The sequence below is a fragment of the Herbaspirillum sp. C7C8 genome, from assembly GCF_022627875.1.
Classification (GTDB): domain Bacteria; phylum Pseudomonadota; class Gammaproteobacteria; order Burkholderiales; family Burkholderiaceae_D; genus Herbaspirillum.
Window position 1 is genome coordinate 280,152 of sequence record NZ_JABXGG010000003.1, and the last position, 55,037, is coordinate 335,188.

60 protein-coding genes and 1 tRNA gene (2 of these 61 cut by a window edge) are annotated in these 55,037 nt (G+C 62.6%); 16 read left to right on the plus strand and 45 right to left on the minus strand.

Annotation, left to right across the window (positions count from 1 at the left end):
- A protein-coding gene (gene hemE, locus HWE01_RS05835; RefSeq protein ID WP_008332974.1) for a uroporphyrinogen decarboxylase crosses the window boundary here: on the minus strand, positions 1-722 show its 5' portion. The gene continues 376 nt to the left of window position 1, outside the view; the window shows 722 of its 1,098 coding nt (coding positions 1-722); its start codon is at positions 720-722; the stop codon falls past the left edge of the window.
- A 232-nt stretch (positions 723-954) separates the two neighbouring features.
- Between hemE and HWE01_RS05840 the strand changes: the two genes are divergently transcribed.
- Positions 955-1,746, plus strand: coding sequence for a transporter substrate-binding domain-containing protein (locus HWE01_RS05840; RefSeq protein WP_241821298.1), 792 nt, complete (start codon positions 955-957; stop codon positions 1,744-1,746).
- 30 nt (positions 1,747-1,776) lie between these two features.
- Here HWE01_RS05840 and HWE01_RS05845 read toward each other — a convergent pair whose 3' ends face one another.
- From HWE01_RS05845 to HWE01_RS05895, 11 genes are all read right to left on the minus strand, one after another.
- On the minus strand, positions 1,777-2,589 hold the full coding sequence (locus tag HWE01_RS05845) for a polyphosphate kinase 2 family protein (protein ID WP_008332976.1): 813 nt from the start codon (positions 2,587-2,589) through the stop codon (positions 1,777-1,779).
- Between the two features lie 52 nt (positions 2,590-2,641).
- Positions 2,642-3,109 (minus strand): CoA-binding protein, encoded by a 468-nt coding sequence (locus HWE01_RS05850; RefSeq protein WP_008332977.1) that lies wholly within the window; start codon positions 3,107-3,109, stop codon positions 2,642-2,644.
- 367 nt (positions 3,110-3,476) lie between these two features.
- Entirely contained in the window at positions 3,477-3,899 is a 423-nt protein-coding gene (locus HWE01_RS05855) for a F0F1 ATP synthase subunit epsilon (RefSeq protein ID WP_006461340.1), read from the minus strand.
- 120 nt (positions 3,900-4,019) lie between these two features.
- Positions 4,020-5,420 carry a F0F1 ATP synthase subunit beta gene (atpD, locus tag HWE01_RS05860; RefSeq protein WP_008332979.1) on the minus strand — a complete coding sequence of 467 codons (1,401 nt, stop codon included), beginning with the start codon at positions 5,418-5,420 and terminating at the stop codon, positions 4,020-4,022.
- Positions 5,421-5,477: 57 nt separating this feature from the next.
- Positions 5,478-6,350: a F0F1 ATP synthase subunit gamma gene (atpG, locus tag HWE01_RS05865; protein ID WP_034330979.1), complete on the minus strand. Its 873-nt coding sequence runs from the start codon at positions 6,348-6,350 to the stop codon at positions 5,478-5,480.
- Positions 6,351-6,380: 30 nt separating this feature from the next.
- Positions 6,381-7,922, minus strand: a complete 1,542-nt coding sequence (gene atpA, locus HWE01_RS05870; RefSeq protein ID WP_017449813.1) for a F0F1 ATP synthase subunit alpha — start codon at positions 7,920-7,922, stop codon at positions 6,381-6,383.
- Positions 7,923-7,967: 45 nt separating this feature from the next.
- Positions 7,968-8,501 carry a F0F1 ATP synthase subunit delta gene (locus HWE01_RS05875; protein WP_241821299.1) on the minus strand — a complete coding sequence of 178 codons (534 nt, stop codon included), beginning with the start codon at positions 8,499-8,501 and terminating at the stop codon, positions 7,968-7,970.
- A 1-nt stretch (position 8,502) separates the two neighbouring features.
- Positions 8,503-8,973, minus strand: coding sequence for a F0F1 ATP synthase subunit B (locus HWE01_RS05880; protein WP_008332985.1), 471 nt, complete (start codon positions 8,971-8,973; stop codon positions 8,503-8,505).
- Between the two features lie 74 nt (positions 8,974-9,047).
- Positions 9,048-9,293 carry a F0F1 ATP synthase subunit C gene (gene atpE / locus HWE01_RS05885; RefSeq protein WP_006461334.1) on the minus strand — a complete coding sequence of 82 codons (246 nt, stop codon included), beginning with the start codon at positions 9,291-9,293 and terminating at the stop codon, positions 9,048-9,050.
- A gap of 76 nt (positions 9,294-9,369) precedes the next feature.
- Positions 9,370-10,191, minus strand: coding sequence for a F0F1 ATP synthase subunit A (gene atpB, locus HWE01_RS05890; RefSeq protein WP_008332987.1), 822 nt, complete (start codon positions 10,189-10,191; stop codon positions 9,370-9,372).
- Complete coding sequence (locus tag HWE01_RS05895) at positions 10,188-10,532, minus strand: ATP synthase subunit I (protein ID WP_008332989.1); 345 nt, start codon at positions 10,530-10,532, stop codon at positions 10,188-10,190. Before HWE01_RS05895 ends, atpB begins: the two co-directional genes overlap by 4 nt.
- Positions 10,533-11,354: 822 nt before the next feature.
- On the opposite strand from HWE01_RS05895, the gene galE reads away from it, so the two are divergent.
- Genes galE through rfbD form a run of 5 tightly spaced genes read left to right on the plus strand, consistent with a single transcriptional unit; the run spans position 11,355 to position 15,813 of the window.
- Complete coding sequence (gene galE / locus HWE01_RS05900; RefSeq protein WP_241821300.1) at positions 11,355-12,365, plus strand: UDP-glucose 4-epimerase GalE; 1,011 nt, start codon at positions 11,355-11,357, stop codon at positions 12,363-12,365.
- 16 nt (positions 12,366-12,381) lie between these two features.
- Entirely contained in the window at positions 12,382-13,458 is a 1,077-nt protein-coding gene (gene rfbB, locus HWE01_RS05905; RefSeq protein WP_241821301.1) for a dTDP-glucose 4,6-dehydratase, read from the plus strand.
- Positions 13,458-14,360, plus strand: coding sequence for a glucose-1-phosphate thymidylyltransferase RfbA (rfbA, locus tag HWE01_RS05910; protein ID WP_241821302.1), 903 nt, complete (start codon positions 13,458-13,460; stop codon positions 14,358-14,360). Before rfbB ends, rfbA begins: the two co-directional genes overlap by 1 nt.
- A gap of 2 nt (positions 14,361-14,362) precedes the next feature.
- Positions 14,363-14,908: a dTDP-4-dehydrorhamnose 3,5-epimerase gene (gene rfbC, locus HWE01_RS05915; RefSeq protein ID WP_241821303.1), complete on the plus strand. Its 546-nt coding sequence runs from the start codon at positions 14,363-14,365 to the stop codon at positions 14,906-14,908.
- Between the two features lie 5 nt (positions 14,909-14,913).
- Positions 14,914-15,813, plus strand: coding sequence for a dTDP-4-dehydrorhamnose reductase (gene rfbD, locus HWE01_RS05920; RefSeq protein WP_249791621.1), 900 nt, complete (start codon positions 14,914-14,916; stop codon positions 15,811-15,813).
- Between the two features lie 224 nt (positions 15,814-16,037).
- Here the strand turns inward: rfbD and HWE01_RS05925 are convergent.
- A tRNA-Arg gene (locus HWE01_RS05925) sits at positions 16,038-16,113 on the minus strand.
- 241 nt (positions 16,114-16,354) lie between these two features.
- On the opposite strand from HWE01_RS05925, the gene HWE01_RS05930 reads away from it, so the two are divergent.
- On the plus strand, positions 16,355-16,915 hold the full coding sequence (locus HWE01_RS05930; RefSeq protein WP_175343962.1) for a c-type cytochrome: 561 nt from the start codon (positions 16,355-16,357) through the stop codon (positions 16,913-16,915).
- A gap of 174 nt (positions 16,916-17,089) precedes the next feature.
- Here HWE01_RS05930 and HWE01_RS05935 read toward each other — a convergent pair whose 3' ends face one another.
- The 5 genes from HWE01_RS05935 to HWE01_RS05955 form a co-directional block, all read right to left on the minus strand.
- Positions 17,090-17,788: a YiaD family glycine zipper/OmpA-like lipoprotein gene (locus HWE01_RS05935; RefSeq protein ID WP_008332996.1), complete on the minus strand. Its 699-nt coding sequence runs from the start codon at positions 17,786-17,788 to the stop codon at positions 17,090-17,092.
- 184 nt (positions 17,789-17,972) lie between these two features.
- Positions 17,973-18,410 (minus strand): hypothetical protein, encoded by a 438-nt coding sequence (locus HWE01_RS05940; protein WP_175343961.1) that lies wholly within the window; start codon positions 18,408-18,410, stop codon positions 17,973-17,975.
- A gap of 55 nt (positions 18,411-18,465) precedes the next feature.
- Complete coding sequence (locus HWE01_RS05945) at positions 18,466-18,867, minus strand: phage holin family protein (RefSeq protein ID WP_008332998.1); 402 nt, start codon at positions 18,865-18,867, stop codon at positions 18,466-18,468.
- A gap of 11 nt (positions 18,868-18,878) precedes the next feature.
- Complete coding sequence (locus tag HWE01_RS05950; protein WP_008333001.1) at positions 18,879-19,187, minus strand: ElaB/YgaM/YqjD family protein; 309 nt, start codon at positions 19,185-19,187, stop codon at positions 18,879-18,881.
- A 228-nt stretch (positions 19,188-19,415) separates the two neighbouring features.
- Positions 19,416-20,570 (minus strand): gamma-glutamyl-gamma-aminobutyrate hydrolase family protein, encoded by a 1,155-nt coding sequence (locus tag HWE01_RS05955; protein WP_241821305.1) that lies wholly within the window; start codon positions 20,568-20,570, stop codon positions 19,416-19,418.
- Between the two features lie 255 nt (positions 20,571-20,825).
- On the opposite strand from HWE01_RS05955, the gene kefF reads away from it, so the two are divergent.
- Together kefF and kefC are read left to right on the plus strand one after the other, a co-directional pair.
- Complete coding sequence (gene kefF, locus HWE01_RS05960; RefSeq protein WP_241821306.1) at positions 20,826-21,389, plus strand: glutathione-regulated potassium-efflux system oxidoreductase KefF; 564 nt, start codon at positions 20,826-20,828, stop codon at positions 21,387-21,389.
- Between the two features lie 70 nt (positions 21,390-21,459).
- The gene (kefC, locus tag HWE01_RS05965; RefSeq protein WP_241821307.1) at positions 21,460-23,298 is read left to right on the plus strand and encodes a glutathione-regulated potassium-efflux system protein KefC; all 1,839 of its coding nucleotides are present in this window, start codon (positions 21,460-21,462) and stop codon (positions 23,296-23,298) included.
- A 154-nt stretch (positions 23,299-23,452) separates the two neighbouring features.
- Here the strand turns inward: kefC and HWE01_RS05970 are convergent, their stop codons facing one another.
- The 5 genes from HWE01_RS05970 to HWE01_RS05990 form a co-directional block, all read right to left on the minus strand.
- Entirely contained in the window at positions 23,453-24,937 is a 1,485-nt protein-coding gene (locus HWE01_RS05970) for a DegQ family serine endoprotease (protein WP_008333008.1), read from the minus strand.
- 172 nt (positions 24,938-25,109) lie between these two features.
- Positions 25,110-26,444 (minus strand): ATP-binding protein, encoded by a 1,335-nt coding sequence (locus tag HWE01_RS05975; protein WP_008333010.1) that lies wholly within the window; start codon positions 26,442-26,444, stop codon positions 25,110-25,112.
- The gene (locus HWE01_RS05980) at positions 26,441-27,097 is read right to left on the minus strand and encodes a response regulator (RefSeq protein ID WP_008333012.1); all 657 of its coding nucleotides are present in this window, start codon (positions 27,095-27,097) and stop codon (positions 26,441-26,443) included. The genes HWE01_RS05975 and HWE01_RS05980 overlap by 4 nt, the downstream gene beginning before the upstream one ends.
- 21 nt (positions 27,098-27,118) lie before the next feature.
- On the minus strand, positions 27,119-27,313 hold the full coding sequence (locus HWE01_RS05985; RefSeq protein WP_008333015.1) for a DUF2905 domain-containing protein: 195 nt from the start codon (positions 27,311-27,313) through the stop codon (positions 27,119-27,121).
- A 10-nt stretch (positions 27,314-27,323) separates the two neighbouring features.
- Positions 27,324-28,484 carry a class I SAM-dependent methyltransferase gene (locus tag HWE01_RS05990; RefSeq protein WP_241821308.1) on the minus strand — a complete coding sequence of 387 codons (1,161 nt, stop codon included), beginning with the start codon at positions 28,482-28,484 and terminating at the stop codon, positions 27,324-27,326.
- 36 nt (positions 28,485-28,520) lie between these two features.
- Between HWE01_RS05990 and HWE01_RS05995 the strand changes: the two genes are divergently transcribed.
- From HWE01_RS05995 to HWE01_RS06010, 4 genes are all read left to right on the plus strand, one after another.
- Positions 28,521-29,288, plus strand: coding sequence for an SDR family oxidoreductase (locus HWE01_RS05995; RefSeq protein ID WP_241821309.1), 768 nt, complete (start codon positions 28,521-28,523; stop codon positions 29,286-29,288).
- An 18-nt stretch (positions 29,289-29,306) separates the two neighbouring features.
- Positions 29,307-29,696 carry a dihydroneopterin aldolase gene (locus HWE01_RS06000; RefSeq protein WP_008333021.1) on the plus strand — a complete coding sequence of 130 codons (390 nt, stop codon included), beginning with the start codon at positions 29,307-29,309 and terminating at the stop codon, positions 29,694-29,696.
- A 126-nt stretch (positions 29,697-29,822) separates the two neighbouring features.
- A complete protein-coding gene (locus HWE01_RS06005; protein ID WP_241821310.1) occupies positions 29,823-30,116 on the plus strand; it encodes a type II toxin-antitoxin system HigB family toxin in 294 nt (97 codons plus the stop codon).
- 11 nt (positions 30,117-30,127) lie between these two features.
- On the plus strand, positions 30,128-30,520 hold the full coding sequence (locus HWE01_RS06010; RefSeq protein WP_241821311.1) for a helix-turn-helix domain-containing protein: 393 nt from the start codon (positions 30,128-30,130) through the stop codon (positions 30,518-30,520).
- 80 nt (positions 30,521-30,600) lie between these two features.
- Here the strand turns inward: HWE01_RS06010 and HWE01_RS06015 are convergent, their stop codons facing one another.
- From HWE01_RS06015 to HWE01_RS06030, 4 genes are all read right to left on the minus strand, one after another.
- The gene (locus tag HWE01_RS06015) at positions 30,601-31,233 is read right to left on the minus strand and encodes a YitT family protein (protein ID WP_008333023.1); all 633 of its coding nucleotides are present in this window, start codon (positions 31,231-31,233) and stop codon (positions 30,601-30,603) included.
- Positions 31,226-32,416 (minus strand): amino acid aminotransferase, encoded by a 1,191-nt coding sequence (locus HWE01_RS06020; protein ID WP_241821312.1) that lies wholly within the window; start codon positions 32,414-32,416, stop codon positions 31,226-31,228. Before HWE01_RS06020 ends, HWE01_RS06015 begins: the two co-directional genes overlap by 8 nt.
- Before the next feature lie 120 nt (positions 32,417-32,536).
- Positions 32,537-33,853 carry an MFS transporter gene (locus HWE01_RS06025; RefSeq protein WP_175343953.1) on the minus strand — a complete coding sequence of 439 codons (1,317 nt, stop codon included), beginning with the start codon at positions 33,851-33,853 and terminating at the stop codon, positions 32,537-32,539.
- Between the two features lie 73 nt (positions 33,854-33,926).
- Positions 33,927-35,342: a M20 family metallopeptidase gene (locus HWE01_RS06030; RefSeq protein WP_241821313.1), complete on the minus strand. Its 1,416-nt coding sequence runs from the start codon at positions 35,340-35,342 to the stop codon at positions 33,927-33,929.
- 264 nt (positions 35,343-35,606) lie between these two features.
- On the opposite strand from HWE01_RS06030, the gene HWE01_RS06035 reads away from it, so the two are divergent.
- From HWE01_RS06035 to rfbG, 3 genes are all read left to right on the plus strand, one after another.
- Positions 35,607-36,542: a LysR family transcriptional regulator gene (locus HWE01_RS06035; RefSeq protein WP_034351412.1), complete on the plus strand. Its 936-nt coding sequence runs from the start codon at positions 35,607-35,609 to the stop codon at positions 36,540-36,542.
- Positions 36,543-36,744: 202 nt separating this feature from the next.
- Positions 36,745-37,707 carry a tRNA 2-thiocytidine(32) synthetase TtcA gene (gene ttcA / locus HWE01_RS06040; protein ID WP_085943577.1) on the plus strand — a complete coding sequence of 321 codons (963 nt, stop codon included), beginning with the start codon at positions 36,745-36,747 and terminating at the stop codon, positions 37,705-37,707.
- Between the two features lie 444 nt (positions 37,708-38,151).
- Complete coding sequence (rfbG, locus tag HWE01_RS06045; protein WP_008333046.1) at positions 38,152-39,222, plus strand: CDP-glucose 4,6-dehydratase; 1,071 nt, start codon at positions 38,152-38,154, stop codon at positions 39,220-39,222.
- Positions 39,223-39,255: 33 nt separating this feature from the next.
- Here rfbG and HWE01_RS06050 read toward each other — a convergent pair whose 3' ends face one another.
- The 18 genes from HWE01_RS06050 to pseB form a co-directional block, all read right to left on the minus strand.
- On the minus strand, positions 39,256-40,299 hold the full coding sequence (locus HWE01_RS06050; protein WP_241821314.1) for a class I SAM-dependent methyltransferase: 1,044 nt from the start codon (positions 40,297-40,299) through the stop codon (positions 39,256-39,258).
- Positions 40,300-40,407: 108 nt separating this feature from the next.
- On the minus strand, positions 40,408-41,478 hold the full coding sequence (locus tag HWE01_RS06055) for a 3-oxoacyl-ACP synthase III family protein (protein WP_008333052.1): 1,071 nt from the start codon (positions 41,476-41,478) through the stop codon (positions 40,408-40,410).
- The gene (locus tag HWE01_RS06060; RefSeq protein ID WP_008333053.1) at positions 41,471-42,235 is read right to left on the minus strand and encodes an SDR family NAD(P)-dependent oxidoreductase; all 765 of its coding nucleotides are present in this window, start codon (positions 42,233-42,235) and stop codon (positions 41,471-41,473) included. The genes HWE01_RS06055 and HWE01_RS06060 overlap by 8 nt, the downstream gene beginning before the upstream one ends.
- Complete coding sequence (locus HWE01_RS06065; RefSeq protein WP_241821315.1) at positions 42,222-43,484, minus strand: class I adenylate-forming enzyme family protein; 1,263 nt, start codon at positions 43,482-43,484, stop codon at positions 42,222-42,224. Before HWE01_RS06065 ends, HWE01_RS06060 begins: the two co-directional genes overlap by 14 nt.
- A gap of 8 nt (positions 43,485-43,492) precedes the next feature.
- Complete coding sequence (locus tag HWE01_RS06070) at positions 43,493-43,750, minus strand: hypothetical protein (RefSeq protein WP_008333056.1); 258 nt, start codon at positions 43,748-43,750, stop codon at positions 43,493-43,495.
- Positions 43,738-44,316: a GNAT family N-acetyltransferase gene (locus HWE01_RS06075; RefSeq protein ID WP_008333060.1), complete on the minus strand. Its 579-nt coding sequence runs from the start codon at positions 44,314-44,316 to the stop codon at positions 43,738-43,740. Before HWE01_RS06075 ends, HWE01_RS06070 begins: the two co-directional genes overlap by 13 nt.
- Complete coding sequence (locus tag HWE01_RS06080; RefSeq protein WP_241821356.1) at positions 44,313-45,029, minus strand: alpha/beta fold hydrolase; 717 nt, start codon at positions 45,027-45,029, stop codon at positions 44,313-44,315. The genes HWE01_RS06075 and HWE01_RS06080 overlap by 4 nt, the downstream gene beginning before the upstream one ends.
- Before the next feature lie 85 nt (positions 45,030-45,114).
- Positions 45,115-45,873, minus strand: a complete 759-nt coding sequence (locus HWE01_RS06085; protein ID WP_008333065.1) for an SDR family NAD(P)-dependent oxidoreductase — start codon at positions 45,871-45,873, stop codon at positions 45,115-45,117.
- Between the two features lie 24 nt (positions 45,874-45,897).
- Positions 45,898-46,125, minus strand: coding sequence for an acyl carrier protein (locus tag HWE01_RS06090; RefSeq protein WP_008333067.1), 228 nt, complete (start codon positions 46,123-46,125; stop codon positions 45,898-45,900).
- A 123-nt stretch (positions 46,126-46,248) separates the two neighbouring features.
- Complete coding sequence (locus HWE01_RS06095; protein ID WP_241821316.1) at positions 46,249-47,013, minus strand: SDR family NAD(P)-dependent oxidoreductase; 765 nt, start codon at positions 47,011-47,013, stop codon at positions 46,249-46,251.
- Positions 47,010-48,101 (minus strand): 3-oxoacyl-ACP synthase III family protein, encoded by a 1,092-nt coding sequence (locus HWE01_RS06100; protein ID WP_008333070.1) that lies wholly within the window; start codon positions 48,099-48,101, stop codon positions 47,010-47,012. Before HWE01_RS06100 ends, HWE01_RS06095 begins: the two co-directional genes overlap by 4 nt.
- A gap of 27 nt (positions 48,102-48,128) precedes the next feature.
- Positions 48,129-49,295 carry a class I SAM-dependent methyltransferase gene (locus HWE01_RS06105; RefSeq protein ID WP_008333085.1) on the minus strand — a complete coding sequence of 389 codons (1,167 nt, stop codon included), beginning with the start codon at positions 49,293-49,295 and terminating at the stop codon, positions 48,129-48,131.
- Complete coding sequence (locus HWE01_RS06110; protein ID WP_008333086.1) at positions 49,292-50,050, minus strand: cytidylyltransferase domain-containing protein; 759 nt, start codon at positions 50,048-50,050, stop codon at positions 49,292-49,294. The genes HWE01_RS06105 and HWE01_RS06110 overlap by 4 nt, the downstream gene beginning before the upstream one ends.
- The gene (gene pseI / locus HWE01_RS06115; RefSeq protein ID WP_241821317.1) at positions 50,050-51,111 is read right to left on the minus strand and encodes a pseudaminic acid synthase; all 1,062 of its coding nucleotides are present in this window, start codon (positions 51,109-51,111) and stop codon (positions 50,050-50,052) included. The genes HWE01_RS06110 and pseI overlap by 1 nt, the downstream gene beginning before the upstream one ends.
- Positions 51,108-52,157 (minus strand): UDP-2,4-diacetamido-2,4,6-trideoxy-beta-L-altropyranose hydrolase, encoded by a 1,050-nt coding sequence (pseG, locus tag HWE01_RS06120; protein ID WP_008333088.1) that lies wholly within the window; start codon positions 52,155-52,157, stop codon positions 51,108-51,110. Before pseG ends, pseI begins: the two co-directional genes overlap by 4 nt.
- Before the next feature lie 9 nt (positions 52,158-52,166).
- The gene (locus HWE01_RS06125) at positions 52,167-53,324 is read right to left on the minus strand and encodes an aromatic ring-hydroxylating oxygenase subunit alpha (protein WP_175343942.1); all 1,158 of its coding nucleotides are present in this window, start codon (positions 53,322-53,324) and stop codon (positions 52,167-52,169) included.
- Positions 53,325-53,489: 165 nt separating this feature from the next.
- The gene (pseC, locus tag HWE01_RS06130) at positions 53,490-54,653 is read right to left on the minus strand and encodes a UDP-4-amino-4,6-dideoxy-N-acetyl-beta-L-altrosamine transaminase (RefSeq protein ID WP_008333090.1); all 1,164 of its coding nucleotides are present in this window, start codon (positions 54,651-54,653) and stop codon (positions 53,490-53,492) included.
- On the minus strand, positions 54,653-55,037 hold the end of the coding sequence (pseB, locus tag HWE01_RS06135) for a UDP-N-acetylglucosamine 4,6-dehydratase (inverting) (protein ID WP_008333091.1). 617 nt of this gene lie beyond the right edge of the window; 385 of the gene's 1,002 nt are visible here — the last part of the coding sequence; its start codon lies off the right edge, out of view; the stop codon is at positions 54,653-54,655. The genes pseC and pseB overlap by 1 nt, the downstream gene beginning before the upstream one ends.

Here is a 55,037-nt window from a genome sequence, read left to right on the forward strand (position 1 = left end):
TGGCTGACCACCTGCTCCATGTAGGCCAGCGAGAATTGCTGGTAGATGCCATCGGCCAGGGCACCGCCCCAGGTATCGAAGATCATCACGGCCTGTGCACCGGCGGCGATCTGCGCGTTCAGGTAGGCGGCCACGGCATCGGCGTTGGTCTTGAGGATGTGGTGCATCAGGTCCGGACGACGGTAGAGCAGGCTCTTGACCAGGCGGAAGTCATCCGAGCCGCCGCCCTCGACCATGTAGCAGGCCAGCGTCCAGGGACTGCCGGAGAAGCCGATCAGGGGCACGCGGCCATCGAGTTCGCGGCGGATCTGGGTGACGGCCTTGAAGACGTAGTCCAGCTTGTCCAGGTCCGGTGCCCGCAGGGCCTGGATGGCGGCCTCGTCGCGCAGCGGGCGCTCGAACTTGGGACCCTCACCTTCAGCGAAATACAGGCCCAGGCCCATGGCGTCGGGCACGGTGAGGATGTCGGAGAAGAGGATGGCGGCGTCCAGCGGATAACGTTCCAGCGGCTGCAACGTGACCTCGGTGGCGTAGTCGGGATTGGTGGCCAGACCCATGAAGGAACCGGCGCGAGCGCGCGTGGCGCGGTATTCGGGCAGGTAGCGACCGGCCTGGCGCATCAGCCACAGCGGCGTGTAGTCGGTGGGCTGGCGCAGCAGCGCACGCAGGAAGGTATCGTTTTTGAGCGGAGCGAAGGTGGACATGGAAGAGGAAGAGGACATGGTCGGCCTGCAATGCGGTCTGACGACAATCCGGCATTATCTCATCCTCCGCGCATGGCTTCCGGCTAATTGTCGCTATCGGCGTGCGCTGATATTGATGCAGGTCCTGGCGCGCGGTTTTGCTATGATCTGGCAGCAGTATTTAAGCGGCCCATCCAATCAACTAGAACCCATTTAGAAGCGGGCCGCGTTCATCGTTGATCATCCATCATCACATCCACGAGGAGATTCCATGAAGTCCATCATCCGTACCGCCCTGCTGGCGGGTCTGGCGGTTCTGTCATTTTCGCTGTCGGCGGCACAGGCCGACGAGGCGCTCCCCGCTTCGCGCCTGGACCAGGTCATCAAGGCTGGCAAGCTGCGCATCTGCATGACCGGTGACTACAAGCCCTTCACCTATTACCGTCCTGACCAGACTTTCGAAGGCATGGATGTGGAACTGGGCCAGTCCCTGGCCAAGTCGCTGGGCGTGGAGGCGCAGTTCGTCAAGACCACCTGGAGCAACCTGATGAACGACTTCGTCGCCCAGTGCGACATCGCCATGGGGGGCATCTCGATCACCCTGGACCGCGCCCGCAAGGCAGCCTTCTCGGAGCCGGTGATGGTCGATGGCAAGGCGCCCATCATCCGCTGCGCCGACAAGGACAAGTTCCGCAACTTCGACATGATCGACCAGCCTGGTACGCGCGCCATCGTCAACCCCGGCGGCACCAACGAGCGCTTTGCCAAGGCCCGCTACAAGAATGCCACCCTGACGCTGCATCCGGACAACGTCACCATCTTCCAGCAGATCGTCGACGGCAAGGCCGATGTGATGGTCACCGATGCCAGCGAGACGCGTTGGCAATCCAAGCTGCATCCGGAGCTGTGCCCGGTACAGCCTGACCAGCCGCTGCAGTTCGCTGAAAAGGCTTACCTGCTGCCGCGCGGTGATGTCGCCTTCAAGGCCTATGTGGATACCTGGCTGCACCTGGCCAAGGCCACCGGCGAATATCAGCGCATCTTCGACAAGTGGCTGAAATAAGCCAGAGCGCGGCGGTCCCGCCCCTCTTGTTCAGTCGAACTTGAGATCCTTGAGTTCGGGCTTGGGGTCGGGGAAGCGCAGCTTGAGCTTTTGCAGAGTCTCCAGGACCACATTGGCCACCAGCAGGTTGCGATGGGTCTTGGAGTCGGCCGGTACCACGTACCAGGGTGCATGCAGGGTACTGGTCTGGCGCAGCACCTCCTGATAGCGCTGCTGGTAGGCGTCCCAGAACTTGCGCTCGGCCAGGTCTTGCGGATCGAATTTCCAGTGCTTCTCGGGATCATCGATGCGCGATTGCAGGCGTGACTTCTGCTCGGCCTTCGAGATGTGCAGGAAGAATTTCAGCACCACGGTCCCGGTTTCCCACAGCATGCGTTCGAAGTCGTTGATCTGACGATAGCGACGTTTGCATTCCTTCTCATCGATCCAGTCGTGCACGCGGGTGATGAGCACATCCTCATAGTGACTGCGGTTGAAGACCGCGATCTCCCCGGCCACCGGTACCTGCGCATGGACGCGCCACAGATAGTCGTGCGCCAGTTCGATGGCCGTCGGTCCCTTGAAGTTGGCGATACGGATGCCCTGCGGATTGACGGCGGCAAAGACGTCATTGACGGTGCCATCCTTGCCGCTGGTATCCATGCCCTGCAGGATCACCAGCACCTTGTGCTTGTGGCCGGCATACAGCATCTCCTGCTGCAGGCCGATCTGTGCGGCCAGACGCTGCACGGTGGCACGGTCGGTTTCCTTGTCGCCGCTGGAGAGCGGTTTGGTGGAGGCGTCGCTCTCCTTGAGGACGAACTTGGGATGGACGATGAATTGCGGCCCGATCTTCTTAGCCATGCTGTCTCGCTTTTCTCGTTATAAATGATTTACGGATTTCACCAGCCTGGCACTACAACACGCCATGCGATTGCCCCATGGCATGTTCGATCTTGATGCACTTGTCCATGACCACCTTCAACCCGGCCGCACGCGCGCGGGCGGCGGCCTCTTCGTGAACGATGTCGAGCTGCATCCACACGCATTGGGCGCCGATGGCGATGGCCTCGTCGACGATGGGCGGGATGTCGGCTGACTTGCGGAAGCAATCGACGATGGCGATGCGCAGGCCTTCCTGGGCCAATGCCGCGCTGGCCTCCTGCAGGTTGGCATGGCAATGCTCACCGAGGATGGTCTGGCCGGCATACATGGGATTGACGGCGACGATGCGGTATCCCGCTGACTGCAGATAGGCGGCTACCTCAAAGCTGGCACGCTCGGGGCGGTTGGACAGGCCGACCACGGCAATGATGGGCTTGCCATGCTGGCGCGCGGTGGGCGTCGAAGGGGATGCGGAAGATGCGGGTGCAGCTGACGACATGGGGGCTCCTGTCCGGCTGATGGAAATGAGGCTAATGCTATCAATGATTGGGTCGGACAGAATTGGTTCTATCCTTCACGTCCGCGCACTTTACCCGAGGATGAAAGTTGCCGCAGCGCCAGTGCGCGCGACATGCGGGAAAACTTGATGCAGGTTGATTCATACGGGCCGCAAGCCGCCAGATCTGGTCAGCCTTGGCGCCGCAGACGAGCCCCGGATCTGCAAGGAGGAACTCACTACGCGCATCAGAGGAAATGAGCGCGCATGAAAAAAGGCAGCCGAAGCTGCCTTTCATCTACTGCTGTACTGCTGTACTGCTGTGCTGCCGTGCCGGAGCGCTCTTCGCCGGGAAGAACGCTACCAGCGATCAGCGCTTCTGACGCAACTTCTGGATCGCGGCCAGCTGTGCCACAGCGGCGGCCAGTTCGGCCTGGGCTGCAGCGTGGTCGATCTTGGAGTCGCGGTTGACCAGCGCTTCCTCGGCCAGACGCTTGGCTTCGGCGGCCTTGGCTTCGTCCAGGTCGGCACCACGGATGGCGGTGTCGGCCAGCACGGTCACGGCGTCGGGCTGCACTTCCAGGAGGCCGCCGGCCACGAACACGAATTCCTCGTGTGCCTGGCCCGAGACCTTGATACGGACAGCACCTGGCTTGATGCGCGTGATCAGCGGGGTGTGACGGGGATAGATACCCAGCTCACCCGCTTCGCCCGGCAACGCGACGAATTCTGCCTCGCCGGAGAAGATTTCCTCTTCCGCCGAGACAACGTCCACGTGAATAGTATGTGCCATGTCGTTTCCTAGTCGATTGACCGCTCCTGCGAACAGGAGCGGCGCCAATGAATCAATGATGACTTACCGGCCGCTGCCACCCCGGATGAAGCATCCGATGCGGCAACGGCGTGGCGCGTCTTAGTTGATCTTCTTGGCCTTTTCGATTGCTTCGTCGATGGTACCGACCATGTAGAACGCTTGTTCCGGCAGGTGGTCCAGTTCGCCGCTGGCGATCATCTTGAAGCCCTTGATCGTGTCCTTCAACGAAACGTACTTGCCCGGGGAACCGGTGAACACTTCGGCAACGTGGAAGGGCTGCGACAGGAAACGCTGCATCTTGCGAGCACGTGCGACGATCAGCTTGTCTTCCGGTGCCAGTTCGTCCATGCCCAGAATGGCGATGATGTCACGCAGTTCCTTGTAGCGCTGCAGGGTGCCCTGAACAGCGCGTGCGGTCTCGTAGTGCTCCTGGCCGACCACTTGCGGGTCCAGCTGGCGCGAGGTCGAGTCCAGCGGATCGACGGCGGGGTAGATACCCAGCGAGGCGATGTCACGCGACAGAACGACGGTCGAGTCCAAGTGGGCGAAGGTGGTTGCCGGCGACGGGTCGGTCAAGTCATCCGCAGGGACGTACACGGCCTGGATCGAGGTGATCGAGCCAGTCTTGGTCGAGGTGATACGCTCTTGCAGGCGGCCCATTTCTTCGGCCAGCGTCGGCTGGTAGCCCACGGCGGAAGGCATACGGCCCAGCAGCGCGGACACTTCGGTACCGGCCAGGGTGTAACGGTAGATGTTGTCGACGAAGAACAGCACGTCCTTGCCTTCATCACGGAAACCTTCCGCAATCGTCAGGCCGGTCAGCGCCACGCGCAGACGGTTGCCCGGCGGTTCGTTCATCTGGCCGTAGACCATGGCGACCTTGGAGTTGGTCGGGTTTTCCAGGTCCACCACCTTGGCTTCTGCCATTTCATGGTAGAAGTCGTTACCTTCACGGGTACGCTCACCAACACCGGCGAACACGGACAGACCGCTGTGCGCCTTGGCGATGTTGTTGATCAGTTCCATCATGTTCACGGTCTTGCCCACACCGGCGCCACCGAACAGACCGACCTTACCACCCTTGGCGAACGGGCAGACCAGGTCAATGACCTTGATGCCGGTTTCCAACAGCTCTTGCGAGGGCGACAGTTCGTCGTACGCAGGGGCCTTGCGGTGGATCGAAGCGGTTTGCTCGTGCGAGACCGGACCGCATTCGTCGATCGGGTTGCCCAGCACGTCCATGATGCGACCCAGGGTCGCGGTACCGACGGGCACCGTGATCGGCTTGCCGGTGTTCGAGATGGTCAGGCCGCGGCGCAGACCGTCCGACGAACCGAGCGCAATGGTACGAACCACGCCGTCGCCCAGCTGCTGCTGGACTTCCAGGGTCAGATCCGAACCTTCCAATTTCAAGGCATCGTAAACCTTGGGCATCGCATCGCGCGGAAACTCCACGTCCACCACAGCGCCGATACACTGAACGATTTTGCCATCAGCCATTTTCGTTCCTTCAATAGATAAAATTTAAATTCTGTTTCGCTACGCTACGCCAGCTGATCAGCCGACCGCAGCCGCACCGGCGACGATTTCCGACAGCTCTTTGGTAATGGCGGCCTGGCGAGTCTTGTTGTAGACCAACTTCAACTCACCGATCACGCTACCTGCGTTGTCGCTGGCGGCCTTCATCGCGACCATGCGCGCCGATTGCTCGGAGGCCATGTTCTCGGCGACGGCTTGATAGATCAGCGCTTCGACGTAACGCACCAGCAGTTCGTCCACCACGGATTGCACATCGGGCTCATAGATGTAGTCCCAGGAGTGCGCACCCTCGTCAGCCTTGAGCTTGTCGCTGGTCAGCGGCAGCAGCTGCTGCAGGGTGGCTTCCTGCTTCATCGTGTTGATGAACTTGGTGTACACCAGGTACACCGCGTCCAGCTTGCCTTCCTGGTAAGCGTCGAGCAGCACCTTGACGGGGCCGATCAGCTTTTCCAGGTGCGGCGTATCACCCAGTTGCGTCACGTTGGCGGCCACGCGGGCGCCGATGCGATTCAGAAAACCCAAACCCTTGTTGCCAATGGCGACGGTTTCGATGGCCTTGCCCTGGCCTTCCAGTTCACGGAACTTGTTGGTCAACAGACGCAGCGAGTTGGTGTTCATGCCGCCGCACAGACCCTTGTCGGTCGTGACGACGATGAAACCAACGCGCTTGGCCGTGTCTTGCTGGACCATGAACGGGTGCACGTACTCCGGATTGGCCTGCGACAGGTTGGCCGCAATGTTGCGGATCTTGTCGCTGTACGGGCGGGCTGCGTGCATCCGGTCCTGCGCCTTGCGCATTTTGGATGCCGCGACCATTTCCATCGCCTTGGTGATCTTCTTCGTATTTTCTACGCTCTTGATCTTGCCACGTATCTCTTTACCTGTAGCCATGAGTAAGACTCCTTATAGCTTCAGTAAGAATTAGTACGCGCCGGATTTCTTGAAGTCAGCGATGGCGGCTGCCAGGGCTGCCTCAGCATCCTTATCCAGTTGCTTGGTGTCTTCGATCTTCTTCAACAGGTCAGCGTGGCTGGTCTTCATGAAGTTGTGCAGAGCCGACTCGAAGGCCAGGATCTTCTTCACTTCGACGTCGTCCATGTAGCCCTTGTTGACGGCGAACAGGGTGACGGCCATGATCGAGATCGATTGCGGGGTGTACTGAGCCTGCTTCAACAGTTCGGTCACGCGCGCACCACGGTCCAGCTGCTTGCGGGTGGCTTCGTCCAGGTCGGAAGCGAACTGCGCGAAGGCAGCCAGTTCACGGTACTGTGCCAGGTCGGTACGGATACCGCCGGACAGGCCCTTGATGACCTTGGTCTGAGCAGCGCCACCGACGCGCGACACCGAGATACCGGCGTTGATCGCAGGACGGATACCGGCGTTGAAGAGCGAAGTTTCCAGGAAGATCTGGCCGTCGGTGATCGAGATCACGTTGGTCGGAACGAAGGCGGAAACGTCACCCGCCTGGGTTTCGATGATCGGCAGTGCGGTCAGGGAACCGGTCTGGCCCTTGACTTCGCCGTTGGTGAACTTCTCGACGTAGTCGGCGTTCACGCGGGCAGCACGTTCCAGCAGGCGGCTGTGCAGATAGAACACGTCGCCAGGGTAAGCTTCACGGCCCGGCGGACGGCGCAGCAGCAGCGAGACCTGACGGTAAGCCACGGCTTGCTTGGACAGATCGTCATACACGATCAGGGCGTCTTGACCGCGGTCGCGGAAGTATTCGCCCATGGCGCAACCCGAGTAGGCCGACACGTATTGCATCGCTGCCGATTCGGAGGCGGTCGCGGCCACGACGATGGTGTATTCCATCGCGCCGTGCGCTTCCAGTGCGCGCACCACGTTCTTGACCGACGAAGCCTTCTGGCCGATCGCAACGTAGATGCAGGTCATGTTCTGACCCTTTTGATTGATGATGGCGTCGATCGCAACGGCGGTCTTGCCGGTCTGGCGGTCACCGATGATCAGCTCGCGCTGGCCACGGCCGACGGGCACCATGGAGTCGATCGACTTCAGGCCGGTCTGCATAGGCTGCGACACGGACTGACGCGCGATCACGCCCGGGGCGATCTTTTCGATCGGGGCGGTCAGCTTGGCGTTGATCGGACCCTTGCCGTCGATCGGCTGGCCCAGTGCGTTGACGACACGGCCCTTCAGTTCAGGACCGATGGGCACTTCCAGGATACGGCCGGTGCACTTGACCAGGTCGCCTTCGGAGATGTGTTCGTATTCGCCCAGGATAACGGCGCCCACCGAGTCACGCTCCAGGTTCAGCGCCAGGCCGAAGGTGTTGCCCGGGAATTCCAGCATCTCACCTTGCATCACGTCGGACAGACCATGGATACGGCAGATACCGTCGGACACGGAGATGACCGTGCCCTGATTGCGAATCTCAGCGGTATCGCCAAGGCCTTGGATCCGGCTCTTGATCAGCTCGCTGATTTCAGATGCGTTGAGTTGCATACTAACTCCTAAAAATTGTTCTTTCGCTTAGCCAGCCAGAGGCACTTACGCGGCCAGAGCAGCTTGCAGCAGCTGCAGCTTCGCGCGCACGGAGGTATCGAACACTTCGTCGCCGACCACGACGCGCACACCGCCAATGAGGCTGCTGTCGACCGTCACGGAGGGGTTCAGCTTGCGGCCGAACTTCTTCTCCAGTGCCGAGACCACATCCTTGACCTGGGCATCGCTGAGCTCAAAGGCGCTCACGATGTTGGCATCGGCCGAACCTTCCGACGCGTTCTTGAGCGCGTGGAATTGTTCGGCGATCTGCGGCAGCAGGACCAGGCGGCCGTTGTCGACCAGCGTCTTGACGAAATTGCTCGCCTCGACGGACAGCGGAGTCTTCACGGCGGCGGCAAACACTTCGGCCAGCTTGTCGTGCGTTACGGAAGGATTCTGCGCCAGGGCCTGCACCTCGGGATGCGCTGCCACCTGGGCCATCTCGTCGACGAGATCGGACCAGGCTGCCAGGCTGCCTGCCTTGGCCACACGGAACAAGGCTTCGGCGTAAGGACGAGCGATCGTTGCGAGTTCGGCCATATTACAGCTCTGTCTTCAGTTGATTCAGCAAGTCGGCGTGAGCAGCCGCATTCACTTCGCGCTTGAGGATCTGTTCCGCGCCCTTGACGGCGAGCGTTGCGACCTGGCCGCGCAGTTCTTCGCGCGCCTGGTTCACTTGCTGTTGAGCGTCTGCACGAGCGTTGGCGATGATGCGGGCAGCTTCTTCAGCAGCCGTCTTCTTGGCTTCTTCGATGATCAGCTGTGCGCGCTTTTCGGCTTCGCCGATGCGCTTCTGGCCTTCATCACGAGCCGATGCCAGTTCGCCCTGGATACGCTTTTCGGCGGCGGCCAGATCGGCGCGACCGCGGTCAGCGGCTGCCAGCCCGTCCGCAATCTTCTTGGCGCGTTCGTCGAGCGCCTTAATCAACGGCGGCCACACGAATTTCATCGTGAAGCCGGCGAGGATGAAGAAGACCACGAACTGTGCAATCAATGTTGCATTTAAGTTCACGGTAATTTCCTTCTCAGAATAACGAGTGCCGGAACCAATCGTCCGGCAGATGAGAATCGGCTATGAAGCGCGAATTACTTGGCGATGAACGGGTTTGCGAATGCGAACAGCATGGCGATACCAACGCCGATCAGGAAGGCGGCGTCGATCAGGCCAGCCAGCAGGAACATCTTGGTTTGCAGGGTGTTCATCAGTTCAGGCTGACGTGCGGATGCTTCGAGGTACTTACCGCCCATGATCGCGATACCGATACAAGCGCCGATAGCACCCAGGCCAATGATCAAACCGCAAGCCAGAGCAACGAAAGAGACATCAGTCATGACAATTCCTTAAGAAAAGTTAAATTAAATACAAAACCAAAAAACAAACTGAAAAACAGGTACTGCAAGCCTTGTGTTAGTGCGCTTCGTGCGCCTGGCCCAGGTAAACCAGTGTCAACATCATGAAGATGAATGCTTGGAGCAACACGATCAGGATGTGGAAAATTGCCCAGATAGAACCGGCGATCACATGGCCGATGAAGCCGAATGCGGTCGCGGTCGATCCCAGCAATGCGATCAGCAGGAACAACAGTTCGCCTGCATACATGTTGCCGAACAGTCGCATGCCCAGGGACACGGTCTTGGCGGCGAATTCGATGATGTTGAGCAGCAGGTTGAACGGCGCGAGCCAGATGCCGAAAGGTGCTGCGAACAGTTCGTGGATGAAGCCACCAGCGCCCTTGATCTTGACGCTGTAGTACAGCATCAGGGCCAGCACGCCCAGGGCGATGCCCAGGGTGCCGTTGAGGTCGGCGGTGGGGACGATGCGGTGGTGCATTTCACCCAGACCGAACAGGCCCAGGATGCTGGAAGCCAGGTCCACCGGCAGGAAGTCCAGCGAGTTCATCAGGGCCACCCAGACGAACACGGTCAGCGCCACCGGGGCGATGAAGGTGCGGTCGCCATGGACGATGGCCTTGGACTGGTCTTCCACCATTTCCACGACCATCTCGACGAAGGCCTGGAAGCGGCCCGGCACGCCGGAAGTCGCCTTGCGGGCAGCCAGGAACATGAACAGGCAGCCCACCACGCCACAGAACACGGACCAGAAGATGGTGTCCACGTTGAGAACGGAGAAGTCGACGATCTTGGTCTGATGATGGGTGGAGAGGTGTCCGAGGTGGTGGACAATATATTCAGAGGCTGTCAGCGCGTGCTCTGCGGCTTCTACGGTCATGGTCGGTGTCTAAACAGTAAAATGAAATAACTCTTAAGCACCACGATGAAGCTCAGCAAAAATGCGAGCCAGTGCACACCGTGGTACAACCAAACGATCGCGCCCATGAGCGCAAAAGTCGTAGCAATCTTGATAAATTCCCCGAAGAAAAACGTCATCGGGTTGGTACCACCGGGTTTCTGCGCACTGACATGAAGTCGCAGTGCAAACAGGGCATTGGGGACGACACAGCAGACGCCTCCCAACAATGCGGACCAAAGCGCCGGAAGTCCGCCCAGCATGCCCGCCACCAAGGTGGCGATGACCGTGGCTACGAGCTGCAACAGAATGATGCGCAGCATATCTATCCAATATCGTGCATGCGCCGCACTCTTTACGAGCAGACGGCAGCTTAAAAGCCCGGCGATTATAAAGGTTCGTTTTCCGGTAAGTCAAACCTTTTACAGCCAGATCAAGGGCTTATCTGGGGCACTTCGCGGTGAGTTGTGGCAAATAAGCAGCCACTTCGATTTTTTGCAGTGCAGCATGAGAGCCTTCGTTCCGTTTCCGGTCAACTGCCCCTTCCGGATCCCGAGGGATCATTCCTTCTTGTTAATTTATTCAGATCTGTGCGCGAGGCAGTGAATTTGCTGGCAGGCCAACGGCCTGGCCGGGAAAATTGCCCCGGTTTTTGAAACAGCGCCCAATTTAATCAAAAATGTGCTGCCACGCCAGAGAAATATCCCGCAAATTCAATGATTTACGGAAATTCTCAGGCCGCTCGCAAACGTTGACGGACAATGCTGACATTTTGTCAGGAAATCGGAAGTGATCAGACGACCTGGCTCGCTTTTGGAGTCTCATGTTGCAGCACAGCGCAAGCCGTGCAAAAAGTGAGCCGACTCACCAGACCGGTGCAGTGGTCGGACCGCCGATGCCGTAGAAATACGGCATCGGGCCGGTGTCAGGACTACCCCTCCCGGGCGGCGTCCGCTCACCGATATGCGACGGCCGCCGAAACAGCAGCAAATGAAGAAAATGGACGGTCCATCGACGCTTGGTCAGCGGCTTCCGCCCCCTCCCTGTGCACTGCGCCAAACGACGCGTCCGGACCGAAGAAAGCGTAAGGATCATGCAGAGTCTGAGATAATCACGAGGTTGCCAACTTATCAAGCGAAGCTCATATGAACATTCTCGTCACCGGCGGTGCCGGCTACATTGGTTCGCACACCTGCGTGGAATTGCTCAAGGCCGGCCATGAAGTCATCGTCTTCGACAATTTCTGCAACAGCAGCCCGGAGTCGGCGGCGCGGGTCCAGCAGATTGCCGGGCGCACGCTCTCGCTGGTAAAGGGTGACATCCGCAATCGCGAGCAGCTGGAAAGCGTGCTGCGCGAATTCAAGTGCGAGGCCGTCATCCATTTCGCCGGGCTCAAGGCCGTGGGCGAATCGGTCGAGCAGCCGCTGATGTACTACGACAACAACGTGGTCGGCACCGTGCGCCTGCTGGAGGCCATGGAGGCCACGGGCGTGAAGACCATCGTCTTTTCTTCTTCGGCCACGGTCTATGGCGATCCGCAGTACCTGCCGCTGACCGAGGCGCATCCGCTGTCGGCCAGCAATCCCTATGGCCGCAGCAAGATCGTCATCGAGGACATGCTGCGCGACTACCATCGTGCCCATCCCGACTGGAAAATTGCCTTGCTGCGCTACTTCAATCCGGTGGGGGCGCACGAGAGCGGGCTCATCGGTGAAGATCCGGGCGGCATCCCCAACAACCTGATGCCCTTCGTGGCCCAGGTCGCGGTGGGTCGCCGCGAGAGGCTCAACATCTGGGGCGGCGATTACGCGACCCCCGATGGTACGGGCGTACGTGACTTCATCCACGTCGTCGACCTGGCCGTCGGCCATCTGGCGGCCCTGCAGGCGCTGACCGAACCGCAATGCTTTGCGGTCAACCTGGGCACCGGCAACGGCTACAGCGTGCTGGACGTGGTCAAGGCCTACGAGAAAGCCTCGGGCAAGCCGATTCCCTACATCATTGCTGCACGCCGTCCGGGCGACATCGCCTCCTGCTATACCGATCCGGCCGAAGCGCGCCGCAAGCTCGGCTGGGAAGCCAGGCTGGGGCTGGACGCCATGTGTGCCGATTCGTGGCGCTGGCAGCAGATGAATCCCAACGGTTTCAGGTCCTGATCCGCCCGTCTGCATCATGATCTTCGTCACTGGCGGCGCCGGCTTCATCGGCAGCAATTTCATCCTTGACTGGCTTGCAGATCCGCACGCCGAGCCAGTGCTCAACATCGACAAGCTGACCTACGCCGGCAATCCCTACAACCTCAGCTCCGTGGCCGGTGATGCTCGCTATGCCTTCGTACAGGCCGACATCTGCGACGAACAGGCGATCGCCACCCTGCTGTCGCGTTACCGGCCAAGGGCCATCCTGCACTTTGCGGCGGAGAGTCATGTCGACCGCTCCATCCATCGTTCCGACGAATTCATACTGACCAACGTCAACGGCACCTTCAATCTGCTCAACAAGTCACTGCATTACTGGCAGTCGCTACCGGAGCGGGAGCGCGCCGATTTCCGCTTCCTGCACGTCTCCACCGACGAGGTCTATGGCAGCCTCGCCCCCGACGATCCGCCCTTCTCCGAAACCTCGCCGTACAGCCCCAACAGCCCCTACTCGGCTTCCAAGGCGGCTGCGGATCATCTGGTGCGTGCCAGTCACCACACCTACGGTCTGCCCACGCTGACCACCCACTGTTCCAACAACTATGGCCCGTATCACTTTCCGGAGAAGCTGATCCCGCTGGTCATCTCCCATGCCCTCTCCGGCAAGCCGCTGCCCCTCTATGGCGATGGCCAGCAGATCCGTGACTGGCTGTACGTCAGCGACCACTGCACCGCCCTGCGTGCGGTGCTGGCGCGTGGCCGGATTGGACAAACCTACAACATCGGCGGCTGGAATGAACAGACCAACCTGCATGTGGTGCAGACGCTGTGTGACACGCTGGACGAACTGCATCCCCGCGCCCGGGGCAGCTATCGTGAGCTGATCACCTTCGTCAAGGACCGTCCCGGTCACGACCGGCGCTATGCGATCGATGCCCGCAAGCTGGAGCATGAACTGGGCTGGAGGCCCACCGAGAGCTTCCAGAGCGGCATCGGCAAGACGGTCCGGTGGTATCTGGCCCATGGCGACTGGGTCGCCCAGGTACGTTCGGGGGCCTACCTGAACTGGCTGCGACAACAATATGGCGATCATCCGCCGGGAGCACTGTGATGGGCGCTACTTTGCAAGCGCCTGCGCGCAAGGGACTCATCATGGCCGGTGGCTCCGGCACCCGGTTGTATCCTGCCACCGCCGTGGTCTCCAAGCAGCTCATGCCGATCTACGACAAGCCGATGGTGTATTACCCGCTATCGAGCCTGATGCTGGCCGGAATCCGCGACATCCTGCTCATTTCCACCCCGCAGGACACGCCGCGCTTTGCCGAATTGCTGGGGGACGGCCAGCAGTGGGGGCTCAATATCCGCTACGCGGTGCAGCCCTCTCCGGACGGTCTGGCGCAAGCCTTCCTGATCGGTCGCGACTTCATCGGTAATGCTCCCTCGGCCCTGATTCTGGGCGACAACATTTTCTACGGCCGCGATCTTGACTCGCCCATGCGCTCGGCCAATGAACGTGTGGAGGGTGCCACCATCTTCGCCTATCACGTGCAAGATCCTGAACGCTATGGCGTGGTCGAATTCGATCATCGCCGCCACGTGATCGGCATTGAAGAAAAGCCCCGGAAGCCCGCTTCCAATTATGCAGTGACCGGCCTGTACTTCTACGACAATCAGGTCATCGACATCGCCTCGGAGATCAAGCCTTCGGCACGGGGCGAGCTGGAGATCACCGACGTCAACCGCGCCTACCTGATGCGCGGCCAACTCAAGGTGGAATTATTGGGACGCGGGATCGCCTGGCTCGACACCGGTACCCACGAGTCGCTGCTCGATGCCGGCCAGTTCATCGCCACCCTGGAGAAGCGCCAGGGACTGAAGGTCGCCTGTCCGGAGGAGATCGCCTATCGACGTGGCTACATCGACGCCGCGCAGCTGGAACAATTGGCCATGCCGCTGAAGAAGAACGCCTATGGGCGGTATCTGCTGCAACTGCTTTCGGACCCGGACATCTGAACATGCAGATTTTTCCTACCTCACTGGATGGCGTACTGCAGATCACACCGCAAGTGTTCGGTGATGAACGCGGCTATTTCTACGAGAGCTTCAACGCCCGCACATTTGCCGAGCTCACGGGGCTGCATCCGGACTTCGTTCAGGACAACCATTCACGTTCCACGCGTCATGTGCTGCGTGGCCTGCATTACCAGATCCGGCGGCCACAGGGCAAGCTGGTGCGGGTCACGGTGGGCGAGATACTCGACGTGATGCTGGACATCCGTCGCAGCTCGCCGACCTTTGGCAAGTGGCAAAGCATGCGTCTGTCAGCGCAGAACAAGCATCAGTTATGGATCCCTCCCGGCTTTGCACACGGCTTTGCGGTGTTGAGCGAGTGGGCCGAGGTGCAGTACAAGACGACGGACTACTGGATGCCGGAGCATGAACGCTGTATCGCGTGGAATGATCCCGCCCTCGGCATCGACTGGGAGCTGGACGGCCCGCCCAACCTGTCTGCCAAGGATCAGCAAGGAAAGCCGCTGGCCCAAGCCGAGGTGTATCCGTGAAGATCATGCTCACCGGCGCGACCGGCCAGGTCGGCCATGCCCTGGCCGAAACGCTGGGAGGCCACACGCTGGTAATGCCTGGTCGTGATGCCCTGGACTTGTCCAGGCCGGACCGGATCGCTTCCTGCGTGGAGCGCATCGCACCCGATCTGATCATCAATCCGGCCGCCTATACGGCAGTCGACAAGGCCGAAGCCGAACCGGAACTGGCCAGGCTCATCAACACCGAAGCGGTCCGCGCACTGGCGCAGGCGGCCGCCCTTCACGGCATCGGGCTGGTACATTTTTCCACCGATTACGTCTTCGATGGCACCAAGGAAGAGGCCTATCGCGAATCCGACCCGACTTGCCCGATCAACGTCTATGGACGCACCAAACGGGACGGGGAATCCGCCATCATCGACAGCGGCTGCGCCTTCTGGATCCTGCGCACCAGTTGGGTGTATGGCCGGCATGGGGGCAATTTCATGAAGACCATCCTGCGGCTGGCGCAAGAACGTGACGCGCTCTGCGTCGTCAATGACCAGTTTGGGGCACCCACCTCCGACGAGGTGATCGCGCAGACGCTCAGGCAGATGCTGGAAGCGGGCAAAGGCCGGATCACGGAGCACATGCGGGCCAGCACCGGGATCTATCACCTCACCTGCGGCGGCCAGACCAGCTGGCATGCCTATGCTTGCAAGCTGGTCGACGCCATGCCCTCCCTGGGCCTGGTATCGCGCATGAGCAGCCGGGACGTGCAGGGCATTGCCAGCGCCGCCTATCCGACGGCGGCCCGACGCCCGGCCAATTCGCGGCTGCATACCGACAAACTGCGACACACCTTCCATCTGGATCTGCCCCACTGGGCCGAGGCGCTGGATCAGTGCCTTGCCCTGATGGCGTCTTCGCCGTCATCACATTGACCGCGCAGCATGGCTGCGGGTTGATATCGCGCAAAGCATCGGTCCGGCAACGCCTGCATACTGTTTCCCAGCAGAATACGTTGCTGTTTTTACAATTTTGTATCTATCCTGATGCCGGGTTGGAGCGTGGAAACCTGCTCCTGTCGCGGTGAGCCGGAAGGGTGAAGCGGGCGGACGCCGATGTTGCGGCGGGGAGTTCAGAAGCTGAACCGCAAGGAAGAAGGTGGCGCGGCTGGCGGGGATCGAACCCACGACCCTTGGCTTCGGAGGCCAATACTCTATCCACTGAGCTACAGCCGCGCTGATGGGGAGAACCCCGGAAAGGCCTGAAGGATACCGTCTTTCCAGCGGGACGTCCATGGCGCTGGCGGTTTTTCCGTGTCAAACGGAAAGCATTGTGACTATAATCAAGAGTTCGGCGAGAGAGCGCAATGAAAGCCCTGCCTGATCCCAGTTCCACGCAATGCCAGGCGATAAGGCGATACAAAGGGAACCGACGTTTTCCGCCCCAATTTCGAGGAAACATTACGGAGGGACGCCCATGAGCTCAGCTCAGCATGAACACGAGTCGGCAATCAAGACTCCCAAGCAATTGATCGCAGCCGTCGTCGCAGGTTTCATGGTGCCCATCGTGTGCATCGTGCTGCTCGTGCAGTACGTGACCAACGGCCAGAAAACCGGGGCCGGCTCCGACGGCCAGACGCCCGAGATGATCGCGGCACGCATCAAACCCGTCTCCGACGAAGGCTTCACCTTCCGTGATGCCAACGGTCCCAAGCAACTGCTCTCCGGTGAAGAAGTCTACAAGACCACCTGCGCCGCCTGCCACAGCGCCGGCGTGGCCGGTGCCCCCAAGGTCGGTGACGCCGCCTCCTGGCAGGCCCGCATCGCACAAGGCTATGACACCCTGGTCTCGCACGCCATCAACGGCCTGCGCGCCATGCCCGCCAAGGGCGGCAACCCGGACCTGGACGATGTCGAAATCCAGCGTACCGTGGTCTACATGGCCAACCAGTCCGGCGCCAAGTTCAAGGAACCCGAAGTGAAGGCCCCGGCAGCCGCCGAAGGCGCTGCACCCGCCACCGAAGCACCGGCCAAGTAATCGCCGCAACGCCGGCGTCCCGGCGGTCGGCCTGAACAAAAAATCCCCGAACCAGGCGTCGGGGATTTTTTTCATTTCCATTCACCTGCATGCGGAGCTGAAAAACGGCCCCGCACATCAGCCGCTTCGGCTGCGCCCGTTCACCGGACGCTCCGAAGCATCCTTCATATCGCCTCAATACCGCTGTGGTGGCGGGGGCGGCGGATAGTTGCCCGGTGCGGCGGCCTGCTGCTCGGCCACGAAGATTTCCACACGGCGGTTCTTGGCGCGGTTGGCATCGCTGGTGTTGGGCACCAGCGGCTCATGCGAGCCACGCCCCATGATGCTGAAGCGGCTGGCGGCCACGCCACGCGCAGTCAGGTAATCGCGGGTACGCGCTGCGCGCTGCTGCGACAACGGGTCGTTGATGGCATCGTTGCCGGTGTTGTCGGTGTGCCCCACGATGGTCACGGTGGTGGCCGGGTTTTCCACCAGGGTGGCGGCGAAACGGTCCAGCACCGGACGCATCTCCGGCTTGATGTCGGCACGGCCGGTATCGAAAGAGATATCGCTGGGGATTTCCAGCTTCAGGCGGTTGTCGGCGGTCTGCGTGACTTGTACGCCAGTACCCTGGGTCGCCTGCTCCATGGCACGCTTCTGGTTTTCCATGCGGTTGGACCAGATGTTGCCGGCCACCGCACCAATGGCACCACCAATGGCCGCACCGCCCAGTGCACGTCCGCCACCACCGCCGCCGGTGGCCGCACCGATGATGCCGCCCAGGCCCGCGCCAATACCTGCACCGGTGGCCGTACCGCGCTGGGTCGGGCTCATGTCGGCACAGCCGGAGAGCGCCAGTACGCCGGCGATCGCTGCAATTGAAATTTTCTTCATGTCATGTCCTTTCTTGCCTTCTCAGTCTTGTTGTCCAGGCCATGGGCCAGTGTCCTTCAGAGCGCATCGGGGCCGATATGTTCCTGCCGCGCTTGGCAACGCGCCACGCATAAACGACAAAGGCATCCGGAACTCCGGATGCCTTCGGGGAAACCTCACGGCCCGGCAGCCCGTAGTGCAGCCATCATTCCTGCTCGGGCGGCCCTTGCAGTGCGGCCGCGTCGGCCTCCTCGCGGGCGCTGCCACGCTGGCTGAAGTAGTAGGTCAACCCGCCCGCCGCGGCGATCACGGCACCCATCATCAGCGGCTTGCGCAACCAGCGGCGCGACAACAGCGATGCGCCCGTCATCAGCAATGGGGTCACCGTCTGCAGGTTCAGGTTGCCCAGCCCGCCGCCAAGCGATTTCAGCGACTTGATCGACTGTACCGTTCTGCCGCCACCAAACAGCGAGGCGGCGAAATGGCCCACTCGGCTCAAGGCGCCCTTGGCGAGCGACTCGGCGCTCAGATTCTCGCGCACTACTTCGCGCGCCTCCATCACGCCCAGCCGGTACAACGCGCCCTGCGCCAGCACCTTGCGCTTGCGTTCCTCATGGGTCATGCCCTGGTCCTGATCGCTCATGCAGTCCTCATTGAACTAGGAAAATTGCCACAGACATCACGTGCAGGCCGTCTCATCACAACAGCGCATCGCGATCCTTGCGCAGCTCGGACATGGTCTGTGGCAACGACAGCTTGCCCTGCATCAGCACCGACCTGGCGTAGTACACCAGACCCACGGTCGCCACGCTGAAGACCACACCCAGCAGTGCCAGGATCTTCCAGCCCCAGGTGTCCCAGGCCAGCATGACCACCAGCACCGACCAGAAGGCGATGGCGAACCACAGCGCCACCGCCGCCAACACGAAGATGACGGCGAAGCGGACCAGATTGGCACCGATCTCCGACATCTCCAGCGAAGCCAGTTCGATGCGGCTGATGATGAGGCCCAGCAGGTTCTTGGCCAGACCCAGCAAACCCGCCGTCAGACCTGGGTTGGCGGCGTGGGCGGTCGGGCCTTCCTTGTGGGGAGTCGCCATCGGCGCGGCGCTTACTTGCTGCGACCGATGACCAGGCCCACCAGCAGGCCCAGGCCTGCCGAAATGGCCACGGCACGCCACGGATTCTCATGGACGTAGTCGTCGGTCTTGGCAGCGACTTCCTTGCCCTTCTCGATGGCGGCGGTCTGGGCGGTCTGGGCTGCTTCGGCAGCGGCCTCCAGGAGGGTCAGGCCGCGTGCGCGCAGCTCGTCAGCCTTTTCGCCGGTGGCGGCGGCGGCTTCGGCGAACAATGCCTGGGCGTCCTTGACCAGTGTCTTCATGTCATTGCGAACGGTCTTCAATGCGGGGGATTGAGGCATGTAAATTCTCCTTTTTTGCCGGTGATGAAAAAGACAAGCAAGTCGCCGCTCCCTGAACGCTGCACCTCGACAGATGCTGCATTGCGACGACCTTTTGATTCTACAGAGTCCGCAACGAAGCGGATAGCGCATTGCAGCCATGCTGCAAAGGCGATGCAGCTGGCTTGCGCCAGCGCAAAGAGGGTTCGATGACGCCGGCGGGCTTAGGTTCCGGCCAATCCGGCAGGATCAGAAACGGGTTTCGCGTGCTGCCCGCAGGAAACTGTCCAGAATCGGCGTGCAGTCCAGCAATTCGGGACCGCCGGCCCGGTGGAATTCCGGGTGCCACTGCAAGCCCATGACGAACGGCGCCTTGCGATAGCGGATCGCCTCCACGATCTGGTCCGGCCCCGACACGGCCTCCACCGACAGATCCCGTCCCAGGTTGTGTACCGCCTGGTGGTGGATGGAGTTGACGACCGCATTGTCGGTCTTGACCATGCCCGCCAGGGACGAACCCTGCGGGAAATGCAGGGCGTGGTAATTGCTGTCGTACTGCTCGTTGACGTGCGGGATGGCGGTGGGCACGTCAGTGGCAATGTCCTGGTAGAGCGTGCCGCCGAAAGCCACGTTGATCAGCTGGCAGCCACGGCAGATACCCAGTACCGGCTTGCCGGCCTCGATGAATTCATGCAGCAGTTCCAGCTCGTACATGTCGCGCACGCGGTCGCCGCTCCATTCGGGGCGGGTCGCGGCCTGCGCATAACTCTGCGGCGAAACGTCGGCACCGCCCTGCAATACCAGGCCATCCAGATGCTTGGCATAGTCACGCAGGCGGATGTTGCTGGGGTGGACCAGGCCATTGGTATTGACGGTCGGGATCATGAACACCAGCACGTCACGCGACATCACCCATTGCGCGATCGATTCTTCCAGGTACTGCAGGGTCTTGCTGCGCAAGCCCTTGGCGCCGCTCTCAGGATGGAAGATGCGTGCCGACACGCCGATCTTGAGGGTACGCTGCATGACGCGGCGCCCGGCCTTGTCCGACAGCTGGCGCAGGCGCGCCGTCAGGAAGCGCCAGGTCTGCGCCCAGGGCGCATCGCCCGCATGATGGGGCGGCGGCAAGGAGGTGTAGACGCTCTGCTGCGCCTGACCTGTCGCCTGGGCCTCGGTCGCCTCGGCAACGGTTTGCGCGCCCGGTCCCGGCTGGGCCGGCGTGGTCGGGGTCCCGGCCGTTGCCGCTGCGGCTACCACCGTGGTAGCCGGTGCGACGGAAGGCTGTGCAGGCGTCTGGGAGGCGGCCGGCGCCCCGGAGGCATCGGCGGAGACTGGCTTGGCCGGCGCCGCACCCGGGGTGCGGTCTGGCGGCAGGTTGGCTTCGGAATCTTGGATGTCGGACATGGCTGCAATAAGTGATCAGGATGAATGAACTGCGGCCAGTGGCATCGTCGGCAAGCTAGCCGGCGATGGCGCGACGGGCCCGGGGAGTGGCTGAGTATAAGCGCATTGCCCGGCTTTGGACACCTGCCCGCCAGACAGTGGGCGAGCAGTTTCATACAAGCCGGCCCATGTGCTTTCATGGCACACTCCCTTTGCTCATCATGGCAGACAACACAAAGGCCACGCATGTTCCGGCCATTTGCGCCGCAGCCGCAAGTGTCCGCCCTGCCCGCCACCTACCTAGCCCGCACCGCCACCATGTCCAAGGTCCTGATTCTGTATGCCCATCCCGCCGCCGAGCTCTCACGCACCAACCGCCTGATGCTCCAGGCCGCCGCGCGCCTGCCCGGCGTGACCGTGCATGACCTCTACGAGCACTACCCCGACTTCCACATCGATGTGCCATACGAGCAGCAGTTGCTCAGTCAGGCCGAACTGATCGTCATGCAGCATCCCATCCACTGGTACAGCATGCCGCCCCTGCAGAAGCAATGGCTGGACAGCGTACTGGCGCGCGGCTGGGCCTTCGGTCACGACGGCCATGCGCTGGAGGGCAAGCGATTCTGGCTGGTGGCCTCCACCGGCGGTGAGACGGCGTCCTACCAGAGCAGCGGCCGCCACGGCCATCACTTCGCCGACTTCCTCCCGCCCTACCAGCAGACCGCGCGCCTGTGCGGCATGCAGTGGGTGGAGCCGCTGATCCTGCATGGCGCCCATCACGTCCCGCCGGTAGCGTTCCAGCACCATGTGGATCGCTACCTGGAGGGCCTGCAGGCATGAGCCACGCCGCTGCTTTCTCACCAATCCTCGCGCCTGCCCGCGCGACTGCTTCAACTGACCGGACCTCACCATGGATGAACAACTGCTGATCGCCCTCGTCTACCTGCTGGCGGCGGTGGCGGCCGTGCCAATCGCCAAGCGCCTGGGACTGGGCGCGGTACTGGGCTACCTGCTGGCCGGCATCGTCATCGGCCCGTGGGGACTGGGGCTCATTACCGAGGTCAAGCACATCCTCGAATTTTCTGAATTCGGCGTGGTACTGCTGCTGTTCCTGATCGGTCTCGAACTGGACCCCAAACGTTTGTGGGCCTTGCGCCGTTCCATCTTCGGCTGGGGCAGCGTGCAGGTGGCCGCCGTATCGCTGGCCCTGTTCGCCGCTGCGCTGGCGGCGGGGGTACCGTGGCGCATCGGGCTCATCGGCGCGCTCGGCATGTCGCTTTCGTCGACCGCCATCGCCCTGGCCACGCTGGGCGAGCGCAAGCTCACCGCCACGCCGGCAGGCGCGGCCGGGTTTTCCATCCTGCTGTTCCAGGACATCGCCGCCATCCCCATGATGGCCGCCGTCCCCCTGCTGGGCGTGGCCGCCAGCCAGGGCAGCGGGCAAGGCTGGCTGCATGCAGGCCAGGTAGCACTGGTGATCGCGCTGCTGATCTTCGGCGGGCGCGTGCTGATCCGCCCCATCCTGCGCATCATCGCCAAGACCGACATGCGCGAGATCTTCACCGCCTTCGCCCTGCTGCTGGTCATCTCCACCTGCCTGCTGATGCAGTCGGTGGGCATGTCGATGGCGCTGGGCACTTTCCTGGCCGGCGTGCTGCTGGCCGATTCCGAATACCGCCATGCACTGGAAAGCGACCTGGAACCCTTCAAGGGCTTGCTGCTGGGTCTGTTCTTCATAGCCGTGGGCATGTCGGTGGACTTTGGCGTCTTCCTCGCCCAGCCCTGGCGCATCCTCGGCATGGTGGCGGGCTTCCTGACCATCAAGACGGGGGTGATGTGGTTCCTCGGACGCTGCTTCGGCATCCCGCGAGGACAGCAATTATTCTTTGCCTTCCTGCTGTCGCAGGGCGGGGAATTCGCCTTCATCGTCTTTGGCGCCGCCGTCACCGCCAAGGTACTGCCCCCGGAGGTCTCCTCCATGCTGGTGGTCGTGGTGGCACTGTCGATGCTGGTCACGCCGCTGCTGTTGCTGGTGCATGACCGCCTGCTGGTGCGCTGGCTGGAAGGCGGCAAGCGCCGCCCGGAAGACCGGATCGGCCCGCAGGACAATGCCGTCATCATCGCCGGCTTCGGACGCTTTGGCCAGATCGTGGGACGTCTGCTGGCAGCCAACGACATCGGCGCCACAGTGCTGGATCATGATCCGGACCAGATCGATTTCCTGCGCAAGTTCGGCTTCAAGGTGTTCTATGGCGACGCCACCCGCATCGACCTGTTGCGCACCGCCGGTGCCGACAAGGCCAAGGTCCTGGTGATCGCCATCGACGATGCGCAGGCCGCACTGGACATGGTGGAAAAAGTGCGCGAGGAATTCCCGCACCTGCAGATCGCGGCCCGTGCCCGCAACGTCACGCACTACTATGACCTGATGGACCGGGGCGTTACGGTACTGGAACGCGAGACTTTCGAAAGTGCCCTGCACATGGGGCGACAGGTGTTGCAGCAACTGGACTTCGGCGCCTATCGTGCGCGCGAGGCCGCCATGAAATTCCGCTCTCACAATCTGAAAACCCTGGCAGCGCTCTACCCGCACTACAAGGACCAGGCACAGATGGTATCGATGGCCGTGCAGGCCCGCGAAGAATTGCAGGCCATGTTCGCCGGTGACCGCGAGGCCATGGAGCGCGACCATGCGCATGACCAGTGGCGCGAGAAACCAGCAGCAACTTCGCCATCGTCGGCAGAATAAAAAAAGGCCGGACACGCTTGCGCACATCCGGCCAAATCCCTCACTGCTTACTGCTTACCACTTACTACTCACTACTCACTGCTTACTGCTCACCGGTACTACTCACTGCTAAACCTCAAGACTTCAACGACGTCGATCGCATGAACCGTCCGGATCAATTCAGCGTCAGCGGGACGAAGATCTTCTCGTCACCACGTTCCACCAGCAGGGCCACGTTCTTGCCTGCCTCGCTGGCCAGCTTGCGCAGTTGCGCCACACTGGAGACCGGGCTGCCGTTGAGCGCCAGGATCACGTCACCGCTCTCGATGCCGGCGATGGCCGCAGGACCACTGGCATCTTCCACCAGCAAGCCCTTCTGTCCGCCCAACTGGGCCTGCTCATCCTTGGTCAGCGGGCGTACCGACAGACCCAGGCGTCCCTGATCATCGGACTTGCCGGGCTTGGCCTCGTTCTTGGCCTGCTTCATTTCGCCCACGGTCACGTTCAAGGTCATCACCTTGCCGCCGCGCATGACCTGCATCGGCTTGTTGCTGCCCGGTGCGGTATCGGCCACCAGAGTGGGGAGGTCCACCGAATGATTGATGGCATGACCATCGAAACTGAGAATCACGTCACCCGCCTGCAGACCCGCCTTGTCAGCCGGGCTGCCCTTTTCCACCGAACTGATGAGTGCACCCTCGGCCTTCTTCATGCCGAAGGATTCGGACAAGGCCTGGTTCAGATCCTGCACCGAGACCCCCAGCCGTCCACGGGTCACCTTGCCGTGCGTGACCAGTTGCTGCTCGACCTTCATCGCCACATCGATGGGGATGGAGAAGGACAGCCCCTGGAAGCCGCCGGTCTGGCTGTAGATCTGCGAGTTGATACCGATCACCTGCCCGTTCAGATCAAACAGCGGCCCCCCGGAGTTGCCGGGATTGACGGCCACATCGGTCTGGATGAAAGGCACGTAGTTGTCGTCCGGCAGGCTGCGCGACTTGGCGCTGATGATGCCGGCCGTGGCGGTGTTGTCGAAACCGTAGGGTGAGCCGATGGCCAGGACCGGCTGACCGACCTTGACCCGGGAAGGATCGCCGATCTGCACCGTCGGCAGGTTCTTGGCATCGATGCGGATGACGGCGATGTCGCTCTGCTTGTCAATGCCCAGCACCTTGGCCTTGAACTCGCGGCGGTCGGTCAGCTTGACCACCACTTCCTGGGCACCATCGACCACGTGGGCATTGGTCAGGATCAGGCCATCGGGCGAGATGATGAAACCGGAACCGAGTCCGTGCATGATGCGCGGCTGCTGCGGCATCTGCAGCTGCGGGCCGAAGCGCTTGAAGAATTCGGAGAAGGGATCGTTGGGATCGAGGCCGTTGTCTTCATCATCGGACACCTTGCGGGCCTTGCCGGTGACACTGATGTTGACCACGGCCGGGCCATAGCGCTGGACGATGCCCGAGAAATCGGTCGGCGCCGCGACCACCGGTCCGGCCGGGGCAGCGGACGCGGTGCTGGAGGCCACCACCGGGGCGTTGAGCGCGGCCGCGTGCGCCGACGGCAGGTCGACGCCGCGAAAATAGACGTAGCTGCCGCCGACCACTGCGGCAATCATGACGGCCAAAGTGTTACGAACAAAAACGATACGACGGCTCATCTTCTTCTCCTTGATCGAACGGGATATCGATGGCTGAACCCTGGCAGCGCCGCTTGCAGCGCCTGTTGGCCTCAACCGTTGGAGTGAAGATTAAGCAGTGAAAATTAAGAGAAACTTAAGGCTGAAAAAAGCAGCATTCATCTGCGCTTAATGCTCGCCGGCTGCCATCCCCTCAGGACTTCAGCAGCGTGAACACCACCCGGGCCTGCAGGCCATGCCCGGTATTGCGCAAGTCCACCGGCAAGCGGTGCAGATCGGCAATCTGGCGCACGATGGCCAGCCCCAGCCCGCTACCGAAAGCACCCCGCGCGCTGGTCTGCTCCTGGCTACGCCTTGCCCGATAGAAGCGGTCGAACACGCGCGGCAGTTCGCTCTCTGCGATCCCCGGCCCGCTGTCCTGGATCACCACCGTGCACTGGTCGGCCGCGCCAAACTCGAAGCCGACATCGACCACACCTCCCGTCGGGGTGTAGCGCAAGGCATTGTCCACCAGATTGTTGAAGAGAATGCGCAGGGCGTCGGCGTTGCCCTGTACCCGCAGCGCACGACCATCATCACCCTGTTCCGACAGACCCAGATCGATGCCACCATGCTCGGCTACCGTGGACAGGTCCCCCACCACGCTGCCCAGCAGTGCGCGCAGGTCGACCTCGGCAAAACCCATGGCATCCGGCTCCTGGCGCGCCAGAGTGAGCAGCTGGTGCACCAGATGAGTGGCGCGCTCCAATCCGTTCTTCAGGTCGTCGAAGGCTGCGCGTCGCTCCTGTTCATCGGTGGCGCGCTCGGCCAGTTGGGCCTGCAGACGCAGGGCCGTCAGCGGCGTGCGCAATTCATGGGCGGCGTCGGCGACGAAGGCGCGCTGCGTTTCGGTGGCGTGCTTGAGGCGCGTGAGCAGATCATTCAAGGCATGCGTGAGCGGCTGTATCTCCTGGGGCATGCCCACGTCCGACAAGGGTTGCAGCGAATTCATGTCGCGCGCCGCCACTTCGGCGGCGGCCTTGCGCACCGGCGCCAGCCCCCGGCTCACCGCCACCCACGACAGCACACCGATCAGCGGGAACAACAACAGCAAGGGCACCACCGTCTTGACCGCCATCTGCGCCGCGATCTCGTCGCGCGCACTCTGCGGCTGGGCCACCTGCACCACGGTACTGCCGATCTGGGCGCTGTAGACACGCCACATGCCATTGGGTCCGCGCACATTGGCAAAGCCCAGTTCGGCCTGGCGCGGCATGGCACCGCGCGCATGGGAGTGATAGATGACTGCGCCGCGACTGTCCCAGATCTGCATCATGATCTCGTCTTCCAGCTCGGGGAATTGCTGGCCGGGAGAGATGGGAGAAAATGCCTGGCGCGGCAGCGAGGCCGCGATCTGACGCATCTGATAATCGAAGATCTGATTGGCTTCGCCGCGCGCCTGGAAGTACAGCGCCACCCCGGCCATCACGATGATGGAAAACAGTCCCAAGCCCAGCCACAGCAACAGCTTGTTGCGGATCGATTTCATGCCGGCACCAGGTAGCCCACGCCGCGCACGTTCTTGATGAAGTCGCTGCCGACCTTCTTGCGCAGCGCATGAATGTGGACTTCGACGGCATTGCTCTCGATGCTGTCATCCCAGCCGTAGAGTTTTTCTTCCAGCTGGGCGCGCGAGAGCACCACACCGGGCCGGTCCATGAAGGCATGCAGGAGGGTGAATTCGCGCGCCGACAGGTTGACCGGCTTGCCGCTCACGGTCACTTCATGGGTGGCCGGATTCAAGACCACCTCGCGCACCTGCACCAGGCTTTCGGCGCGTCCGGCCTGGCGGCGCGAGAGGGCGCGCATGCGGGCCGAGAGTTCTTCCAGGTCGAAGGGCTTGATGAGGTAATCGTCGGCACCGGCATCGAGTCCGGCCACGCGGTCGGCCACCGCATCACGGGCCGTGGTGATGAGGACGGGAATGACGCTGCCCCGTTCGCGCAGGGTGCGCAGCACGGCCAGGCCATCCTTTTGCGGCAGGCCCAGATCCAGCAGCAACATGGCGTAGTCCTCGGCGCGCAGGGCGACGTCGGCCGACTTGCCATCCTGCACCCAGTCGATGGTGAAGCCATCCTGGCGCAAACCCTTGCGCACGGCCTCACCCACCATGGGATCGTCTTCCACCAGCAATACGCGCATGTCTACAACTCCTGATCGGACTCAGAGAATCTTCGCCAGCAGGAACACCACCATGGAAATGAGGATGGTCGAGGCGAAGGGCAGCGAAAAGATGCGGCCGAACAAACGGAAACGCAAGTCCCCCGGCAAGCGCCCGATGCCCAGCTTTTCCAGCCAGGGCAGCAAGGTCGAGAACACGATGACCGAAAGAAAGATGACGACGATCCAGCGAATCATGCGTGGCTCCTCACAGGCGATGAGTGCGGTCATGGCGCAACATGCGCGTGGGCCACTCAACGTTCTTGCCGACGGCCAGCACCTTGAAGAGCTCGCCCATCTCGGCCGGGGAAATCAGTTTCTGCATGCCGTTGGCCAGCGGCAGATAACGCAGGCTGTCCTCGGGCGAAGTACGCAGCAGCAGCTCACCGATACCGGCATTGAGCAGGAAGGCACCCTGGCTGGTGTAGGCCAGCACTTCAGCCCCCTCTTCCACGGCGGCCACCGCCATGGCCGTGAAATCCACGTGCGCGGTGATGTCCTGCAAGCCCGGCCAGTAGAAGGGATCGGTGTGGGCGTGGTGGCGATAGTGGCACATCAGCGTGCCCTGGTCGCGATCATGCAGATAATATTCTGCGGCGGGGAATCCGTAATCCGGAAGGATCGCCAGCGCGCCGGGACCGCTGGCCAGCATGCGGCCCAGCGTGCGCATGAAGCCGATGGCCACTGGCGACAGTTCGGTGAGATAGCCGGTCGGCAATGCGTCGGCATCAGGAATCTGCGCCACCGGCAGATCGCTCGCGGCGCGGTCCGCAAACTGCAGGCGGCCCGTGGCATCGACCGTGACGCCACGTTCCTGCCAGCCATTTTCGGCCTTGATGGCCAGGCGCACCGGCATGGCATCAAGCACTTCATTGCCGACCACCACGCCCGAGAATGTTTCCGGCAGGGCATCGAGCCACTCGACCAGCGGTGCGAAGGCGGCCAGGGCTTCCTGCTGGCGGGCGCGCAACTGGGCCGAGATTTCCACGATGAAATATTTCTCCGGCAGGGCGCCGCGCGTCTGCAATTCGGTGAGGATGTCGCGCGCCAGCTTGCCGGTGCCGGCACCGAATTCCAGCAGCACATTGGCCACCTGCGGACTGGATGCGATCACTTCGGCAGCCAGATGGGCCAGGGTCGCGCCGTACAAGGGCGAGATTTCCGGGGCGGTTGTAAAATCCCCTTCCTTGCCCAGTTTGGAAGAACCCCCGCTGTAATAGCCGACCTGCGGCGCATACAGGGCCAGTTCCATGTAACGTTCGAAGGAGATCCAGCCGCCGGCTGCGGCGATCTCGTCCGCAATCAGGTGCTGGAGGGTCTGCGAGGCGGACTGTGCGTCAGCGCCGGGTTCGGGTAGTTGCAGTTGCATGGGCCGTATTGTATTGGACTATTGGAAACCGGGAACATGACTTCATCCTCTTCTGCAGGCGTTGCGCTGGTCACCGGCGCAGCACGCCGTATCGGCCGTCACATCGCCCTGGCCCTGGCGCGCGCTGGCTGGGACGTGGCGGTCCACTACCACCGCTCGCGCGAGGAAGCCGACACGCTGGTGCGCGAGATCGAAGCCCTGGGCCGGCGCGCCCTGGCCGTGCAGGGCGAGCTGGGCGACGAAGCCCAGGTGCGCTCCCTGCTGCCCCAGGCCGCGCCGCTGGGACGCATCACCTGCGTGGTCAACAACGCCTCGCTGTTCGATTACGATGACGCCGCCAGCTTCGGCAACGACCGCCTGCTGCGCCACATGAGCGCCAACGTCGGCGCTCCCGTGCTCTTGGCACAGGCCTTGTTCGAGGCTACGCCGGAGGGGCAGCAGGCCGTGGTGATCAACCTGCTGGACCAGAAACTGTACAATCCCAATCCCGACTTCCTGTCCTACACCCTCTCCAAGGCCGCCCTGCACAGCGCTACCACGCTGCTGGCACAGGCACTGGCGCCCAAGGTGCGGGTGGTCGGCGTGGCCCCCGGGCTGACCATGGTCTCGGGCGACCAGACCGAGGAGCAGTTCGACAAGGCGCACACGGTCACCCCACTAGGCCGTGGCAGCACGCCCGAGGACATTGCCGCTGCGGTCTGCTACGTCGCTTCGGCGCGGGCCGTGACGGGCACCACCCTGCTGGTCGATGGCGGCCAGCATTTGCTTCCCCTTTCGCGCGACGTCATGTTCGTGGCGAAATAACCTTAATTTTTTCTGATCATGCTCTTTCTCTCCCATCCTTCCCTGCAAGATTGCCGCCGCCTGTTCCTGCGCAACTACGAGGTGTTCATCAACATCGGCGTGCACGAGTTCGAAAAGAAGGGTGAGCAGCGCATCCTGATCAACGTCGACCTCTACGTCCCGCTGGCCGAGACCACCCCGACCGCCGACCACCTGGACGAAGTGGTGGACTACGACTTCATCCGCTCCACCATCGCCGAGCGCATGGCGCGCGGCCACATCCATCTGCAGGAAACCCTGTGCGACGACGTCATGACCGCCATGCTGGCCCACCCCAAGGTGCGCGCAGTGCGGGTGTCGACCGAGAAGCCGGATGTGTATCCGGATTGTGATTCGGTGGGGGTGGAGACTTTCCGGATCAAGGCTTGATTTCCATTCCACAAATTGCTTTACCCGACTGGCCCCGCTTCATGCGGGGTTTTATTTTTTCGAGATCCGGGCAGAGTTTGCCCTCACCATCCCGCTACCAAGGTGGTAGCATGTTACGGTGTGCCGATGCGCATCATTGCCCTCTCCACGCTACGGACTTTCTGGACCGCCCACCCTGCTGCGGAGACCCCTCTGCGCGCTTGGTACGGGCTGGCCAGCCGGGTGAACTGGAAGACACCGGCCGACATCAAAGCCGCTTATCGCAATGCCAGTTTCACAAGAAACAACCGTGTGGTGTTCAACATCAAGGGCAATGACTACCGCCTAGTCGTCGCGGTGCGTTATGACAAGGAAGTGATCTACATCCGCTTCGTCGGTACGCATCGCCAATACGACGACATCGATGTGGAAACGATTTGAAGGAAGCTCACATGCAACTCAAACTGATACGCACCCGCAAGGATTACCGCGCCGCGCTGGCTGAAGCAGAACGGCTGTGGGACGCGCCTGCCCGCTCGGAACAAGCCGACCAGCTCGATGTGCTCACCCTGCTCATCGCCCATTACGAGCGCGCGCACTACGCCATCGATGACCCTGATCCCATCGACTTCCTGCTGCACGTGATGGAAGCACGCGGCCTCTCGCGCAAGGATCTGGAGCCTTATCTCGGACCGCGTGGCCGCGTCTCCGACATCCTCAACCGGGTGCGCCCGCTGACCCTCGACATGATCCGCAAGCTCAGCGCCGGCCTCCATCTTCCGGCGGATCTGCTGATCAAGCCTTACCCTGTGAAAGCGGCCAGCTGCGATTTGTTGCACGCCTGAACTAACTCACGCAAAAAAAAATGCCGCCCAGTCTGCACTGAACGGCATTCATTCCGGCAAGGCGATCCCGCCTTCCCTCCTTACATTCCCATATACCTGCCCGCCCGGTGATTCAAGGCAATCACCAGATTGGCCGTCACCGCCCCGAGGATGGACGCCAGCAGCACGCGCGGCGTCACCACGAACAGCGAACACAGAACGATCACCACATCCACGCCCATCTGCAGCTTGCCCGCGCGCAGGCCGTAGCGGTCCTGCAGGAACAGCGTCACCACATTGATGCCACCCAGGCTGGCACCATGGCGGAACAGCATCACGAAACCCACACCCATCAGCAGTCCACCCAGCACCGCGCTGTAAAACAGGTCCAGCTTGGCATAGCCGATGAAATGCGGGTGCATCAGCGAAAAGCCCGACACCAGCGCCACCGCACAGAAGGTCTTGCCGGTGAAGCGCAAGCCCATGCGGCGAAACGCGAAATAGTAGAACGGGATGTTGATGGTGAAGAACACCACGCCAAAGGGCAGCCCCGTCAGGTAATGCGTCAGGAAGGCCAGGCCGGCAGTGCTGCCGGTCAACAGGCCTACCTGGCTGTACATGTTCACCGCCAGCGAGACAAAGAGCGTACCGGCCACCAGGGCCAGCACGTCCTCATAACTCTTGTGGCGCAGGTCGGCCGCAGAAACGGCGGCCTTGCTTGCCACTTCAGCCACGCAGCACCTCGGCCATGGTCTCGGCCACGCGTGCAACGTTGCTGTCGTTCAAGCCCGCCACGCAGATGCGGCCGGTGCCCACGGCGTAGACGCCGAACTCGTCACGCAGGCGATCGACCTGGGCCGAGGTCAGGCCGGTGTAGCCGAACATGCCATTCTGGCGCAGCAGGAAGGAGAAGTCCTGGTCCGGCACCGCGCTCTTCAATTGCGAGGCCAGCTTGACGCGCATGTCACGCACGCGCACGCGCATCTCTTCGACTTCGGCACGCCATTGCGTGGCCAGCTTGTCGTCGCCCAGCACATGCGCCACCAGCAGCGCGCCATTGCGTGCAGGGCTGGAGTAGTTGCGGCGCACGGTCAGCTTGAGCTGGCCCAGCACGTTGGCGGCCTGACCCGCTTGCGGGCAGAACACCGACAAGGCGCCGATGCGCTCGCTGTAGAGCGAGAAGATCTTGGAGAAGGAGTTGGAGAGGAAGAAGGGAATCTGGCGACGCACCGCTTCACGCACCGGCCAGATGTCCTCGTCCAGGCTCTCGGCAAAGCCCTGATAGGCCAGGTCGAAGAAGGGCAGCAGGCCGCGCTGCTCGACCACGGCGATGATCTGCTCCCACTGCGCGCGGGTCGGGTCGACGCCGGTCGGGTTGTGGCAGCACGGGTGCAGCAGTACCACGGCGCCCTTGGGCAGGCTTTGCAGCTTGTCCAGCATGCCGTTGAAATTGAGGCCCTTGGTCTGGGCATCGTAGTAGGGATAACGCTCGGTCTTGAAGCCCGCACCTTCGAAGATGCCGACGTGGTTGTCCCAGGTCGGGTCCGGCAGCCAGATGGTGGGCTGCGGGAAGAAGCGCGCGATCAGGTCGGCACCGACCTTGAGTGCCCCCGACCCGCCCAGGGTCTGGACGATGGCCAGGTGCTCGGAGGACGGCAGATCAGCACCGAAGAGCAGTTTGGCCACGGCCTGACGATAGGCGGCATGACCTTCCATGGGCAGATAGACGTAGGGTGCGCCGATCTCGGCCACCGCAGCCGAAGCGGTGCGCACGGAGGGCAGCACCGGCACCACGCCACGGCCATCGGTGTAGATGCCGATGCTCAGGTTGACCTTGTTGCTGCGCTCGTCGCGCTGGAATTGTTCCATCAGGCTCAGGATGGGATCGCCGGCATACGGCGGGAGATGCGAAAACATGAGGACCTCGTCAATGTGGGAAAACGCCGGTGCCGGCAGCGTTGAACTTGTCCGGCAAGACCGCCATGGTAGCGCGGCACGGGAAAAAATTCCCGTGCCGTGTGCCACCTGTGCGTTTTTTCACAGGTATTTTTTCAGGCGGAAGTGATAAATGCTCACGCACACCAGGCTGATGGCCGCGCAAATCATCAGGTAATAGCTGGGCGAGACCGGGTTGCCGGTCCTGCCCACCAGCCAGGTCACCATGAAGGGGGTGAAGCCGCCGAAAATGGTGGCCCCCAGGCTATAGCTGATCCCCATGCCGCGCACCCGCGTGGCCGGCGGGAAGATCGAGGACAGCACCACGCCCAGCGAGCCGAAATACACCGCCTTGAGGATGCCGGCCCAGATCATGATGGCCATCATCACCCACACCGTCGGCACGGCGATCACCCAGACGAACGATGCGTAGATGGTGGCCAGCGTCAGCACCGTGGACACCACCATGATGCGGGTCCGGCCCACGCGGTCAGCCAGCATGCCCATGAAGGGTGCGCCAATCATCAGGATGGCACCGGTCACGGCGGCAGCGGCAAAGGCAGTCGATTGCGGCAGATGCAGTTGCTTGATGGCAAAAGTGGGCATGTACAGCAGCATCAGGTAGGTGGCGGCGGTAGAGACCGAGAGAATGCCCATGGCCACCAGCACCCGCGTGAGCTGCAGGTCCCAGCTGGCATCGTCCTCGCCAGCCACTTGCACCTTCTTCGCCATCGGCACTTCATCGATATGACGGCGGATGTACAAACCCACCGGCGCGATCAGCAGACCGAAGGCGAACGGCAGACGCCAGCCCCAGGCGGCGATCTGCTCGGGCGTGAGCCACTGATTCAACAAGAACCCGGCCAGTGCCGCCATCAGCGCGGCGGCGCCCTGACTGGAGAATTGCCAGCTGGCCATGAAGGCGCGGCGCTTGGAGCCGGTCTCGGTGAGCAGAGCAGTGGCCGAGCCGAACTCGCCGCCGGCCGACAGCGCCAGCAGGATGCGCGCCACAAGGATGCCGATGGGCGCAGCCACGCCGATGCTTTGGTAGGTCGGGATGACGGTGCAGATGAGGGTACCGACCACCGTCATCGAGAGAGACACCAGCAGCGCCGGCTTGCGGCCGACCTTGTCGCCATACCAGCCCAGCAGGATCGCACCCAGCGGACGGAACAGGTAGGACAGGCCGAAGGTGGCAAAGGTCACCAGCAGCGAGACCGTATCGTCCCCGGTGGGAAAGAAGAGTTTGGAGATGGTCACCGCAAAGAAGCCGTAGGCCACGAAATCGAACCACTCCAGCGCATTGCCGATGGAGGAGGCGACGATCAGTCGCCGCGTGCGCGCGGCCGACATCGGCGCGGGGGACGCTTCTGCTGCTGGAGAAATTTCCGGTGTTGCCGAGGGTGACGCTGCGTTCATGGTCGTGTTCCCGTTGGAAGATGGACTGCGCTGGCTTGCGTTCGCGAAAATGAAAAATGAAAAAGGGAGGGATTCAGGCAGCCGCAGACTGCGCCCGCTGCTGGCGCACCTGCCGTCCCTGCTGGCCGATATCCCACAACAGGCCCGCCATCAGTTGCAGGCCTTCGCGCGCCACCGGAGCGAGCAGGTGTTCGTCAGGCGCATGCTGCGAGCAGGAGGGATAGGAGTGCGGCATCCACAGCGTGGGCAGGCCCAGCGCTTCCGAGAAGCAGTGATTGGGGATGGTGCCGCCCAGGTTGGGCAGGATGGTCACGGGCTTGCCACAGGTTTCCTGCAGGGAGCCGGTGGCCAGGCGCACCCAGGCATCGTCCGGATCGAGCCGCGTGGCGGGTGCAGCGGCCTGGATCTCGATCTGTACATCGGCATAGCCGTGTTCATCGAGATGGCGGCGCAGGCTCTGCTGGACGTCTTCCCAGACGGTGCCGACCACGAAGCGCAGCTGGAACACCGCCTGTGCCCGCGCCGGAATCGCCCCCACCGGGCGCTGCGCATTGCCGGCCTCGAAGGCAATCAGCTCCAGCGTATTCCAGGCAAACAGGCGTTCACCGGCGCTCAGGCCCGGCTCCCCCCAGTGCGCATCGAGCACCGGATCACCAGCATCGCTGCCCACCGCAAAATCGCGCACCAGCGAGCGCACGCGCTCGCTCACATTGCGCGGACGCAGACCCGGCACCCGGATCACGCCGCGCCCATCCACCAGCGAGGCGGCCGCATTGGCCAGGACGGTGGCCGGATTGCGCAGCACCCCGCCCCAGTTGCCGGCGTGGTGCGCGCCATTGCCGGTATCGAGCACCAGCTTGAATTGCAGCGCCCCGCGCGAACCGAGAAACAGCGTCGGACTGGACGCGGCCAGGCGCGGGCCATCCGAGGCCAGGAACAGATCGGCCTCCAGATAATCGGCATGATCGCGGCAGGCCTCGTAGAGACCGGGCGAGCCCACTTCCTCGCCCATTTCGAAAATCATTTTCAGGTTGCAGCCCAGCTTGCCATCGGCGGCCTGGATGGCTGCGGCCAGCGCGCCCAGGTTGATGCTGTGCTGGCCCTTGTTGTCAGCCGTCCCGCGCCCGTACCAGCGCTCGCCGTCCGGACTCAGCTGCCAGGGGGAGCGATCCTGCTGCCAGCGGCCTTCCTGGCCGTTGACCACATCGCCGTGGCCGTACATGAGCACCGTCACCGCCTCGACTGATTCGATACGGCGTGCCAGCAGCAGGGGCGGCGCGCCCTCGACCGGATTGACGATCTGCCGCGTCTCGAAACCCAACGCGGCCAGCGCCGGTGCGATCTCTTCACACAGGTAGGTGGCCAGCTCGTCGGCGCGCGCCGGGTTCTGGCTTTCGGTTGGCAGTGCAATGCGACGTTGCAGATCACGCTGGAAACGGCCCGAATCGAAATACTCGGTGGCCAGGCGAAGGGCGCTGCTGCGGGACATGAAGGACTCCAGGTGAACTGTCATTGGAGACGATTCTAGAAGCCACCATGGTTTCCAACAATGTCAATTTTTAAAACGATTCTTTCTCAAATTGGCAAAATAATTTATTGTGTTGTATACGGCGTTTCAGCCCAAGAAGCGTGCACGAATACAGTAGTATGCGGATCATTTTGTGCACCATTGTTGTTGCGCACCATGATGGTCTTGCGCAGCTTTGCAATGATTTTCTATTCACATTGCCAAATTCAGAAAGCCATTTCTGCCATGCAAAGTACCGCTCTGCGCTATTTCTATCAGGTTGGTCGCACCGGCTCGCTGACCGCCGCCGCCGAACGGCTGCATGTGGCGGTCTCGGCGGTGAGCCGCCAGATCGCCAAGATGGAAGAAGAAACCGGCGTGCCCCTCTTCGAGCGCCGCGCGCGCGGGATGGTGCTCACGCCGGCGGGCGAAGTGCTGATGGCCTTCGCGCGGCGCAACCTGCTGGAGGTGGAGCAGGTCATGGCCGAGGTCAAGGGCCTGCATGCCGTGGGCCAGAGCGTGGTCACGCTGGCCTGCTCGGAAGGCTTTGCCTGGGACCTGCTGCCCAACGTGATGGCGCACTTTCGCGAACAATATCCGGGCATGCAGTTCAAGCTCAACGTGGTGGGTGCGGCCAAGGCCTCGCAGATGGTCATCGATGGCGAGGCCGATATCTCGGTCACCTACAGCCTGGGCCCGGTGGAAGGTCTGAACATCGCCTACCGCGAATCGGGACCAATCTTCGCATTGATGCGACGCGACCATCCGCTGGCCGCGCGCACGCTGCTCGCCCTGAACGATCTTTCACCCTACCCGCTGGCCTTGCCGGAACAGGGCTCCACGGTACGCCAGCTGTTCGACATTGCCTGCGGCATGCGCGGGTTGCTGTTCGCGCCCGTCTTCACCAGCCACTCGCTGGGCGCGGTCTACCGCTTCACCGCCCGCTCGCCCGACACCGTGGCGCTGGGCGGCTTCCTCACCGTACAGGAACGCGCCGAGGAAGACGGCATGGCCCTGGTGCCCATGGCCGAGAGCGAACTGCATCAGCGCACCCTGCAGGTCCAGACCATGGCTGGACGCAAGCTGCCGCCGGCGGTAGCGGCCTTCATCGACTTCCTGGTGGCGGCGATCCGGCAGATCCGTACCCGCCACGAACTGGGCGGGCTGCAAGCCGACAAATGAGCCGGACCCAGCAGCGATATGAGGCATCCATGCGACGCTTGCCACGCAGCAAGCCACGCAGAAATGGCGGGATCCGGCGCTGCATGAGAAAATGCCGGTCCTCCGCCCGCACGCAGCCTTCCGCCCCTATCCCCTACGGACATGGATGAGCGGCAACATTGCTCGTCCGGCAGCAACAGCCTACCGATTGAAGGAATATCCCATGAACGACATTGCCGCTGCAGTGCAACTGTCCGACCTCGCCGACCTCGATGCCTCCTCCGCACAGGAGCAGGAAGAACGCGGCCAGCCCGAAGTGACCGCGCGCGGTTCGCGCCGCTTCGAGCTGCTGGAAAAGAACATCCGCCGCCTGACCGGTCGTGCCATCGCCGACTTCGACATGATCCGCGACGGCGACGTCATCATGGCCTGCATGTCGGGCGGTGCCGACAGCTACACCATGCTCGATACGCTGCGCTACCTGCAGACGGTAGCACCGGTGAAGTTCGAGATCATCGCGGTCAACCTGGACCAGAAGCAACCGGGCTTCCCCGAGCACATCCTGCCGGAATACTTCGAACGCATCGGCGTGCGTTATCGCATCGTCGAGGAAGACACCTACAGCATCGTCAAGGAAAAGATCGCCCCCGGCAAGACCACCTGCTCGCTCTGCTCACGCCTGCGTCGCGGCATCCTGTACCGCGTGGCCAAGGAACTGGGCGCGACCAAGATCGCACTGGGCCATCACCGCGATGACATCCTGCACACCTTCATGCTCAACATGTTCTACGGCGGCAAGATCAAGACCATGCCGCCCAAGCTGATTGCCGATGACGGCGAGAACGTGGTGATCCGCCCGCTGGCCTACGTGCGCGAGCCCGACATCAAGAAATATGCGGCGGCCATGGAGTTCCCCATCATCCCCTGCAACCTGTGCGGCTCACAGCCCAACCTGCAGCGCCAGGCCATGCGCGAGATGCTGAACCAGTGGGAGAAGACCAATCCTCTGTGGATCAAGAGCATGTTTACCGCCATGGCCAACATCACGCCCTCGCACATGCTGGACCGCAGCCTGTTCGATTTCACGAACTTCACCGCCGGTGCAGGCAAAGAGGCACAGGGCGACACCCTCTTCGACCGTGACGACAAACTGGACCAGGGCCAGTCTGTCATCAACCTGGTGTGAGCCGGCGAGACGCTTCGGCTCATCGCGGCGTCTCGCAAAAAAACTTAGTCCGACGAGACACTGCGTTCCACCTCATCCGGGCGAAATCCCCCTGCGGCGCGGCTTTCGCGCCCATCGCCGATTCCCGGGAGATGATGCAAAAGTAAATTTTTGTTGTCGTCCGGCTATAGTCGGGGATTGGGCATCAAATACCCTCCTCTTCCGCGCTTGAAGGCCAAAACACGCATGTTCTAATCTGTCCCATCGCAATGCCGAGCCGCGAGGCTGCATTGCCAGGGAAAGAAAAAACATAACCATGCAGTCGTGGTTTCGCAGGGAAACGTGGTCCCGGCCAGTGTCACGGCCGGACTGCGTGGTATCGCCATCCGCGTCATTGAACGGCTTGCCGCCGTCATGCCTCTGCACCCCGAACGACTCTCTGCCATACGTGTAAGAGGCTGCCTGATGGCTAACTTTTGGCGCGACAAGCGCGTTTTCATCACCGGTCATACCGGCTTCAAGGGAAGCTGGCTGACCCTGTGGCTGCACCTCATGGGAGCCCGGGTGAGCGGTTACGCGTTGCCGGCGCCGACCAATCCCAGCCTGTTCCATCTGGCGCGTCTGCAGAACTGCGTGCAGACCACTACCGGCGACGTGCGCGACCCCAAGCATCTGGCCGACACGCTGGCGGCCGTGCAACCCGATGTGGTATTCCATCTGGCCGGACAACCGCAGATCAGCCAGGCGTTCCTCAATCCGCTGGATACCTTCGCCACCAACATGATGGGCACGGCCCATCTGCTGGAGGCTGTGCGTTTGACGCCCAGCGTGCGCGCCGTCGTGATCGCCACCAGCAACAAGTGCTACGAAAACCGCGAATGGCTGTGGGGATACCGCGAAGATGATCCCATGGGCGGACGTGACCCCTTCAGCAGCAGCAAGGGAGCGGCCGAACTGGTGACCTCGGCCTATCGCCGCTCCTACTTCTCGCCCGAGAAGGGCAGCCAGGTCGGCGTGGCCACGGTGCGCACCGGCAATGTCATCGGTGGGGGCGATTTCTCGCCGGAGCGGCTGGTCCCCGATTTCATCCGCGCGCTGGAAAGCCAGGAGCCGGTCATCATCCGCCAACCGCGCGCGGTACGTCCCTGGCAATTCGTGCTGGAGCCGCTGTCGGGTTATCTGCAGATTGGCAAGCTGCTCTACGAGCACGGCAGCGCCTATGCCGAAGCCTGGAATTTCGGACCGGCCGAAACCGACCTGCAGACCGTGGCCCAGATCTGCGCCACCTTCAACCACTCGCTGCAGAAGAACGATGTGGAACCGATCGAAGTGCGGCTGGAACCGGAGGAAGAGCCGCAGGAAGCCGTGCTGCGCCTCGACATTTCCAAGGCCCGCCAGCGCCTGGACTGGATCCCGCGCATGGAACTCTATACCGCTCTTGAGCTGACCGCGCAGTGGTATGCCGGCTATCTCAACAACGAAGACCTGCGCACCCTGAGCGAGAACCAGATCGCCTTCTACCAGAGCCTGACTTAGTCGCCTCAGCCTCCCTGCCCGGCGGGCGCATCCTCAGGACAGATAAGGGTCGACGACGCGCGCAGCAAAACCCGACTTGCCGGCGATTTTCATCATGTTGAGCCGGGTCAGCGCCGGTCTTGGGGTAATGACCACCGGAATGGAAGCTGCGCTGAGCAAATCCGAACTCTGTATCAAGGCACCCGCCAGACGTTCGCCGGCGCGTTCGCGATCATGGGGGATGATCCTTCCGGCCCCTACCCGCTCGGCGAGCACGGTATCGCCAGCTGTCGCCAGCAGCAGATCGGTACCCGCTCCCCAGGCTGCCACCGGCCCGCTCTCGCTGAGCCGCAACAAGGTCTGGCTCAGGCGGGCATTCAGGTCTGCCCTGAACGTCAGGAAGCGTCGGGTACAGCCGATGGCATCTCTGCCGCCCTCCCGATGCAGCAGCAGACGGGCTCGGGGCACAAACCCGAACAGGCTGACCTCTTCACGCATGACGGTCCAGCCACAGGAACGCGCCAGGGCCGCCAGCCGGTCCACGGTGAAATAATGAAGATGCTGCGGACAGATCTGGTTGCTCATGCTGAGTACCTCATCGTTGAGCAAACTGTGGTCGGGCGTCTCGAGGTAGAGATAGGCACCAGGCCGTGCCTGGTTGCGCAAGCCGCGCAAGAGACGACGCGGGTCGATGATGTGCTCGAATACATGGCTGCAGAATCCCAGGTCGAACTGCGCATCTTGCTCTGCATGTTCATCCAGCACATCCAGCCGCAAGGTTCTCGTAGAGATTCCATCCAGCGGCAATGGCGCAAAGTCGTAACCCGTCAGTTGTTCGCGCGGCACGCCGAAGCGCTGATGCAGCGCCTTGAGCACCTCCCCGCGCCCGTAACCGAAGTCGGCAATGCGAGGGGATTGCTGAGTTTTTCTGACCGTTTCCAGGGCATCGGCGGCAAACGCCACCATGTCTTCGTAAGGTGAACTGCCGTCCGTCGACCAGACCTGCTCGTCCAGCGGGCGCGCATACAGGTCGGCGATCAGTTCTTCGGTGATGACGCGCAGATCCACCATGACATGCCCGCACGTTCGGCATCCCATGATCTGATGCTCGTGCATCTTGCTGCCCAGCATGAAAGGAACGCGGCCGACAGGATCAAAGGCGCTGCCGACGCAAATGGGACACTGAAGTGACATTTCTGCTCCTGATCAGGAGGATGAAGCCGCCGGACTGGCGACTTCCACGATCTCGCAATACTGCAACGGCGCTGTCCGCCATGCAGCCGAGGCCCAGCGCCAGCCTACACCGAAGCCGCTCATGAGCAGATTGAGCGGCGCCGTCGCCTGCACTGCCGGGCCCGCCAGGGCCGAGGCGATCGCCAGCGGGATCGATGCCGAACTGGTATTGCCGAAGCCGTCCAGTGCCAGCACCATCTGCTGCTCGCTGAACCCGACCTTGTTGGCCAGATGCCGCAACATGGTTTCGTTGGCCTGGTGCAGCAGCAGGTAATCGACGTCAGCGTTGTTCCAGCCGGCCACCTCCATGGCCGCGGCGATATTTTTCGGGACCTGGCGCAAGGTGAAGGCGAAGACCTGGGCACCGTCCATGAACAGATGACCGAAACAGGCATCATCTACCGGATGACGCGCAGCGCCATCGCGCACGGTCAGATAGGGCGCGCCACTGCCGTCCACCCCCGGCACCACGGCCAGGAAACCGCTGTCCTGGTCGCCGCGCTCCAGCGCGATTGCGCAGACGGCATCACCGAACAGGGGACGGGTATTGTGATCCTGCGGCGGGACGAACTGGGTAGTGGTATCCCCCACCACCAGCAGGGCACGGCGGCCATTGCTGCTGGCCAGCAGACTGGACGCAACCCACAGGCCGTCAACGAAACCGGAACAGCCACTGGTGATATCCAGGCTGCCACAATGCTTGCGCAACCCCAGCCGATGCTGCAGCAAAGGCGCATTGCCGGGGAGCGGGTAGTCAGGGGTCTGCGTCACCACGATCAACAGATCCACACTGTCGGCCGGCCATTGCAGGCCCTCCAGCAACTTGCGTGCCGCGGCCTCGCCAAGATCGCAGGCGGTCATGCCGGGCGGGACCAGGTGGCGGGTGTGGATCCCGGTGGCGGCGGCGACCTTGTGCGCATTTTCGTAGCCCCACTGACGGGTGAGCGTGTCGGCGTCTTCGGTCTGCGCTGGCAGGGCGGCCACCAGGCCCCGCAGGTGGATTCCGGCCAGACGGCTGTGCAGGGCGGATGTGGTATCAGGCATTGATGCCACCATCGATGGTGATGACCTGCCCTGTAATGAATGCCGCCTCGGGAGAGAGCAGGAAGCGCACCATCGGCACCACGTCATCGACACGGCCCAGGCGACCCAGCGGGGTTCTGCGCACGATCTGCTGGCGTCGCTCCGGTTGCAGCGATGAGGACATGTCGGTTTCCATGTAGCCGGGCGCGACCGAATTGACCGTGATGCCGCGTCGGCCCACTTCGCGCGCCAGCGAACGGGTGAAGCCATCGAGCCCGGCCTTGGTCGCGGAATACGGACCGAGGCCGTTATAGCCATGACTGCCGATGATGGAACTGATGTTGATGATGCGACCGGCTCCGCCATGACGCAACATCAGCTGCACGACCGCACGCGTCATCTCGATGGCGCCGACCAGGTTGACGTCGATCATCTTCCTGATTTCGACACTGGGCAGCGTGGCCAGCACGCCATCGCGTGCCACACCGGCATTGTTGATCAGGGCATAGGGGCTCTTGACCTGGTGCCGGGTGCAAGCCTGCCTGACGAACACGGGCACCGCATCTGCATCGGCCACGTCCAGACGACTGTAGCTGAGGCGCGCGCCGAAACGGCTCGCCAGCGCGTCAAGCCCGGCCCCCGGTTCCTCGCTGCGCGCGCAGGTAGCGACCTCATATCCGGCTTCCAGCAGGGCGGTGGCAAACGCCAGGCCCAGGCCCTTGCTGGCACCGGTGACCAGCACCAGTTGGACATCCTGTCCTTGCTCATTGGGAGACATGTTTTCTACCTTTCTTTCCGGACTCCAGGACCACACTGTCCACGAATCGATAGCGCGCCGGTCTGGCCACCGCAGGCAGCAGTTCCACGGCACGCGCCCTGAGTGCCGCTTCCACGACGGCTGGATCACTGCCCTCGCGGGCGCACACCTGAACCACCAGAAGATGGCCGAGAATGGGATTGGGATGCGCAATCACGCACAGGTCGGCCACCCCATCCACGCCTTCCAGCAAGGCTTCCACCTTCTCCGGTACGACCTTGGTCCCGCCGATATTGACGACCGAATCGCGTCGGCCCACGAACTGCACGCGATCGGCCTGCAGCTCCACCAGATCCCCCGTACGCAGCCAGCCATCAAGCTCTGCCGCTGTACTGCCGGCATAGCCCAGCATGCCGCGCGCACTGCGGATCTCCAGTTCTCCTTCATGGATGCGCAAGTGCACCCCTTCCACCGGATGGGTCAGCCACTGCGCCGGAAAGCCGGCCTTGCCGTCGGCAACGGTGAAGCCGACGCCGGCCTCGGTGGAGGCGTAGATATGTCGCACGCTCGCCTGCGGGAATCGCTGGCTCAGCGCGTCCAGCAGGGGCTGTGAGCAAGCCTCGCCGCCCAGGGTAATCACCTTGAGCGTGGAGGTCGGATCGGCGGGCAAGGCCGCCAACAGGGCGCGCCAGAAGGAAGGAGTGGCGCTCACGTGGGTGGCGCCACTTTGCAGGGCGCTGCAAAGTGCGTGGATGCTGCGTTCGGGTGCCAGCAGACGGGCGCCGTTGACGGCTGCCGTCAACAGCACCTGCAGACCGGCGAAGGATGCGGGTTCATAGCTGAGCAGCCAGACCGCCTGGCTGCCGTGCGGATGATGACGGACGCCGGCCAGCAGCCGTTGCAGCGAATACACCGCAGACTTGGCGCGTCCGGTCGTGCCGGACGTAAACAGCCGCAAGCCGGGCTGCGCGTCGGACTGCTCAGGATCGATCCAGGCCGGCACGCCCGGCGCCAGCTCGCGCGACATCAGGCCGGCATACTGCTCGACCGTGCCTTCGCGCGCCAGGGCGATATCCAGCGGCGCAAGCTGCGCCATGATCACTCCCACCAGAGCTGCGCGCGCACTGCGGGCATCGAGCGTCAGCCTGACGGTGTCGCCCAGCGCCTGTACGGCCTGCTCGGCCAGGCCCAGCAGTTCCTGCAGAGCACACTCGCCCCTGTCATCCTGGAGGACCAATGCTGGCGCAAAGTGCAGTCTGGACGGCGCCACGACAGGCCTCAACGCTCGGAATAGATCGCGGCCAGATCACCGACCGTGACGAAGGAGCGAAAGCCTTCGCGGAACGGATCGTGTCCGATCTTCTCTTCCAGAACCAGCAGGAATACCGCAAGGTCCAGCGAATCGATCGGCAGTTCACCATGCAGGAACACCGTATCGGCGTCCAGGGTGGCGGGCACCGGGAAGTTCTTCTGTGCCAGCAACTCGCGCAGGCTTTCAATGATGACGTCGAGAACGTCGGAATTTACGGCTGACACTTGTTCTCCTCTATGCCGAATGCTCTGAGGCTATCAGCGATGCTTTGGGTATTCCAGCGGCGCGCCTCCCACTCCTGGCGGAGCAGTTCGAAGACATGGACGTCCCGATACACGCCGTTCTTGATTATATGCTCTTTGAGTACACCGACTTCCCGCATTCCCAGCAGTCTCTGCAGCTTCAGCACGCGCTGATTGGCGTCGATGATCTGGATGACGTTCTTGTGCATGCCCAGCACGTAGAACAGGTAATCCATGAAGTAGGCATGCACATGTCCCCCGAACTTGCGGGCAGCCTCGACGGTGCCAAAGTAGGAGCCGCAACTGCAGCGACCATTGACACGATCGATATCGGCATAGGAAAGAAAACCGACCGGTTCGCCATCGCCCAGGATCAGGAAATGTTCGTAGTCGCTGCGGGCTTCGCAGCCGGCCAGCCAGCGACGCTGCTGTTCGAGCTGGTCCGGCTGTACATCCGAAAACATCATGTCGTTGATGCGTGGCTGCGAGCGCCAGCTCAGGATCAGCGCGGCGTCATCCAGGGTGGGGCGTCGGAAGGTGATGCTCATGCGGGTTGCCTTTGCAAAGATGCGAGGAAGTCGCCGATCCCCGCCGTCAGCCAGGCAGGCCGCAGAATGTGGGGAATGTGACCGCCATCCTCGTTGAGCACGAGGTCCGGCGCAGGCGGGAAGGACGAACTCTCCGGCAGAGGAACGATACGATCATCGCGACTCCAGAAGAATCGCAGCGGCATGGGCAGCGCCTCCCAGTTCACGGTCCGCGCTTCACCGGAGGCGGCCGTCACGATCATGTCCTCCAGCATCTCAGTCAGGATTGACCGGCGCTCGGCACTGCCCATCTGTTCCAGGTGATGACGCGCCATGCGCGGTACGCTGTCGCAGCTCCTTCCGGCCAGCGATTGTGCATACGCCAGCGCCTTGTCGAGATCATCGGCCGCCAGCGCCTGGCGCAGCAGGGGAAGATTGAAGCGGCTGTCCAGTCCGGCGCAGGCCACCAGCGACAGCGAGGCGAATCGATCCGGCGCACGCAATGCCCCCTGCAAGGCAATCCAGGCGCCGAAGGAATGGGCCACGACATGGCAGCGCGACACCTCAAGAGCGTCCAGCGCATCCTCCAGCCAGCCGGCCGGATGACCGGACCATGAGGCCAGATTGCGCCCATGACCGGGCAAATCCAGCGCCATGATCCTTCCGTACCGCGCCAGAGGCACGATGCAGTACTGCCAGGAAAACATGTCGCCCAGAAAACCGTGCAGCATCACGATCGGCAAGGAGCTCTCCCGGCCATGAGTGAGCACATGATGCCGGGCGCGCCGACCGGAAACCGTCGTGACTTCCATGAAAGACCTAGCCGACCATATGACCGCCATCTACGGTCAGGTTGGTGCCGGTGATCCACTTGCTGGCGTCCGAGAGCAGGAAGGCGATGGGTGCCGCGACGTCCTCGGGCTGCCCCATGCCCATGGGATGGCGTTGCAGGATGGAGGCGACCTGGGACTCGTTCATCTCGGCAAAGGCCTTGCGCGACATGGCCGTATCGATCATGGCGGGCGCCACGGAATTGACCCGGATACCATCGCGCAACAGCTCCATGGCCAGGCCGCGCGCGGCAGACATCAGGCCGGCCTTGCTGGCACCGTAGACCACATTGCCCGGCTGACCGAGAAAACCACCGATCGACGACACCAGGACCATGGAGGCAGCAGGCGCGGCACATCCTTTCTGCCGCATGCCTCGGGCCAGGGCCAGGGCCGAGCCCAGGTTGGTGTGCATGATCCTGTCGAAATGCGCAGTACTGAAACTGCGTACGGGAAGCGTCTGCTGCACGCCTACGCAATAGACCATGCCATGCAGCGGCCCTTGCCGGCACACTTCGTTCTTGAACCAGGCGGGCACCTCATCGAGGCGGGTAACGTCAAAGGGAGCAATGGCATGGCCCTCGCCGGCGAGTTCGGGCAGCACGGCCTCGAGGCGCTCGCCGTCACGGCCGTTGAGGATCACGCTGGCGCCAAGGCTGGCGACCAGGATGGCGGCAGCACGTCCGATGCCGGCCGAGGCGCCTGCGATGAGGATGCGCCGACCGGCAAGATCGAAGGGATCAGTCATGGCACCGCCGCAACAGCAGCCGGTTCAGTTGCCAGCCTTGGCCAGTGCGACCAGGTCACCGATGGTCTTGGCCTTTTGCAGATCGTCGCCCGCCAGGACGTGACCGGCCTTTTCATCGACCAGGGCGATGAAGCTGATGGTCGCCAGCGAATCCCAGGTATCGAGGGTATCGAGCGGCGTGGCAGCGGAAATCTCGCTGGCATCCACTTCGAGAATTTCGGCGAGTGCGTTGATGATGTCTTGATCGTTCACTATGGGCCTCTGTACGCAAATTGACTGGAAGGCATCTTAACACCCGCATCACGGCTTCATACAAGTAAGAAACGCCGGTTTTCCCGGCCAATTCTAACGGGGCCAGGCCGGGCGGAAACCCGCTCAGCCAGCCAGATAGCCGCCATCCACGGGCAGCGTTGCCCCGGTGATCCAGGCACTGTCAGGCCCCAGAAGAAAGGCGCATGCCTTGGCGATATCAAGCGGCCGCACCAGTCCCAGCGGATGGGCCTGCAGCAGCGCCTGACGCTGCGCCTCGGCCAGCAGCTGAAACTGTTCATCGGCCTTGGGGCCCTTCACGACGGCGGGGGCCAGGCAGTTGACGCGAATCGGCTTGTCAGCCAGCTCCAGCGCGAGCGACTGGGTCAGCGACACCAGCGCGGCCTTGGACGCCGCATACAGGCTACGGGCTTTCTGCCCGCGCAGCCCGGCAACGGAACCGATGAGCACCATGCTGGCACCGGCCGCAGAGACTCCCTTCTGACGCAGGCCCTTGGCCAGCATCAGAGGCGCGGCCACGTTGACATGAAAATACCGGTCGAACTGCTCGGCATTGATGCGGCTCAAGGGCGAATATCCCTGGAACGACGCCGAATGCACCAGCCCGTTCAGAGCAGTCTCAGCGGCGATGGCCTTGATCCGTGCCGGGATTGCATCCAGCTCGGCCAGGTCCATCACTTCCACGGTGTGACGCTCAGGATGGGCGATGGTATCCCGCGTCTGTTCCAGCGCATCCCTTCGCCGCCCCAGCAGGACCAGCGCAGCGCCCAGGTCGGCCAGCTCCCGGCAGATGCTCAGCCCGATGGCCGAATCGGCGGACGCGCCGGTGACCAGGATGCGCTGTCCCCGCCATTTCCCTGACTCGCTCATCGTCCGCCGAGCCGCAGTGGCGGGAAATCGTCAGGGATCTCGATGACCGCCGGTGCCGGGATCGGCCCGACGTCGGCGACCAATGAGGCCCACGACCAACCGACCCCGAAGCCGGCCAGCATGAGCTTGCGGGTGCCCTTGCCCAGTTGTTCGGCCAGACTGCTGCAAATGGCCAGTGGAATCGACGCCGAACTGGTATTGCCGTAATCGTGAAGATCAACGATGAAGCGCTCGGCATCGACGGCGATCTTGCGGCGGATCTGGTCGAGCATCAGCTTGTTGGCCTGGTGCAATACGAAATGATCGATCTGCTCGCTGCTCACCCCGGCCAGTTCCAGATTGGCCTTGACCAGGGGCGGCACTGCACGCAAGGAGAAGGAAAATACCTCGGGACCATTCAGGCTCAAGCGGGCATCGCGATAGGCCGCTTCATGCTGCTCCGCATTCATCGGCTGCTCTTGCGGAATGAGCGGGTTGCGACGGCCACCGGCCTTGACGACGATATGCGGTGCACCCCGTCCGTCGGTGCCCATGACCACGTGCATGGCGCCACTGCCCGGCCGTTTCTCCAGCGCGACGGCGGCACCGGCGTCACCGAACAGGGGGCGGGTGGAGCGGTCATCGGGCATCAGATGCCTGGTGCTGGTATCGCCGCACAGCACGAGTGCCCGCTTGCCACTGGCCCCGGAGAGCATGGTGGAGGCGATCCAGGTCGCATAGATGAAGCCCGAGCAACCGAGGTTGATATCAAGCGCTGCGCAACTGGTTGGCAAACCCAGGCGATTCTGGATCAGACAGGCCGTGGCGGGGAGGTTGTAATCGCTGTCCTGGGAAACGAAGATCAGCACTTCCACCGTCGACGGATCCCATTGCAGCGACTTCAGCAGATCCTCCGCTGCGGCAACGCACATGTCGGAGGCACACAGATGCGGCGGCAACACGCGGCGCTCGTAGATGCCGGTACTCTGCTCCAGCTTTTCCGCCTCGGCGGGAGTGAAGATGCCGGGTTCCCTGACGTAGGAATGACGATGGACCGGGACGGCGACCCGGAACCCTGCGAAAGCGATGTCTTGGACTGTGGCGTGCATGGCGGCGATCCTGAATATCAGAGTACGTTACTGGGCATAGAGGTCGACAAGTCTAGCGTCGAACTCTTCAGACCGGGCAAAATTAATCATGCTGCGGCGGGTACCGGAATAGGCGGGCATGAGGATCACCGGCCCCTCCTGATTCCGGATATCGGACGAGGACAGTATCTGCTGGCCATGGATCGTCGCACCGGCCAGCGCACGATCGACAATGCGTACCCGACCGCTTTCCAGCAGGGCCCCTGTCTGCGGGTGCTCTTCGAGCATGCGCCAGAGATCACCACCGGCGCCCCACAGCAGGACCGGACCGGCGCACATCAGACTGCGCGCGATCTGCGCCCTGGTCTCGACACCCGCTTGCAGACTGGCGCGCAGCCTGGCCGCCGGTTCGTCGGCGGACGCGGCGCGCGCCCGCATGCGCAAGCGCGGGATTCCCCCGGTGACCTGTGTATCGACATGCTCGACCAGCAAGCCGACCGATGCCATCAGTTTTGCCAGCGAGTCTGCGGTGAAATAGTTGATATGCTGCGGATGGATCAGATTGCACACATCCGGACGACCGACGTCGACGGCGGAGAAGTCCGGCGTCTCGATGTAAATCACCCCGCCGCAATGTTGCACCAGCTTCTTGAGCTGCCGCAGGAAGCGACGCGGATCGAGGACGTGCTCGATGACATGGGAGGACATGACGGCATCGACGGGTGTGCCGGCCTCCACCAGCGCCATGAGATCCGTGGTGTTCAGATCGGCCTGCCGGAACGCAAACCGGTCCGGCAGCATGCGATTGAAATCAATGCCCAGCAGGCGTGGCAAGGCAATGTCGAAGCGTTCGGCCAGCGTGACCAGCAGCGGACCATTGCCGCACCCCACGTCGATGATCAGCCCTGCCGAGGACTTCAGCGCCGCGCCACCGGCAAGCTCCACCATCTCCGCATAGGGCTGCAGGGCATCGGCCCCCTTGAGGTCGCCCCAGGACACCGGTTGCTGACTCTCCTGTGCATAGAGCCTGGAAAAGACGGCGGCATCGTATTGCTCAATCGTGCGGACATGCCCGCAATTGCGACACGCACCCAAGGCGAATTCCTGCTCGACGCGTTGCAGTGAGGTCCCCTCGCGGCGGGTCTCGCCGGCGTGGACCGCACCAATGCGATCCCATTCATCGCCATCACAGATGACGCAACGGATGCTGTTCATGCGCTTTCTCCTTTCTGCCGGACATGCTGGTTCAATTGCCCCCAGTCGGGATGCTGTCGCATCACCGCATCGCAATCGCGCCAGGAGAAATCCGGATGCCCGGGCAACAATACTTCCATGATCCGGGAGACCAGTTCAAAATCGGCCGGCTCATCCACACACCACCGCCAACCCGGCGCTCCGGCGGGATCGCTTGCTCCCGCCGCTACGGCGCGCAGCTGATAGCGTTCCGGACGATGATAGATATAGGGCGTGACGTGCTCGCGCTCATAGGGAGTCGTCGCACTGTCCTGGTCGGCCTGATCGAGCAATGCACGTCGGAAGACCTCCACGTCCAGACCGCGGGGATAGAAATTCATGTCCAGATGGGCATAGTCCACCTGCGGATCCTCAAGCACGGCCGCGACCACCTGATCGAGCAAGACCGGATCGATCAGCGGACAGTCCGAGGTCACGCGCACGATCACCTCAGCCTCGGCCATCCTGGCGGCGATGACGAAACGGGCCAGGACGTCATGCTCGGGACCGCGCGCCACCTTCACGCCCAGCCTTGCGCCGAGCGCGGCGATTTCATCATCGCTGGCGTTGGTCGTAGTGGCCAGCACCACCTCATCAACCGTGACGCTGCGTTGCAGGCGCCCGATGTGGTGCGCCAGCAGGGTCTTGCCCATGACGTCGAGCAGGACCTTGCGTGGCAGTCGGGTCGAGGTAGTCCGTGCCTGCGTGATGCAGACGACCTTGGGTCGATGGCTCATCAGTGCTGCTCGGAAAGCCTTACCATGGGCCAGGCCAACGGCTCGCCCCGCTTGATGTCGCGGCTGGCGCTGGCACCGATGACCGTGTCGAGATGCTTGGGCGGCAGCCCCAGTCCCGGGCGGATGGAGCGCACGTTCTCGGCGGTGAAGGCGGCACCGGCGGCGATATCCTGCACGGCATAGAGCGAACGGCGATAGTCGCGTCCCTTTCCTTCGCCCGGCGTCGGACCGTAGGTCACTTCGCCCAGGCAATCGAAGGCCGTGCGCGCCGCCACCACCAGTTGACGCAGTTCTTCCGGCTCCAGCGAAAACGCCGAATCCACGCCGCCGTCAGCGCGCGCCAGGCACAGGTGCTTTTCGATGACGCTGGCGCCCAGAGCCACCGCAGCGGTCGGCACGGCAGTGCCATGGGTATGATCGGACAGGCCGGCCGGTGCCTGGAAGGCTTGCGACAGATGAGGGATCGTGCGCAGATTGCTCTCGCGCGGATCGCTGGGATAAGCGCTCACACAATGCAGCAGAATGACGCCATCGGCGCCTCCCTGGCGGGCTGTCTCCACCGCTTCCTCGATCTCGGCCAGCGTGGCCAGACCGGTCGACATGATCAGCGGCTTGCCGAAACTGGCCGCATAGCGGATCAGGGGCAAGTCGTTGAGCTCGAAGGAGGCGATCTTGAAGGCTGGCGCCCCAAGCTCATCAAGCATCTTCACTGCGGCGCGGTCAAACGGACTGCTGAACAGAGCAATGCCGCGCTTGCGCGCATGTTCGAACAACGCAGGGTGCCACTCGTAGGGCGTGGCCGCTTCCTGGTAGAGGTCATACAGGCTGCGCCCGGCCCACAACCCGCCCTCGATGACAAAGCCGGGCGCGGTGGAGTCGATCGTCATGCTGTCTGCCGTATAGGTCTGCATCTTGACGGCATCGGCCCCCGCATCGGCGGCCGCATCAATGAGCGCGATGGCGCGCGCGATCTCTCCGTTATGGTTGCCCGACATCTCCGCAATGATGTACGGAGGATGTCCCGGCCCAATCACGCGATCGGCGATCTTGACATGATTCATGACGCAAGTCTTTCCCTAAAATGTGTTGTAAGAAGCGCGTTGGCCACACGCACGGCACCCTGGCCATCGACCACACCGCGCAGTCCCTGCACGAGGCGTTCCCGTCCCGGCAGATCTTGCCACATTGCCGCCGCCATCGTGGCGATGTGTTCCGGCGCTGCGGCCGTGCGGCCATCCACGCAGGGATACGGACCATCGACACTGGCGGCCACCTGATTCTGCGCCACCACCACCGACAGCGCCGGCAGCCCCAGTGCCACCAGTTCGCCGATGGTGCCACCGGCTGCCGACACCACCAGCCCGGCACCAAGAAACAGCGGTACCACCGACGGCGGATTGACCACAACCCGTACTGCCGGACTTAGTTTATCGGCCAGGTCCTGCAAATCTTGATGATGCGCATAGGCTGCACCGGCCAGCACGGTCAACCCGACGTTGGCCGGCAAGCGTTCACGCAACAGTGGCAGCAAGGCCATCGAGAGATTGAGCGGATCCGACCCGCCAAAGCTGATGAGCACCTGCTCACGCGCAGCCAGCGCCTGCTGCGGCTGTGCGGCGGCGTGGCGGATGTCGCGACGGATCAGCGCCATCCTCGGCCCCAGCAGCAGCAAGGCTTGCGCCGAGATCGCCGCGTAGGCGTCCCGGGGCGCGTTGGGGGAGGCATCGATGATGAGATCGGCGGCCACGTCCTGATGCTCGGCACTATCCCACAGCACCCCGAGCGGGGCCTCCCGGGCCACGGCACGCAGGTAGGCGTCATCGAGATGATAGCCGTCCACGACGGTGATACGCGGCCTGAGCACGCGCATCAATTCCCGCAGAGCGACCAGGTCATCTTCACTGTTGGCCGGCCCCGGCAGCGCGATCAACTGGGCGGGGATGGCCGCCATCATCGCCTGCGCCGCCGGCAGCGGATCGACCATGGCAAACACGACCGTGCCGCCCTGTTCAGTGATGGCTTCGGCAATGGCACGGCAGCGCATCAGGTGGCCCATGCCCATCGCCGCAGTTGCATCGACGCGAAACAGGACCAGGGAAGAGGACATGACGGGCTCTCAGTCGCGCTTGGCATTCTCACCGGAAGCCAGACTCATCCAGTGATGCCAGTGTTGATGGAACTTGCGGATGCGCGCTTCGTTGCTGCCGTGAACCGGGGCCATGCTCATCTGCGCGTTGCCCTTCTGCACCTGCTCCATGATGTGCTGATCTTCCCCGAGAATGACCCGGTTGAAGGTGGTCACGTTCTCCACCACCGCCTTGCGCACCGCGGCCTGGCGCCCCGCTTCGAGGTCGCTGGCGGCCATGAAGATGCGGTAGTGCAGCTCATTGGTCTGCGGTGTGAGCGGCGTATAGGTCTGCACGCTCATGAGGCAGCCATGGGACAGACCGATGGCCAGGTTCGGGAAGATGAAGAAGTGGTCATAGTTCGGGAAACGCTGGCTCTGGTGCAGCTTGAGGCGCTGACGCACCCCATCCCACCATTTGGCGCTGTTCTCGGAAAGATAGGCCACGCCGTTGTTGAAGCCTTCGCCGACATCGATCTCCCAGCGTGCCTGCACGTAATTCTTGAAACTCTCCGGGTGCACCAGGCCCACATGGTAGACCTCCAGCACACTCTCCACGCCCAGCTTCCAGTTGGCCTGCCAGAGGCTGCGCTGGTCATCGACCTGGTCCGTGAATATCTCCGAGAGATGCAGCAGGATGTCCGCGTAGGGCCCCAGGTATTGCGGCAGGGACGGCCCCTCTTCGGCCAGCCGTACGAACAGGAAGCGACCGCACTGCTCCAGCTTGAAACTGCGCAGCGCACGGGCCTTGCGGCCGGCATCATCGAGCTGAAAGTACTTGGCATTGCCGGGGATGAAGGGCGTGCCTTCCTTGTCGTAGGTCCAGCCATGATAAGGACAGGTCAGCGCGCGCTTGCCGCATTTCTCTTCCTGGATCTTGGCGAAACGATGCGTGCAGACATTGTGCAGCGCGCGCAGCTCGCCCTGAAAGTTCTGAACCACGACCGAGGTGCCGCCGATCTCCACCGTCAGGAACTGACCATGCTCGGCGACCTGTTCGGCAAAACCGACGAAATTCCAGCAGCGGGCAAAGATGCGTTCGCGCTCCTGTTGCTGGACGCTGTCTTCGAAATAATAGCCAGGCTGCATCGAGACATCCTGGTCCGTTGCAGCCGGGAAAGCGTCAGGAAATGGCGACGAAGAAGTCATTGAAGTTTCCGTATTCGTATCAGATTGAGTGGGCTTGCCGTGCCCGGCGCAGTGGTCATCTCGTCACCGGTCAGCAGCTGCAACATTATCGTTGCCGGCACAAGCCACGCTCAGCAAGACTTCACGCCGGGTTGCAGCACCTCAACTGAAGCGAAAATAACAGCGCTAGGCAAGGTAAAAAGCCAGTCGTTCGCAGATGAAATCCTGCTGCGCCTCACTGAGACCCGGATACATGGGCAACGAGATCGCATGGGCGTAGTAGTGCTCGGCATGCGGGAACTGGGCAGGATCGCAACTCACCCGTTGGCGATAATAAGGCTGCCGGTAGACCGGCAGGTAATGCACGTTGACCAGGATGCCGTCCGCGCGCAAGCCATCGAAGACGGCCTTGCGATCACGCCCGGCTTGCTCGCCCACCAGCACGACGTAGAGGTGCATGCCGGAATAGGTCTGCGGCAACTGCCACGGAAGCTGCAGTGGCAAGTCGGCCAGCAGGCTATCGTAGCGCTGCGCGATACGGTGCCGCTGCGCCACCACCTGCTCCAGGCGCTTGGCCTGGCTGCTGCCCAGGGCGGCCTGCATATCGGTCATGCGATAGTTGAAGCCCAGATCGATCTGCTCGTAATACCAGTCGCCATGAGGGGGCTCCTGCATCAGCCCGGCCTCGCGCGTAATGCCGTGGCTGCGCAGCAGACGCAGGCGGCTCGCCAGCAGGTCGCTCCGGGTCAGCGCGGCGCCACCCTCCCCGGTCGTGATGATCTTGACCGGATGAAAGCTGAAGACCGTGATATCACTGTGGCGGCAATTGCCGATGGGCTCGCCCGCGTATGTTCCACCGATGGCATGGGACGCGTCTTCGATCACCTTGAACCCATATTGCGCAGCCAACGCGCCGATGGCACGCATGTCGCAAGACTGGCCACACAGGTGCACGGGGATGACCACCTTGGGCAGTCGTCCGCTGCGGCTGGCCTGCTCGAGCTTGGCCGCCAGGGCTTGCGGGTCCATGTTCCAGGTGCGCGGATCGATATCGACGAAGTCGACCTCGGCACCGCAATACAGTGCGCAATTGGCGCTGGCCACAAAGGTGATCGGCGAGGTCCAGACCAGGTCGCCCGGTCCGACCTCCAGCGCACGGCAGGCGATGTGCAGGGCCGCCGTGGCATTGGAGAAAGCCACGGCATGACTGGCCTGGCAATGCGCCTGCAGCGTCTGCTCAAAGGCAGGGACGGCAGGTCCCTGGGTGAGAAAGTCCGATCGCAGGATCTCGACCACGGCATCGATATCGTCCTGCGTGACGTCCTGTCGGCCGTAAGGAATGGGAGTCATCAGAGTTTTCCGACGACATTGCGATGCGCCGCAATCCACCCTGCCAACTCTTGCGAGGACATCCACTCCTGGTTGTTGTCGGACGAATAGACGAAATCGGCAGCGACCTTGTGACCATCGCGAATCCGGGCCGGATCTTCGCTCCATTTGTGAATGGCCGGCAGGATCTTGAAATGCTCGGGATATTCGTAGGTGTAGGGCGCATCCTCGATGCCGATCATCTGCTCATGCAGCTTCTCGCCGGGACGCACGCCGACGATGTCGAACTCGGCATCGGCACGCACTGCACGGGCGATATCCGGCAGTCGCATCGAGGGAATTTTCTTGACGTAGATTTCCCCGCCCACCATGTCCTCGAAGGCATGCCATACCAGTTCCACACCC

Excerpts from the sequence above, each read along its gene's own strand:
- HWE01_RS05840 (WP_241821298.1), top strand. The coding sequence starts at position 955 with ATGAAGTCCATCATCCGTACCGCCCTGCTGGCGGGTCTGGCGGTTCTG.
- HWE01_RS05845 (WP_008332976.1), bottom strand. The coding sequence starts at position 2,589 with ATGGCTAAGAAGATCGGGCCGCAATTCATCGTCCATCCCAAGTTCGTC.
- HWE01_RS05850 (WP_008332977.1), bottom strand. The coding sequence starts at position 3,109 with ATGTCGTCAGCTGCACCCGCATCTTCCGCATCCCCTTCGACGCCCACC.
- HWE01_RS05855 (WP_006461340.1), bottom strand. The coding sequence starts at position 3,899 with ATGGCACATACTATTCACGTGGACGTTGTCTCGGCGGAAGAGGAAATC.
- atpD (WP_008332979.1), bottom strand. The coding sequence starts at position 5,420 with ATGGCTGATGGCAAAATCGTTCAGTGTATCGGCGCTGTGGTGGACGTG.
- atpG (WP_034330979.1), bottom strand. The coding sequence starts at position 6,350 with ATGGCTACAGGTAAAGAGATACGTGGCAAGATCAAGAGCGTAGAAAAT.
- atpA (WP_017449813.1), bottom strand. The coding sequence starts at position 7,922 with ATGCAACTCAACGCATCTGAAATCAGCGAGCTGATCAAGAGCCGGATC.
- HWE01_RS05875 (WP_241821299.1), bottom strand. The coding sequence starts at position 8,501 with ATGGCCGAACTCGCAACGATCGCTCGTCCTTACGCCGAAGCCTTGTTC.
- atpE (WP_006461334.1), bottom strand. The coding sequence starts at position 9,293 with ATGACTGATGTCTCTTTCGTTGCTCTGGCTTGCGGTTTGATCATTGGC.
- atpB (WP_008332987.1), bottom strand. The coding sequence starts at position 10,191 with ATGACCGTAGAAGCCGCAGAGCACGCGCTGACAGCCTCTGAATATATT.
- HWE01_RS05895 (WP_008332989.1), bottom strand. The coding sequence starts at position 10,532 with ATGCTGCGCATCATTCTGTTGCAGCTCGTAGCCACGGTCATCGCCACC.
- galE (WP_241821300.1), top strand. The coding sequence starts at position 11,355 with ATGAACATTCTCGTCACCGGCGGTGCCGGCTACATTGGTTCGCACACC.
- rfbB (WP_241821301.1), top strand. The coding sequence starts at position 12,382 with ATGATCTTCGTCACTGGCGGCGCCGGCTTCATCGGCAGCAATTTCATC.
- rfbA (WP_241821302.1), top strand. The coding sequence starts at position 13,458 with ATGGGCGCTACTTTGCAAGCGCCTGCGCGCAAGGGACTCATCATGGCC.
- rfbC (WP_241821303.1), top strand. The coding sequence starts at position 14,363 with ATGCAGATTTTTCCTACCTCACTGGATGGCGTACTGCAGATCACACCG.
- rfbD (WP_249791621.1), top strand. The coding sequence starts at position 14,914 with ATGCTCACCGGCGCGACCGGCCAGGTCGGCCATGCCCTGGCCGAAACG.
- HWE01_RS05930 (WP_175343962.1), top strand. The coding sequence starts at position 16,355 with ATGAGCTCAGCTCAGCATGAACACGAGTCGGCAATCAAGACTCCCAAG.
- HWE01_RS05935 (WP_008332996.1), bottom strand. The coding sequence starts at position 17,788 with ATGAAGAAAATTTCAATTGCAGCGATCGCCGGCGTACTGGCGCTCTCC.
- HWE01_RS05940 (WP_175343961.1), bottom strand. The coding sequence starts at position 18,410 with ATGAGCGATCAGGACCAGGGCATGACCCATGAGGAACGCAAGCGCAAG.
- HWE01_RS05945 (WP_008332998.1), bottom strand. The coding sequence starts at position 18,867 with ATGGCGACTCCCCACAAGGAAGGCCCGACCGCCCACGCCGCCAACCCA.
- HWE01_RS05950 (WP_008333001.1), bottom strand. The coding sequence starts at position 19,187 with ATGCCTCAATCCCCCGCATTGAAGACCGTTCGCAATGACATGAAGACA.
- HWE01_RS05955 (WP_241821305.1), bottom strand. The coding sequence starts at position 20,570 with ATGTCCGACATCCAAGATTCCGAAGCCAACCTGCCGCCAGACCGCACC.
- kefC (WP_241821307.1), top strand. The coding sequence starts at position 21,460 with ATGGATGAACAACTGCTGATCGCCCTCGTCTACCTGCTGGCGGCGGTG.
- HWE01_RS05970 (WP_008333008.1), bottom strand. The coding sequence starts at position 24,937 with ATGAGCCGTCGTATCGTTTTTGTTCGTAACACTTTGGCCGTCATGATT.
- HWE01_RS05975 (WP_008333010.1), bottom strand. The coding sequence starts at position 26,444 with ATGAAATCGATCCGCAACAAGCTGTTGCTGTGGCTGGGCTTGGGACTG.
- HWE01_RS05980 (WP_008333012.1), bottom strand. The coding sequence starts at position 27,097 with ATGCGCGTATTGCTGGTGGAAGACGATCCCATGGTGGGTGAGGCCGTG.
- HWE01_RS05985 (WP_008333015.1), bottom strand. The coding sequence starts at position 27,313 with ATGATTCGCTGGATCGTCGTCATCTTTCTTTCGGTCATCGTGTTCTCG.
- HWE01_RS05990 (WP_241821308.1), bottom strand. The coding sequence starts at position 28,484 with ATGCAACTGCAACTACCCGAACCCGGCGCTGACGCACAGTCCGCCTCG.
- HWE01_RS05995 (WP_241821309.1), top strand. The coding sequence starts at position 28,521 with ATGACTTCATCCTCTTCTGCAGGCGTTGCGCTGGTCACCGGCGCAGCA.
- HWE01_RS06000 (WP_008333021.1), top strand. The coding sequence starts at position 29,307 with ATGCTCTTTCTCTCCCATCCTTCCCTGCAAGATTGCCGCCGCCTGTTC.
- HWE01_RS06005 (WP_241821310.1), top strand. The coding sequence starts at position 29,823 with ATGCGCATCATTGCCCTCTCCACGCTACGGACTTTCTGGACCGCCCAC.
- HWE01_RS06010 (WP_241821311.1), top strand. The coding sequence starts at position 30,128 with ATGCAACTCAAACTGATACGCACCCGCAAGGATTACCGCGCCGCGCTG.
- HWE01_RS06020 (WP_241821312.1), bottom strand. The coding sequence starts at position 32,416 with ATGTTTTCGCATCTCCCGCCGTATGCCGGCGATCCCATCCTGAGCCTG.
- HWE01_RS06025 (WP_175343953.1), bottom strand. The coding sequence starts at position 33,853 with ATGAACGCAGCGTCACCCTCGGCAACACCGGAAATTTCTCCAGCAGCA.
- HWE01_RS06030 (WP_241821313.1), bottom strand. The coding sequence starts at position 35,342 with ATGTCCCGCAGCAGCGCCCTTCGCCTGGCCACCGAGTATTTCGATTCG.
- HWE01_RS06035 (WP_034351412.1), top strand. The coding sequence starts at position 35,607 with ATGCAAAGTACCGCTCTGCGCTATTTCTATCAGGTTGGTCGCACCGGC.
- ttcA (WP_085943577.1), top strand. The coding sequence starts at position 36,745 with ATGAACGACATTGCCGCTGCAGTGCAACTGTCCGACCTCGCCGACCTC.
- rfbG (WP_008333046.1), top strand. The coding sequence starts at position 38,152 with ATGGCTAACTTTTGGCGCGACAAGCGCGTTTTCATCACCGGTCATACC.
- HWE01_RS06050 (WP_241821314.1), bottom strand. The coding sequence starts at position 40,299 with ATGGGATGCCGAACGTGCGGGCATGTCATGGTGGATCTGCGCGTCATC.
- HWE01_RS06055 (WP_008333052.1), bottom strand. The coding sequence starts at position 41,478 with ATGCCTGATACCACATCCGCCCTGCACAGCCGTCTGGCCGGAATCCAC.
- HWE01_RS06060 (WP_008333053.1), bottom strand. The coding sequence starts at position 42,235 with ATGTCTCCCAATGAGCAAGGACAGGATGTCCAACTGGTGCTGGTCACC.
- HWE01_RS06075 (WP_008333060.1), bottom strand. The coding sequence starts at position 44,316 with ATGAGCATCACCTTCCGACGCCCCACCCTGGATGACGCCGCGCTGATC.
- HWE01_RS06085 (WP_008333065.1), bottom strand. The coding sequence starts at position 45,873 with ATGACTGATCCCTTCGATCTTGCCGGTCGGCGCATCCTCATCGCAGGC.
- HWE01_RS06095 (WP_241821316.1), bottom strand. The coding sequence starts at position 47,013 with ATGAGCGAGTCAGGGAAATGGCGGGGACAGCGCATCCTGGTCACCGGC.
- HWE01_RS06100 (WP_008333070.1), bottom strand. The coding sequence starts at position 48,101 with ATGCACGCCACAGTCCAAGACATCGCTTTCGCAGGGTTCCGGGTCGCC.
- HWE01_RS06105 (WP_008333085.1), bottom strand. The coding sequence starts at position 49,295 with ATGAACAGCATCCGTTGCGTCATCTGTGATGGCGATGAATGGGATCGC.
- HWE01_RS06110 (WP_008333086.1), bottom strand. The coding sequence starts at position 50,050 with ATGAGCCATCGACCCAAGGTCGTCTGCATCACGCAGGCACGGACTACC.
- pseI (WP_241821317.1), bottom strand. The coding sequence starts at position 51,111 with ATGAATCATGTCAAGATCGCCGATCGCGTGATTGGGCCGGGACATCCT.
- pseG (WP_008333088.1), bottom strand. The coding sequence starts at position 52,157 with ATGTCCTCTTCCCTGGTCCTGTTTCGCGTCGATGCAACTGCGGCGATG.
- HWE01_RS06125 (WP_175343942.1), bottom strand. The coding sequence starts at position 53,324 with ATGACTTCTTCGTCGCCATTTCCTGACGCTTTCCCGGCTGCAACGGAC.
- pseC (WP_008333090.1), bottom strand. The coding sequence starts at position 54,653 with ATGACTCCCATTCCTTACGGCCGACAGGACGTCACGCAGGACGATATC.